The following is a 57,671-nucleotide window of genomic DNA, read 5'->3' as shown; positions in this document are numbered from 1 at the left end:
CTGGTGATGGACGGCGGTGCCATCGCGCACGAGGTCGACATCCCGCTGGCCCGCCCGCGCAGCCTGACCGACCCGCGCTTCGCCGAACTCCGTGCCGGGCTGCTGGAGCTGCTGGGCGTGGACACCGCGGCGGCCGCCGCCTGACCCCGGCCGTACGCACGCCCCTCGGTACCCGGCGCGCCGCCGCCGACCCGTCCTCCCCTCACCGAACGGAACCCCATGAAACGCCGACCACTCCCCCTCGCCCTGCTCCTGCTGATCCCCCTCTCCCTGCTGGTCTCCGCCTGCTCCGGCGGCTCCCCCGCCGCGTCGTCCGCCGGGGGTCCGGGCGGTGGGACCGACGGGAAGGGCTCCGTGGTCCTCGACGTCGGTGACCAGAAGGGCGGTGCGGAGGCGGTCCTGCGTGCCGCCGGGGAGCTCGACGACCTCGACTACCGCATCACGTGGTCGACCTTCACCTCCGGCCCGCCACTGCTGGAGGCGGTCAACGCCAAGGCCGTCGACATCGGTTCGGTCGGCAACACCCCGCCGGTCTTCGCCGCGGGGGCCGACTCGAAGGTGACCGTGGTCGCGGCCACCCACGGCGACACCGCCGGGGAGGCCATCCTCGTCCCCAACGACTCGAAGCTGAAGCGGACCGAGGAGCTGAAGGGCCGTTCGGTGGCGGTGGCGCAGGGCTCCTCCGCCCACTACCAACTGGTGGCGTCGCTGCGGAAGGCCGGGCTGAAGCTGAGCGACATCAAGGTGACGTACCTCCAGCCGGCCGACGCGCTGGCCGCGTTCACCGGCGGCAAGGTCGACGCGTGGGCGGTCTGGGACCCGTACACCTCGCAGGTGCTCACCGCGAAGCAGGGGCGGGTACTCACCGACGGGCGCGGGGTGGTGAACGGGCTGAACTTCCAGGTGGCCGCGCCGAGCGCGCTCGCCGACAAGGAGAAGTCGGCCGCCATCGGTGACTACCTGAAGCGGCTGCGGCGCGCGGAGAACTGGGTGTATGAGCACCCGGAGGAGTGGGCGAAGGTCTGGGCGAAGGACACCGGGCTGCCGTACGAGGTGGCGCTGGCGGCGGTGAAGCGGACTCACGGGACGCGGATCAGTGTGGCCGTCGACAAGGAGGCGATCGCCTCCGAGCAGGAGATCGCCGACACCTTCGCCGAGCTGAAGCTCGTCCCGCGCCGCTTCGACTTCGCCGACTACGTCGACACCCGCTTCAACAAGGGTCTGCCGCCCTCCACCACCGAGGGCCGCGACTACCAGGAGGGTTCCTGATGACTGTCCGCCTGCACTGGTTCCTGCCGACCGGCGGCGACGGCCGTACGCTCGTCGACCGCCACGCCTACACCGACGGCGGGGTCTCCCGCTCCCGGGTCACGCCGGTCAGCGGGGTGCGGCCGCCCGACATCGACTACCTGGCGCAGATCGCCAAGGCCGCCGAACACCTGGGGTTCGAGGCGGTGCTGACGCCCACCGGCACCTGGTGCGAGGACGCCTGGCTGACGACGGCGGCGCTCGCCCAGCACACCGAGCGGCTGAAGTTCCTCGTCGCCTTCCGGCCCGGGGTCATCTCCCCCGTGCTGGCCGCGCAGATGGCCGCCACCTACCAGCGCGTCACCCGGGGGCGGCTGCTGCTCAACGTGGTGACCGGCGGCGACGGCACCGAGCAGCGGCGGTTCGGCGACCATCTCGGCCACGACGAGCGGTACGCGCGGACCGACGAGTTCCTCTCCGTGGTCCGGGGCGCCTGGACCGGCAAGCCGTACGACTTCGACGGCCGGCACTACCAGGTGGAGGGCGGGCTGACGGCGCTGCCGCCGGACCCGCTGCCCGAGGTGTTCTTCGGCGGCTCCTCGCCCGCGGCGGGCCCGGTCGCGGCCCGGCACGCCGACGTGTACCTGACCTGGGGCGAGCCGCCGGCTCAGGTGAGGGAGAAGATCGACTGGATCCGGGGGCTGGCCGAGCGGGAGGGGCGGACGGTGCGGTTCGGCATCCGGCTGCACTCGATCTCGCGGGACTCGTCGGCGGAGGCGTGGCGGACCGCGCGCGCCCTCCTCGACGAGCTGGACGCCGACACCGTGGCCGCCGCGCAGGAGGCGCTCGGGCGCAGCGAGTCCGTGGGGCAGCAGCGGATGCTGGCGCTGCACGGCGGCTCCCGCGACCAGCTGGAGATCTCCCCGAACCTGTGGGCCGGGGTCGGGCTGGTGCGCGGCGGCGCGGGGACGGCGCTGGTGGGCAGCCACGCGGAGGTCGCCGACCGGATCGAGGAGTACCACGCGCTCGGCGTCGACCACTTCATCCTCTCGGGCTACCCGCACCTGGAGGAGGCGTACTGGTTCGGGGAGGGCGTGATGCCCGAGCTGGCCGCCCGGGGCCTGCTCGACCGGCCCGGGAAGGCCGGCGTGGGCGGGGCTCCGCTGCTGGTGGCGGGCGGTCGCTGACCGGGGCCGGGACGGGCCGGGGCGTCGGGAAGAACCCGGCGCCCCGGCCCGTTGGCAGGAACGTGAAGCAGAACGGGACACCGCACACCGAGGCCCCCCGCCCCGTCGACGTGCTCGTGGTCGGCGCCGGCCAGGCGGGGTTGTCGGCCGCCTACCACCTGCGCAGGTCCGGGCTGGAGCCCGGCGAGGAGTTCGTGGTCCTCGATCACGCGCCGCGCCCGGGCGGGGCCTGGCAGTTCCGCTGGCCGACGCTGACCTACGGACGGGTGCACGGCATGCACGCGCTGCCCGGCATGGAGCTGACGGGCGCGGACGCGTCGCGGCCCTCCTCCGAGGTGATCGGCGCGTACTTCCGGGAGTACGAGGAGAGGTTCGGGCTGCGGGTTCACCGTCCGGTGGACGTGCGGGCCGTGCGGGAGGGCGGGGGCGGGCGGCTGCGGGTGGAGACCTCGGACGGGGTGTGGGCGGCGCGGGCGCTGATCAGCGCGACGGGGACCTGGGACCGGCCGTTCTGGCCGAGGTACCGGGGTCAGGAGGAGTTCCGGGGGCGGCAGCTGCACACCGCCGGCTATCCGGGACCGGACGCGTTCGCCGGGCAGCGGGTGCTGGTGGTGGGCGGCGGCACGTCGGCGGTGCAGCACCTGCTGGAGATCGCCCCGGTCGCGGCGGCCACCGCCTGGGCGACGCGGCGGCCGCCGGAGTTCCACGAGGGGCCGTTCGACGAGGACCAGGGGCGGCAGGCGGTGGCGCGGGTCGACGAGCGGGTACGGCAGGGGCTGCCGCCGCGCAGTGTCGTGTCGGTGACGGGCCTGCCGATGAACGAGGCGGTCCGGCGGGGTGTGGCGGACGGGACGCTGGCGCGGCGCCCGATGTTCGAGCGGCTCACCGCCGAGGGCGCCGTGTGGGAGGACGGTTCGGTCTTCACGGCCGACGTGGTGCTGTGGGCGACCGGGTTCCGTGCGGCGGTGGACCACTTGGCGCCGCTGAGGCTGCGCGAGCCCGGCGGCGGCATCCGGGTCGAGGGGACGCGAGTGGCCCGCGATCCCCGGGTCCACCTGGTCGGCTACGGCCCTTCGGCCAGCACCATCGGCGCCAACCGGGCGGGGCGGGCAGCGGTGCGCGAGATACGGGAGCTGCTGGCGCGGGAGCCGGTCGCGGCCTGAACGGGCGGGGCCCGGCGGGGTACGCCTCGGCGGTCGTCCCCTGCCGTTGGCGGAGCCAGAGCGGGGGTCGCCGTCAACTTCTCGGTGTGGGAGCTGAGTTCGGCGCGGGCCTTGATGAAGCGGGTGTCGCCGAGGCGGACTGTGACCGATCGAGCGGCGGTAACGCCTGCTCGCCCGGACCGCCGAGGGGGTGAGCGGCAGGCCCCGGCGGGCGTAGGGGTCGTACGGGCCGTGGGTGCGGGACCTCGTGGGCGGTGGCGAGGGGGGAGGGAGACACGTGGCGGGGGAGGAGTGTCCCTCGGGGCTGCGGTCGGCCGCGCCGAAGAGGGCGAGCGGGCGCCCTTCGCCGCCTTCCAGGTGGCACCGACGCCGAGGCCGAGAGCCTGGTCGGCCAGCGCGTAGACATGGGTGAACCGGCGGCCTCCGGGGGATCGCGAGGGAGCCCCGGTCGGGGCTGCGCTCCTCGCCGGTGAGAAGCGGGGTCGGCGGCGCGGCTAGGGGCCCGGTGGCGAGCAGGGTGGGGTGGTCCGGCCCCGCCGGATGAGGCTCCGGTGGCGGGAGCGGGCGGCAGGGGGCGAGCGCTATCCCGCCGAGGTGCTCAATTCGGGCATGCCGCCGTGGGTGGCGGTGGTGGGACGGGCGTCCTTGCGGACGAGCGCCGTGTAGAGGCCCTCCTGGGCTAGGAGGGTTTCGTGGGTGCCGCGTTCGGCGGTGCGGCCGTGGTCGAGGACGACGATCTGGTCCGCGTCGCGGACCGTGGAGAGCCGGTGGGCGATGGTCAGGGTGGTGCGGTTGGCGGAGAGGGCGTCGATCGCCTCCTGGACGGCCTGCTCGGTCCGCGTGTCCAGGGCGCTGGTGGCCTCGTCCAGGACGAGGACGGGTGGGTCGCGCAGGATGGTGCGGGCGATGGCGAGCCGCTGTTTCTCGCCACCGGAGAAGCGGTGTCCGCGCTCGCCGACGACCGTGTCGTACCCCTCGGGCAGGGCCGCGACGTGGTCGTGGATCTGGGCGGCCCGGGCGGCTTCGACCAGCTCCGCGTCGGTGGCGTCGGGCTTGGCGAAGCGGAGGTTGTCGGCGACGGAGGCGTGGAAGAGGTACGTCTCCTGGGAGACCACTCCGATCGCGCGGGCGAGCGTGGCGAAGTCCAGGTCGCGTACGTCGACGCCGTCGAGGGTGACGCGGCCGCCGGTGACGTCGTAGAGCCGGGGCACGAGGTGGCTGAGGGTGCTCTTGCCGGAGCCGGTCTCGCCGACGACGGCCAGCGAGGTGCCCGCCGGAACGTCGATGTCGATGCCGGAGAGCACCGGGCGCTCCTGTCCCGCGTACCGGAACTCGACGTGCTCGAAGCGGAGCTCGCCGCGCACCTTCTCCAGCCGCACCGGGTGCTCGGGTTCGGTGATGTCGACCTCCAGGTCGAGATACTCGAAGATCCGCTGGAAGAGGGCGAGGGAGGTCTGCACCTGGACGCCGGTGGTGAGCAGGCTGACCGTGGGGCGGAAGAGGCCTTGCTGGAGGGAGACGAAGGCGACCAGGGTGCCGATGGAGATCGCGGGGCCCTGGACGTGCTGGGAGAGTCCGGCGGCCCAGTAGATGAGGGCGGGCATCGCGGCCATCACGATGCTGATGACCGACATCCGCCAGCGGCCCGCCATGCTGGAGCGGACCTCCAGGTCGACCAGGCGGTCGGACTCGTCGCGGAAGGTGCGGGTCAGGGAGTCGCCTCGGCCCATGGTGCGGCCCAGCAGGATGCCGCTGACCGAGAGGGATTCGGTGACGGTGGCCGCCATGGCGGCCATCTGCCTCTGCCGGTCGGTGGCGATGCGCTTGCGCTCGCGGCCGACCCGGCGGCTGATCCAGACGAAGACCGGGAGCAGCAGCAGCGAGACCGCGGTCAGCCGCCAGTCCAGGGCGAGCATCGCGACGACGGTGGCGATGACGCTGGTGAGGTTGGAGACCAGGGAGGTGGCCGTCGAGGTGACGGTGGCCTGCATCCCGCCGATGTCGTTGGAGATCCGGGACTGGATCTCGCCGGTGCGGGTGCGGGTGAAGAAGGCCAGCGACATGCTCTGGAGCCGGGCGTAGACGGCGGTGCGCAGGTCGTGCATGACGCGCTGGCCCACGGTGGTGGAGATCAGGGTCTGGAGCACGCCGAAGACGCTCGTCATGACGGCGGCGGCGATCATGCCGAGCGCGAGCAGGCTCAGCAGGCCGGTGCGCTGCTCGGGGATGGCCGTGTCGAGGATCTCGCGCAACAGGAACGGTGTGGTGACCGAGACCAGCGAGGCGGCGGCGACGAGCAGGCCGACCAGCGCCAGGCGGCCGCGGTAGGGGCGGAAGAGCCGGACGATCCGGCGGACCTGGCGCGGCTGCTCCGGGTCGTCCGGCTTCTTCGGCGGTGGTGCCCAGGTGGGGGACGGTTCGGGACGCATGGGCTCCTTCGAGGGGACGTGGCGGTCGGCGCCCTCGCGGCACGCCGGGGTTCGGTGGCCCCGGGGGCGCCGGGACGGCAGCCGGCGCGGAAACGAGGTCTTCCGCGTGCGCGGACGAGAAGGCAACGCAGACCATAGCTCATTGTTACCTATGTACACAATGGACGAGGTCCTGTTAATGTTCGCGCATGGATTCACCCGACCCCGACGGCGTTCTCGCCGAGCAGTTGCTGCGCCTCACCCGCCGGCTGCACCGGCTCCAGCGGCGCCAGCTGGAGCCGCTCGGCATCACTCCCGCCCAGGCCCGCCTGCTGCGTACGGTCGCGGTCTGCGAGCGGCCGCCGCGGATGGCCGATCTCGCCCAGCGCCTCGAAGTGGTCCCCCGCGCCGTCACCAGCCTGGTCGACGGGCTGGAGGAGGCGGACCGGGTGCGCCGGGTGCCCGACCCGGAGAGCCGCCGGGTGGTGCGGATCGAGCTGACCGAGGGCGGCCGCGAGGCGCTGCGCGCCATGCGCAGCGCGCGCCGGGGCGCGGTGGAGGAGATCCTGGCCCCACTGACCGCCGAGCAGCGGTCCGTACTCGGCGGCCTGCTGTCGGCCCTGGTCGACGGCCCCGGCCGTACCGAGGTCGCTCCCCCGCCGGAGGGGGAAGGCTGAGCCACCGACACGACGGCGCCTGGCAGCGGGCGGCTCGGCCTGCCTGTCGACTGCCCGGTCAGTAGCGGTAGTCGGGCCAGTGCGGGTCCTCCCAGCGAGCTGGACCGTTGAGACCTGTCAGTCGTATGCGGTGAAGCAGTTCCTCGGGGACGTCCTGGCCGCGGAGTCGGGCGGGGGCATGGCGGGCGAGCCAGGACGCGAGTTCGGCGCACCGGGCTTCCGCGTCGTCCATCGAGTCCCATGGAAGCCGGTCGCCCAGGAGGTCGTACTCCCAACGGGCTGCCGCCGCGGCCAGGTGCTGGTCGGCAACGCGGTGATCGAGCGCCTCCCAGGTGTGGAGCCACGGGCCAAGAGTGGCGGACGCCTCGGTGCACAGTGCGAGAACCTCGTGCACCGGGACGACAGGAGCCGGTTGGCTCAGCGTGTGAGCCCACCAGGCATGCAGGAACTCCCACACCGCCGCGCTCTGGTGTGTGGGCCATTGCTGCCAGAGACCACGCGAGAACGAGTATCCGACCTCGCGCATGCCGAAGAGGGGCTGCACATGACCGCTGACCAGAGCAGTGGCGAGTTGAGGAAGGATACGGCGCAGCACCGCGCCATGGTCCTTCCAGTCGGATGTGCTCCAGGTGCGATGCCGGAGATCCAGGTCGAGCTCCGCATCGGAATCTTGCCCGCGGTCCCCGGCGCGGCCCGGCACCGGCTTTCCCGACACCTCGCGGCCCGTCGCCGGGTGAGCGCCTGGGCGGCTCAGGCGCGCAGGGACGCCCTGTCCCCCATCACGACCACGGGGTGCTGGTCCGGTTCGAGGGTGCGCAGGAGGTGGCGCATGCCCTGCTCCGAGAGGCTGACGCAGCCGGAGGTGCCGCTGCCGTGGTCGAGGTGGAGCCAGATACTGCCGCCCTTGGACTGCCCCTCGGGCCGGGACGGGTCGTTGGGCGGCGTCCCCTTGACCCGGTTGTAGTCGATGGCGATGACGAGGTCGAAGTCGTGCCAGTGCGACTTCGCCCAGGTGCGCGGCGCCGCGAAGGCGCCGCTGCGGGTGTACGGCAGGCCGCCCGGGCCGGGGTCGGCGAGGACACCGCCCGCGTCGGTGAGGGTGAAGACGCCGACGGGGCTGCGCTTGTCGTTCTCGTGGTGGTCCGGAGTCCACCCCTTCCTGCCGTTGTGGGCGGGCCAGTCGGCACGCTTCTTCCAGCCGTCGCCGTCCTTGGTGTAGAGGACGACGGTGGCGGTGCTGCGGTCCGCGCCGTCGCCGTAGACGGCGACCACCTGGCGGGTGTCGTCCGGTATCCGCTGCTGGAGGCGGCCGGAGATGCCCGGCAGTACGGTCGGGTCGGCCGACGACGCCCGGGCGTCGGGCCGTTGCGCGCCGTCCGTCGGCTCAAAGGCCACGCCGCCGGAGCCGCACGAGGTGAGCAGGAGGGCTCCGGCGGCGGTGGCGAGCACGGTACGGAGCACGGTCGGGCGAATCGCGGTCGGGCGCATGGGCTCCATGGTCGCACCGGAGGATCCGGCGCGGACCGGGGCCTGGTGGCAGGTGCTCAGGCGCGTGCGCGGGGCCTGCGGCCGAAAGCCGTACGGAGCAGCCGTTTATTCGGTTGCCGCTCCGCTCCGGGCAGGCAAGGCTGTCACGGTTTGCTCCTGCTGTACCGAGTTCTGCTCCTGCTCCACCGAGTCCTGGGACGTCATGCAGATTCGCGACCTTCCGTACACCGATCCGGGCGAGCCCGACACGCGCTCCGGGCCCCGTTTCCTCATCTGGCTCGGGCGCATGCAGCTCGGCGGCCAGCTCAAGTCCCTCGTCTGGGGGTTGCTGCACTTTCTCTCCATCGCGGCCCTGCCGTACGGCGTCGGCGTCGCCGTGGAGGCGGTGGTGGCGGGCGAGAGCGGCGGGCTGGCGGTGGCCGGCGGGGTGCTGGCGGTCTTCGGGATCGGCGTCGCCGCGGGCGACATGATGCTCCACCGCACCTCCGTCACCAACTGGATCACGGCGGCCGCCCGGGTCCAGCAGTTGCTGGCACGCCGCACCGCGACGCTGGGGGCCGCGCTGACCCGGCGGGTCGCCGCCGGAGAGGTGGTGGCCGTCTCCACCGGCGACGTGGAGAAGATCGGCTGGTTCGTGGAGGCGCTCTCCCGCTTCACGGCGGCCGCCGTGACCGTGCTGGCGGTCTGCGCCGGTCTGGTCGTCTACCAGCCGGCGCTCGGCGTGGTCGTCGCCGTCGGCGTACCGGTGCTGGCGCTCGCGGTGCTGCCGCTGCTGCCGCCCGCCACCCGGCGCGCCGACCACCAGCGGGAGAAGGCCGGGCGCGCCACGGAGCTGGCCTCCGACACGGTCGCCGGTCTGCGGGTGCTGCGCGGCATCGGCGGTGAACAGCTCTTCCTCGGCCGCTACCGGAACGCCTCGCAGGAGGTCCGGCGGGCCGCCGTGCGCAGTGCCCGGATGTGGGCGCTGATCTCGGCGGTGCAGGTGCTGCTGCCGGGGCTGCTGCTGGTCGGGGTGGTCTGGTACGGCGTGCACCTGGCGCAGCTGGGGCGGATCACGGTGGGCGAACTGGTCACGGTCTACAGCGCGGTGATGCTGCTGAACTATCCGCTGCGGCACTTCGAGGAGATCGCGATGGCCTACTCCTTCTCACGGCCCTCGGCGCAGCGCGCGGCGCGAGTGCTGGGACTGCGGCGGGAGGACGCCGGGGCTGACGGGGCTCCCGCCGAGGTCGCAGCCACGGTGCCGCGAGGCGACCTGTACGACCCCGCGACGGGCCTGCTGGCCCCCGACGGAGTCTTCACGGCGGTGGTCTGCGGAGACCCGGACCTGGCGGGCCGGCTGGCGGAGCGGCTCGGCGGGCACGCGCCCCGGGACGAGGACGCCGCGCCGGTGCCCTCGGCCCTGCTGGGTGGCGCCGCCCTGGACGAACTGCCGCTGGCGGCGGTCCGGCAGGCGGTGCTGGTGCAGGACAAGGACCCGGTGCTGCTGTCGGGAACGCTCGCGGAACTGCTCGACGTGCCCTGCTCGGGCCGGGTGGGCGGCGAGGAGGCGCTGACGGCGGCGTACTGCGGTGACGTGCTGGAGGCGCTGGCCCAGGCCTCGGTCGATCCGGACGGCGACCCGATGCGGGCCCGGATCACGGAGCGGGGCCGGTCGCTCTCGGGCGGCCAGCGCCAGCGGCTCGCGCTGGCCCGCTCGCTGGTGGCCGACCCGCGGGTGCTGGTGCTGGACGAGCCGACGTCGGCGGTGGACGCGCACACCGAGGCGAAGATCGCCGAGCGGCTGCGGGCGTCGCGGGCCGGGCGGACCACGGTGGTGCTGACCTCGTCGCCGCTGCTGCTGGACGGAGCCGAACGCGTGGTGCTGATCGACGAGGGTGCGGCGGTGGCCGTCGGCACCCATCAGGAGCTGCTGCGCGGCGAGCCGCGGTACCGCGCGGTGGTGACCCGGGAGACCGAGGCGGAGCAGGACACCCGGGCCGCGGAAGCGCCGGGCGCCGGGGAACGGGACGAGATCGAGGAGAAGGCATGATCGGGCTGGCACCCCCCGCCTACGACCCGGCGGCACCGACCGAGGCGACGAAGCTGCCGGTGGCGGGCCCGGACACGGTCCGGGCGTACGTGGCCGACCTTGCCCGGCGGCACCGCAGGGCCTTCCTGACGCTGGTGACGGTCAACGCGGTGGCGGTGATCGCCTCCATGGTGGGCCCGTACCTGCTGGGCTCGCTGGTCGAGGACGTCTCGGCGGGGGCCGAGGAGGTCCCGCTGGTCCGCACGATGCTGCTGTTCGCCGGCGCCCTGATGGTGCAGGCGTTCTTCATCCACCGGGTGCGGCTGCACGGCGCCATGCTGGGCGAGGAGGTCCTCGCCGATCTGCGGGAGGACTTCCTCATCCGCTCGGTCGAGCTGCCGCCGGGCGTGCTGGAGCGGGCCGGGACCGGCGATCTGCTCTCCCGCATCACCACCGACGTCGACCGGCTCGCCAACGCGCTGCGCGAGGCGGTGCCGCAGTTGGCGATCGGCGTGGTGTGGATCGTGCTGCTGCTGGGCGGGCTGACGGTGACGGCGCCGACGCTGGCGCCGGTGGTGCTGATCGCGGTCCCGCTGCTGCTGGCGCTCTGCCGCTGGTACTTCCGGCGCGCCCCGGCGGCGTACCGGTCGGAGGCGGCCGGGTACGCGGCGGTGGCCTCGGCGCTCACCGAGACGGTCGACGCGGGCCGCACGGTGGAGTCGCTGCGGCTGGGCCCGGAGCGGGTGACACTGTCGGACCGCCGGGTCTTGGAGTGGACGCTCTGGGAGCGCTACACCCTGTGGCTGCGCTCGGTCCTCTTCCCGGTGGTCTCCCTCACCCATGTCCTGGTGCTCGCGTCGGTGCTGCTCGTCGGCGGCGTCTACGTGCTCCAGGGCTGGATCGGTGTCGGCCAGCTCACCACGGCGGCGCTCATCTCGCAGATGCTCGTCGACCCGGTCGGCATCGTGCTGCGCTGGTACGACGAGTTGCAGGTGGCGCAGGTCTCGCTGGCCCGGCTGGTGGGGGTGCGCGAGGTGGAGCCGGAGGCGGGCGACGCGGCCGAGCGGCCCGAGGGCCGGGCGGTGCGGGCCGACGACGTCCACTTCGGCTACCGGCCGGGCGTGGACGTGCTGCGGCAGGTGACGCTGGCGGTGGAGCCGGGGACCCGGCTGGCGCTGGTGGGCCCTTCGGGCGCGGGCAAGTCGACCCTGGGCCGGCTGCTGGCCGGGATCTACGGGCCGGGGCGGGGCCGGGTCACGCTCGGCGGGGCGGAGCTGGCGCGGATGCCCGCCGAGGAGGTCCGCTCCCACGTGGCGCTGGTCAACCAGGAGCACCACGTCTTCGTCGGCTCGCTGCGGGACAACCTGCGGCTGGCCAGGACCGGCGCCGGGGACGAGGAGTTGTGGGCGGCGCTGGCGGCGGTCGACGCGGAGGGCTGGGGCCGGGCGCTGGCCGACGGGCTGGACACCGAGGTCGGCTCCGGTGCGACGGCGCTGACCCCGGCGCAGGCGCAGCAGGTGGCGCTGGCACGGCTGGTGCTGGCCGATCCGCACACGCTGGTGCTGGACGAGGCGACCTCGCTGCTCGACCCGCGTGCGGCGCGGCACCTGGAGCGTTCGCTGGCGCGGGTGCTGGAGGGCCGGACGGTGGTGGCGATCGCGCACCGGCTGCACACGGCGCACGACGCGGACCTGATCGCCGTGGTGGAGGGCGGCCGGATCACGGAACTGGGCCCGCACGACCGGCTGGTCGCGGCCGACGGCGCGTACGCGGCGCTCTGGCGCTCTTGGCACGGGTGAGACGGGTGCGGGTGAGACGGGCGGCCCCGGTCCGGTGGAACCGGGGGCCCGCAGGCGTAGGCCCGTGGTCAGACGATGTTGAGGGCGGCGACCCCGCCCACCCCGCCGAGGAGCATGAAGGCGGGCATCAGCACCTTGATCTCCACCCAGCTCCCGGCCTTGAACCGCATGGCCTTGGGCGGGCCGACCGGATACCAGCGGCGGCGGCCGACGGGGATCGGCCACAGGATCGGGCAGCCGGAGACGGTCAGGGCGTCGCCGATGTCGTGGACGAGGGCGCCGAGGATGATCGGCAGGCCCAGCCACAGGTACTCCTGGCCGGGTTCGGTGAAGAGCCAGCCCGCGCCGTTGCCCGGCTGGTCCAGGACTCCGGCGAGGATCCAGGCGCCGGCCGCGCCGAGCAGCCAGACCAGGACGTCGCTGGAGACCCGTGCGTGCCGCCAGAGCAGGCCCTCGACGGCGAGGACCATGTGGACGAAGAGCAGTCCCAGGACGGCCCACCGGCCGCCGAGCACGGCGGTGGCGGAGGCACCGGCGCCGATCAGCACGGCCCAGAGCCACGTATGGGTGAGGGTGCGGTGGCCGCCGTTGCGCCGGGGGTCGCCCTTGCCGCGGGTGGCCTTGTAGACGGCGGCGGAGAGCCGGTCGATGATCTCGCAGAGGCCCCGGGAGACCGGCCCGAAGGCGCGGGAGATGGTCGCCGACTTGTGGTCGAGGTCCGGCGCGAGGGCGGCGCCCGCGCAGATGAGCGCGCCGGTGACCAGTACCGGCCACGGCATGGGGTGGCCGTTCGCGGTGGCGAGCGCTCCCACCCCCAGCCAGGCCGCTGCTCCCGACAGTGAGTGCGCCGGTCCCATCATGGCTGTGTCCCCGCCCCTTGTCCGCTGTCCGTCTGTCGTCAGGTGGGCAGCGGTGGCGGTGGTCGCCACCTCCGGCGCGGCCGGTGGTCCCGACCGCCGCTGTCTCCCGCCCGGTTGGCGGTTCAGCCTAGCCCCGATGATCTTCGCACGGTCATCCGATTCCGTGATCGGTGCCGAAGGAAGGCAAGATGGGGGCGTGACCCTTATCGATCAGCTGCCGCCGGACGCCGACCCCGATGCCCTCTTCGACGCCTTCTCGTCCTGGGTCGAGGAACGGGGCATCACTCTCTACCCGGCGCAGGAGGAGGCGCTGATCGAGGTGGTCTCCGGGGCCAATGTGATCTTGTCCACGCCGACCGGGTCGGGCAAGAGCCTGGTCGCGGCGGGCGCGCACTTCGCCGCGCTGGCCCAGGACAAGGTGACGTTCTACACCGCGCCCATCAAGGCCCTGGTCTCGGAGAAGTTCTTCGACCTCTGCAAGCTCTTCGGCACCGAGAACGTCGGCATGCTCACCGGCGACGCCTCGGTGAACGCCGACGCGCCGGTGATCTGCTGCACCGCCGAGGTGCTCGCCTCCATCGCGCTGCGGGACGGCCGCGCGGCCGACGTCGGCCAGGTCGTGATGGACGAGTTCCACTTCTACGCGGAGCAGGACCGGGGCTGGGCCTGGCAGATTCCGCTGCTGGAACTGCCTCAGGCGCAGTTCGTGCTGATGTCGGCGACCCTCGGCGACGTCGCGATGTTCGAGAAGGACCTGACGCGCCGCACCGGCCGCCCCACCTCGGTGGTCCGCTCGGCGACCCGCCCGGTGCCGCTGTCGTACGAGTACCGCACGACGCCGCTCACCGAGACCCTCACCGAGCTGCTCGACACCCGGCAGGCGCCGGTCTACATCGTGCACTTCACGCAGGCCCAGGCGGTGGAGCGGGCGCAGGCGCTGATGAGCATCAACATGTGCACGCGCGAGGAGAAGGACCGCATCGCCGAACTGATCGGCAACTTCCGCTTCACCACCAAGTTCGGCCGGAACCTGTCGCGGTACGTGCGGCACGGCATCGGGGTGCACCACGCGGGCATGCTGCCGAAGTACCGGCGGCTGGTGGAGCGGCTGGCCCAGGCCGGCCTGCTGAAGGTAATCTGCGGGACGGACACGCTGGGCGTCGGGGTGAACGTACCGATCCGCACGGTGCTCTTCACCGCCCTCACCAAGTACGACGGCACCCGGGTGCGGGTGCTGCGCAACCGCGAGTTCCACCAGATCGCGGGGCGCGCCGGGCGGGCCGGTTTCGACACCGCCGGGCTCGTGGTGGCACAGGCCCCGGAGCACGTGGTGGAGAACGAGAAGGCGCTGGCCAAGGCGGGTGACGACCCCAAGAAGCGCCGCAAGGTGGTCCGGAAGAAGGCACCCGAGGGGTTCGTCGGCTGGTCGGAGCAGACCTTCGAGAAGCTCATCGGCTCCGAGCCTGAGCCGCTGACCTCGCGTTTCCGGGTGACCCACACCATGCTGCTGTCGGTCATCGCCCGTCCGGGCAACGCCTTCGAGGCCATGCGCCATCTGCTGGAGGACAACCACGAGCCGCGCAAGCAGCAGCTCCGGCACATCCGGCGGGCCATCGCCATCTACCGCTCGCTGCTCGCCGGCGGCATCGTGGAGAAGCTGGACGAGCCGGACGCCGAGGGCCGCATCGTCCGGCTCACCGTCGACCTCCAGCAGGACTTCGCGCTCAACCAGCCGCTCTCCACCTTCGCGCTGGCCGCCTTCGACCTGCTGGACCCGGAGTCGCCGTCGTACGCGCTGGACATGGTCTCGGTCGTCGAGTCGACGCTGGACGACCCGCGCCAGATCCTGCACGCGCAGCAGAACAAGGCGCGCGGCGAGGCCGTCGCGGCGATGAAGGCCGACGGGGTGGAGTACGAGGACCGCATGGAGCGGCTCCAGGAGATCTCGCACCCCAAACCGCTGGAGGAGCTGCTCTTCCACGCCTACGACACCTACCGGCAGAGCCACCCGTGGGTCGGCGACCACTCGCTGTCGCCGAAGTCGGTCATCCGTGACATGTACGAACGGGCGATGTCCTTCACGGAGTTCGTCTCCTTCTACGAGCTGGCCCGGACCGAGGGCATCGTGCTCCGCTACCTGGCTAGCGCGTACAAGGCGCTGGAGCACACCGTGCCCGACGACCTGAAGTCGGAGGACCTGGAGGACCTGACGGCGTGGCTGGGCGAGCTGGTGCGCCAGGTCGACTCCAGCCTGCTGGACGAGTGGGAGCAGCTCGCCAACCCGGCCGGCATGACGGCGGAGGAGGCCCGCGAGAAGGCCGACCAGGTGAAGCCGGTGACGGCCAACGCCCGCGCCTTCCGGGTGCTGGTGCGCAACGCCATGTTCCGCCGCGTGGAGCTGGCCGCCCTGGACCACGTCGCGGAGCTGGGCGAGCTCGACGGCGACGCCGGGTGGACCGCCGAGCGGTGGGGCGAGGCGATGGACGCGTACTGGGACGAGTACGACGACCTCGGTACGGGCCCGGACGCGCGCGGCCCCAAGTTGCTGCTCATCGAGGAGCGGCCCGAGGACCAGCTGTGGCGGGTCCGGCAGACCTTCGAGGACCCGAACGGCGACCGCGACTGGGGCATCAGCGCCGAGGTCGATCTCGCCGCCTCCGACGCGGAGGGCCGGGCCGTGGTCCGGGTCACCGACGTCGGCCGGCTGTGACGCCGCACGGACGCGGTCGGGGGCGGGCCCGCCGGGCCCGCCCGGCCCCCATCGGGACCAGGGACACGGGAGAGAACGGAACATGACGAACGCAGCCGAGCGGCTGGTGGATCTGCTGGATCTGGAGCGGATCGAGGTCAACATCTTCCGGGGGCGCAGCCCCCAGGAGTCGCTGCAGCGCGTCTTCGGCGGCCAGGTCGCCGGGCAGGCGCTGGTCGCGGCCGGGCGCACCACCGGAGGGGACCGGCCGGTCCACTCGCTGCACGCCTACTTCCTACGGCCCGGGACGCCCGGGGTGCCGATCGTGTACCAGGTGGAGCGGGTCCGCGACGGCCGGTCCTTCACCACGCGGCGGGTCACCGCGGTGCAGGAGGGGCGGACGATCTTCAACCTGACGGCCTCCTTCCACAGGCCGGAGGAGGGCAGCTTCACCCATCAGCTGCCGCCCGCCCGGGTGGTGCCGGACCCGGAGACGCTGCCCACCGTCGCCGACGAGGTCCGTGAGCACCTCGGCGAGCTGCCGGAGGCACTGGAGCTGATGGCGCGCCGCCAGCCGTTCGACATCCGGTACGCCGACCGGTTGCGCTGGTCGCCGCAGGAGATCGAGGGCGCGGAGCCGCGCAGCGCCGTGTGGATGCGCGCCGTCGGCCCGCTCGGTGACGACCCGCTGGTGCACACCTGCGCGCTGACGTACGCCAGCGACATGACACTGCTGGACGCCGTCCGCATCCCCGTCGAACCGCTGTGGGGCCCGCGCGGCTTCGACATGGCCTCCCTCGACCACGCCATGTGGTTCCACCGCCCCTTCCGCGCCGACGAGTGGTTCCTGTACGACCAGGAGTCCCCGATCGCCACCGGCGGGCGCGGCCTGGCCCGCGGCCGGATCTACGACCGGGAGGGCAATCTCCTCGTCTCCGTCGTCCAGGAGGGCCTGTTCCGGAGGCTCACCCGGTGAGCACGGCGGGGCCGCACGGGGACGCGCCCGCTGCGGCCCGCGCCCCCGGCCTGGCGGACCAGCTCCGCGCGGCGGTCCGGCCGCGCGAGGAGGGCCGCCCCGAGGAGGCCCGTGAGCTGCTCGTACCGCTCTGCGCCGCACACCCCGAGGATGCCGAGCTGGCCTACCAGACGGCCTGGGCGCACGACGTGCTCGGCCTGGAGGCGGAGGCGGTGCCCCACTACCGGCGGGCGCTGGCCCTGCCGGGACTGACCTCCGCCGACCGGCGCGGAGCGCTGCTCGGCCTCGGCTCGACGTACCGGGTGCTGGGCCGGGCCGAGGAGGCGGTGGCGACGCTGAGCGGCGGAGTGCGGGAGTTCCCTGACGACGCCGCGCTGCGCGCCTTCCTCTCCATGGCCCTGTACAGCGCAGGACGCCCCAAGGAGGCGCTGGAGCTGGCGCTGATCCTGGTCGCGGAGACCAGCGCCGATCCGGGCGTCGCCGCGTACGGGCCCGCGATCCGGCACTACGCGAGGGATCTGGACGACCTGTCCTGACCGCCGGGCGCCTGCCCGCCTTGGAGCCGGGCGCTTCGGGCCCGGCCGTTCTTGCGGGCGGGGCCGGTGGAGCCGGGGCCCGGCGGCTGGGGCGGCCGGGTCGGGGTGGGCCTGCGGAGCCGTCCGGCGGGCCGGGCGGGTGCCGTGGGGCGCGCGAGGCGGGGGCCGCGCGGGACGTGACCGCTCCGGAGCGCCGCCGCGCGGGCCTCGGCGATCAGCTCGGCCAGCTCGGCCGCGTACTGCTCCGTCTCGGGGCCGGGCAGGGCCCGGGTGAGGGGGTCCAGGGCGCGTTCGGCGGCTCTGCTCCGGGCGCGGGCGAAGAGCGGGCGGGGCCGGGCGGCGTCCAGCCGGCGCTGCTCGTCGGGGGTCAGGAGCGCGGCGGTGTACGCGCGGGGCAGGAGCGCGGCCACGGCGGCGGCCCGCTCCCAGGACGTGCCGGCGCGGCTGAGGCGCTGGGCCAGGATCCGGCGCCGCCAGGTACGGGGCCGGGCGTCGTCGCCGGTGGCCAGGAGGCTGCGCAGCGGCGCCGGGAGCTGCCCGGTCAGGTGGGGTGCCTGGTGGCGGCGGACGGCGCGGAGTTCGTCGGCGAGGTACTGCCAGACCACGCAGTGGTAGCGGTTGAGGTGGCAGCGGACCGGGGTGAGCAGGCCGAGCCGGGCCAGCTTCGCGAAGCGTTCCTCGGTGATGCCCAGCAGGGCGGCGCCGTCCCGGGCGCTGACCGAGGCCACCTGGGCGCGCAGTCCGTCGGGGTGGTCCGGTGCGGCGAGCAGCCGGGGGATCTCGGTGACGGGCACCTTGGGCCGCTCCCCCGGGCCGCCCGCGCCCCGGGTGGTGGCGAGCAGGCCGAGCCCGACGGCCGTCTCCACCTCGCTCTGCCGCAGCCCCAGCGCGCGGGCCGCGGACTCGGCGCTCAGCGCGGGCGGCCCGGGCGGGACCGGTGGGCGTGGTGGCCCGCTCCGCGCGGCGGCGTCCGTTCCGCGAACGCCTGGCGGCGAAGGAACGGCTGACGGATGGTCGGCGAACGGCATGGCGATTCTCCCCGTGAGCGGTGCTTTGCCCTGGAAACGAACCGTAACCGCGCCGCGGCGATCTCGCCCGGCCTGTGGAAAACTCCGAGAGTCCCTACATCGCCGCAGGTCAGTGGCCGAGCAGCCCGCCCGGACGGCTCTCGGGGATGCGCACGTCGACCCCCAGGTGCTCACCCACCCGGTTGACGAGGAGCGTCATCTCGTAGGCGACCAGGCCGAGGTCGGCGTCGGCGGAGCTCAGGACGCAGAGGCAGCTGCCGTCGCCCGCGGCGGTCACGAAGAGGACCGCGTCGTCGAACTCGATCATCGTCTGCCGGACCCCGCCGGCCCGGAAGTGCTGGCCGGAGCCCTTGGCCAGGCTGTGCAGCCCGGAGGAGACCGCCGCGAGGTGCTCGGCGTCCTCGCGGGCCAGGCCGCTGCTGGCCCCGGTGACCAGCCCGTCGTTGGAGAGGACGAGGGCGTGCCGGACGAAGCTCACCCGCTGCGTCAGGTCGTCCAGCAGCCAGCCGAGTCCCTTTTTCTGCGCCATATTCCGGTCTCTCCCCGTGTCCGTCCCCCCTGACCGGAGGATCTGGTCCGCAAGCCTTCACCACTGTCGCCGTCCGGGCAAGCATGATGAGGAGATGGCTCAGAAGATGACTGAAGCAGCATGGCGCGCATTCGTCTCGGAAGGCACGCGAACCGCCAAAGTGTCCACGGTCCGGGCGGACGGCAGCCCCCATATCGCCCCGGTCTGGTTCGTACTGGACGGCGGGGACGTGGTCCTCACCACGGGAGCGGCCACGGTGAAAGGCCGCAATCTGGCCCGGGACGGCCGGGTGGCGCTCTGTGTGGACGACGAGCGGCCGCCGTACTCCTTCGCGGTGCTCCAGGGGCGGGCCCGGCTGAGTGAGGATCCGGCGGAGCTGCTGCACTGGGCGACCCGGATCGCCGCCCGGTACGTGGGCGAGGACCGGGCGGCCGAGTTCGGTGCCCGCAACGGGGTGCCCGGTGAACTCGTGGTGCGGGTCGAGGTGGAGAAGGTCACCGGGATGGCGGACGTGGCCGACTGATCCCCCGCCCGGGACACGGCCGCCGGACCGGCGGGCGGTCGGTGCCCCGGACACCCACCGAAGGTGTCCGACGCCCGCTCAGCCGTCCAGGAGCTGCGCCGCACTTCGCGCCCCCGACGGCGGGGCGGGTCGTCGCTCGCGGAGACGCCTACGGGTTCGTTCCCGCTCCCCCGGCCTGACGGCGGCAGATCCGGCCGCTGGCACGGGCGTTCACCCGACGGCGGCCAGCAGCCGCGCGGTGTGCCGCCGTCCCGCGTACTCCACCAGGCTGACCAGTACGTCCTTGACGGCCTCGCGGTCGCGGGCGTCGCAGAGGACGACCGGCGTGCCGGGGTCCAGGTCGAGGGCGTGCGCGATGTCGTCGCTGCGGTGGCTGCGGACGCCGCCGAAGCAGTTCACGGCGACGACGAAGGGGATCTCGCGGTCCTCGAAGTAGTCGACGGCCGGGAAGCAGTCGGGCAGGCGGCGGGTGTCGGCGAGGACGACCGCGCCGAGGGCGCCCTGCGCGAGGTCGTCCCAGAGGAACCAGAACCGGTCCTGGCCCGGGGTGCCGAAGAGGCAGAGGGACAACCCGTCCTTGAGGGTGATCCGGCCGTAGTCCATGGCCACGGTGGTGTCGGTCTTGGCGGCGACCCCGCTGGTGTCGTCGACGTGGGTGCCGACGCCGCTCAGCGGGGCCTCGGTGCGCAGCGGACGTATCTCGCTGACCGCGCCGACCAGGGTCGTCTTGCCTGCTCCGAAACCGCCCGCGACGACGATCTTCAGCGTCATCGGCGGTTCACCGGCGGACGCGGCGGCGGGCTGCGATGCGTTCATGTGCGGTCTCGTCTCCGGGTGGTCCGGGCGCGCCGGACGGAGTGTCGGCGCGGGGCTCCCCTGGGTCCGGGACGTTAGCCGCGCCGAGGGCGCGGAGCAGGGGCGCGTTTCGAAAGCTGTCACAAACTGCCGGGACGCTGTCGGCCCGCGATCACCCGGGGACAGCCGATGCGCACTCGGGGCGACGGTGGCGGGGGATCATGGGCACATGAACGACGCTCACGCACACGTCCGGGAGTTCTTCACGCCCCGCGCCGCCACCTGGGACAGCCGCTTCTCGGACGACGGCCCGGCGTACGAGGCGGCCGTCGGCGCGCTCGAGCTCCGCCCGGGTGACGCGGTGCTGGACGCCGGGTGCGGCACCGGCCGGGCGCTGCCCGCCCTGCGCGCGGCCGTCGGGGCGGCGGGGACGGTGCTGGGCGCCGACCTCACGGAGGCGATGCTGGCCGAGGCGGCCCGGGTGGGCCGCCGGGAGGCCGGGGCGCTGCTGCTGGCGGACGCGGAGCGGCTGCCGCTGCGTACGGGCGCGCTGGACGCGGTGTTCGCCGCCGGGATGGTCTCGCACCTCGCGGACCCCGCGGCGGGGGTCCGCGAGTGGGCGCGGGTGGTGCGGCCCGGCGGCACCCTGGCGCTCTTCCATCCGATCGGCCGGGCGGCGCTCGCCGCCCGGCAGGGGCGCACCCTCTCCCCGGACGACCTGCGCGCCGAAGGCCCGGTCACGGCGCTGCTGGACGCCAACGGCTGGCGCACCCGGTCGTACGCGGACGAACCGGACCGGTATCTCGTACTGGCCGAGCGGACGGGCTGAACCGGCCGGGTCAGCCCTCCTCGCCCGTCGCCTCCGGGACCTTGCCCGCGGCCGGGGCGGACTGGTGCGGGACGGGGCAGCCGCGGACTCCGGGGACCGGGAAGGTGCCCAGTTCGGCGACGCGGTAGCCGTCCGGGTACCCCTTGATCTCCGGGTTCTGCCGTGCGTGGTGCGGCTCGGTGCGCGGGCCCGTCAGCCGGACCGCCCGGCCGCGCAGCCGTACGGCGCCCCGGACCAGGCGCCGGGTGAGGGGGCCGGGATGGTCGTAGCGGAAGGCGTCCAGGAGCGGGTCGTCGAGGAGGGCGAGGATGGCGGTGCGCAGCAGGGGGGCGAGCGGCTTCGGGTACCAGGAGGCCATCAGGTCGAGGGTGGCGTCCGAGACGGTGCGGGCCTTCTCGTCCCAGCCGAAGTGGGCCCGCTCGTAGGAGTCGAGGCACTCCTCGAAGGCGGCGTAGTCCTCGGGGATGTCCGGGATGCCCATGTGGCGGCCGAGGGTGCGGTAGTACGCGGCGGCGGCCTCGGCCTCGTGCCGGGAGAGGCGGCGCCAGCCGTACCGGTCGATCCAGCGCTTGGGGACGACGACGAAGGTGCACAGGACGTACCGCATGTCGTCGTCGCTGATGTCGTAGCTGCGGTGCATGCGGTTGATCCGCCGGATCGCCGTCCGGCCCTCCTCGTGGTCGAAGCCGTGCTCCACCACGGCGTCGAGGAGGAGCGCCGTGTCGTCGTACCGCTTCTGGGTGCGGTCGGTGAGCTCGGCGGTCTCGGCGAGGAGGCGGCCGATGCTGGGGACGGCGTAGGTGCGGTAGAGGGCGAGTTCGAGGGCGCGGGTGTGGTCCCAGGGGAACTCGTAGGTGGCGGTGAGCCGGTAGATCTCCAGGTAATCCTTCTCCGGGTCGAGCGTACGGATGTGCCGGAGCCGCTCGAAGCGCTTCACAGACTGCCCCCTCAAAGTGTCGGGCCGTCAACTCTACGGTGTGCCACGGCTGGTGGCCCAGCGTCACGCTCCGGTTCTCGGCGCGCCCGGGCGCCGGGTTCCGTCGGGTTCCGTGAACGTCCGAGAACGGTGGCTCCGGGGTTCTCGACGCCCGGGTTACCCACTGGTTAAGGTGCGCCGACGACAGCGCCGGGGCGCCCTCGGGCGCGGGCGCGGGACCGATGACGTGGGGAGCTGCCATGGCGGGCGTCGAGGAGACCGAGGGGACAGGCGATCCGGCCGGGGCGGACGACGACGCGCTCTTCGTGCTGACCGCGATGGTGATGACGCCGGGCCGCTTCCCGGGGGTCTTCGCCGACGACTATCCGGCGGCCTGCGCCGCGCTCGGCCTCGCCCCGGCGGCGGACGGCTACGGGCTGGTGCTGGGGCAGGACGGCGCGGGTGCGCGGTGGACGGTCGTGGTGGACGACGTGCCGCTGGTCGCGGTGGCCGTCGCCGCCTGGGACTGCGGCATGGAGTACGACCTGTCGCCGCGCGAGGAGACCGTGGTGACCGCCCTGCCGGGGTGGCCGCTGGAGCTGGCGGTGCGGGCACCCGGGGTGCCCGTGCCGCACGATCCGGAGCCCGGCCCCGAGCTGGCCGGGCTGCCGAGGCTGGCGCCGCCGGACACCGGGCGGTGGGGCGGGCCGCAGCGGCGGCTCGGCGCGGACGAGATCGCGCTGCGCTGGGCCGAGTGGCGCCAGGAGACGGACACCTCGGAGTTCACCTCCTCCCCCGCTCCGGCAGAGGCCGCCGACGAGGGGGACGCGACCGCATCCGGCGGGATCGCCCACGCGCACCCGGGGGTGCGGCGGGCGCTGAGCGAGGCGCACGCCTATCTCCAGTCGCCCCCTCCGCCGGGCCGGGTGCGCTCGGCGTACGCCTCCGGGGAGGCGCGGACCCTCCGTGTCGACGGGCCCGGCTGGTCGCTGGTGGCGCGGACCGACGACATCGCCTTCGTGCTGCTGGACGAGGAGCCCGCCCAGGTGCTCCCGGTCGGGCGGGGCGCACGGCTTCCGGCGCTGCTGGAGGGGCTGGCGGCGCTCGCGCCCCCGGAGAGCTGAGGCGCGGGCCCGGACCGGCCGCCGGGCGCCACACCGCTCCCGGCCGCCGTGTGTGGTGCCGGCCCATGGCCCGGCACCGGGGCCCGCCGCACGATGGGGCGCTCACAGCGTCGGATCGTGCTGCCCGGGAGGCATGCCATGGGGATTTTTCGAGGGCGGGAACGGGGACGGGCCAGGGCCCGGTCGGCGGGAGACGCGGCCGAGCCGCCGCGAGCCGTCCCGCCGGGCCGCGAGGGGGACCAGCGGGGCCTCCGGTCCGCCAGGGGTACGCGCCCCCGCGGCCCCGTGGTCGTCCTGCTGGCCACCGCGCTGGCCGCCGTCGCGGTGACCGGTGCGGCACCGGCCGCCGGGGCGGGCCCCGAGCGCGGGGCGGGGTGCGCGGGCCCGGAGCGGCTGCGGGTTCCCGGCGCCGAGCACCAGCGGGTGGCGTGTCTGCCCGACCTGACGACGGCGGGGCTGGCCGGTACCGCGTACACCGACATGGCGGACCAGGCGGGGCTGACGGCGGCGGGGACGCGCAATCCCTCGGGGGTGCCGGGGCGGCAGGTGGACGGGTACTTCCCGGACGACTCCGCGTTCAACACGACGCACGGCTGGAACCACGACGCGCAGTTCGTGATCCGGCTCCCCGAGCGGTGGAACGGCGGACTGGTGGTGACGGGCGCCCCCGGCACCCGGAAGCAGTACGCGACCGACACCGCCGTCTCCGACCACGTCCTGGCGCGCGGGTACGCCTACGCGGCGACCGACAAGGGCAACAGCACCCCCGACTTCTACCGGGACGGGAAGCGGCCCGGTGACGCGGTCGCCGAGTGGAACCGGCGGACGACGGAGCTGACCCGGGCGGCGCAGAAGGTGGTGGCCCAGCGGTACGGGAAGGCGCCGCGCCGGACCTACGTCACCGGGATCTCCAACGGCGGCTACCTGGCCCGCTGGCAGTTGGAGAACCGGCCGGAGCTGTACGACGGCGGGGTCGACTGGGAGGGCGCGCTCTGGACGGCCGACGGGCCGAGCCTGCTGACCTCGCTGCCGACGGCGGTGGCGCACGGGACGGGCGCGGCCGACGACGCCGCGATGTACCGGGCCGGGTTCGCGCGGGGCTCGGAGTTCCTGTGGGAGTACCACCGCACGGCCTACTGGGGCGTCACGCAGAAGACGTACCGCGCGGAGTTCGATCCGTCCTACGACCCGGCGTGCCCGGGCGCGTCGGCCGGTTCGACGGTGGAGGAGATCCTCGCGCCCTGCGCCTCGGACGCCCGCTACGACCTCGGGCGGCGCCCCGCCTCGGTGCGCCGGGCGCTGGAGAAGGTGGCGCTCACCGGCCGGATCGGCAAGCCGATGCTGACGCTCCACGGCGACCTGGACACCCTGCTGCCGCTCGCCGCCGACTCGGCCGTCTACAGCCGGATGATCGACCGCGCGGGGGCCGGGCGGCTGCACCGCTTCTACACGGTGGCGGGCGGCACCCACACCGACGGGCTGTACGACAGCCATCCGGACCGGCTGCGGCCCCTCCTGCCCTGCCACCGGTCGGCCTTCGACGCGCTGACCGCGTGGGTGGAGCGCGGCACGCCGCCGCCGAGCGACCGGACCGTGGCCCGGCCCGCCGACGGCGACGTGGTCAACTCCTGCGCGCTGCGCTGAGGCGGCGGGCCGCCTCGTGAGCTCCGGAGCCGGTCAGCGCCCGATCTCTCGGCGGCGCGTGCTGCGCAGCCGGCGGCGCTGGGAGGGGTCGAGGGTGAGGTAGGCGGCGGCCGGGACGCCCAGCACGATCAGGAGCGCCGCCCACCAGGGCAGCCAGATCAGCAGGAGCAGGCCGACCGCCACTCCTCCCACGGCGATCTTGGTGTTCGTCGACATGTCGATGACCTCCTCGGTGGCGGGGTCCGCCGTCTGTGGTGACAACGCTGCGCCCGCGCCGCTGGTTCCAGTGTGCTCGCCCGCGCGCCGAGGCGCTGCCGGCGCACCCGGTCGCCTGCCGGGCAGGTGAAGGCGGGGTGCGGCGCCGAGGGGTCAGACGGCCGGGCGCAGGCCGTCGCCGACCTGGTGGAGGTGGCTGAGCACCTGGCGGTAGGAGTCGACCGCCCCGGTCACGGTGTAGGGGAGGCCGAGCCGCTCGCAGTGGGCGCGGACCAGGGGCTGGGCCAGGCGCAGGTGGGGGCGGGGCATGCTGGGGAAGAGGTGGTGCTCGATCTGGTAGTTGAGGCCGCCGAGGAGCCAGTCGGTGACCGGCCCGCCGCGGATGTTGCGGGAGGTGAGGACCTGGCGGCGCAGGTGCCCCCAGCGCGGGCCGTCCGGGCCGGGCATCTCCATGCCCTTGTGGTTGGGGGCGAAGGCCATGCCGAGGTGGAGCCCGAAGAGTCCCTGGTGGACGGCGGCGAAGGCGAGGGCCTGCCAGGGGGTGAGGAAGGTCAGCAGCAGCACCGCGTACCCGGCGACGTGGGCGGTGAGCAGGCCACCCTCGACGAGGCGGACGCGCCACGGGTGGTTGCGCAGGTCCTGGAAGCCGTACACCTTCAGGGCGACGCCTTCGAGGAGGGTGAGGGGGAAGAACAGCCAGGCCTGGTTGCGGGTCAGCCAGGCCTGCAAGCCGGTGCGGCCGACGGCCTGGTGGCCGGAGAAGACGAGCACGTCGGGGGCGACGTCGGGGTCCTTCTCGGTGTGGTTGGGGTTGGCGTGGTGGCGGTTGTGCTTGTCGTTCCACCAGGCGTAGCCCATGCCGAGCAGCAGGTTGCCGTGGACGAGGCCGATGAGGCGGGCCACGCGGCGGTCGGCGGTGATCTGGGAGTGGCCCGCGTCGTGGCCGACGAAGGCGGTGCGGGCGGAGAGGACGGCGAGCGGCGGCGCCAGCAGCAGCGCCCACCAGCTCTCCCCGAGCAGGACGACGCCGGTGACGACGGCGGCCAGGGCCAGCAGGTTGAGGCCGATGGTGCGGACGTACCAGCCGGTGCGGTGCTCCAGCAGGCCCTGCCCGCGCACCGTGCGCAGCAGGGGGGTGAACTCGCTGCCGGTGGCCGCCTCGGCGGCGGGCGGCGTACTCGGAGGGCCGAGGGCTGAGGCGGCGGTGAGGCCGGCCGTTCGGGGCATGGGGTGTCTCCGGTTCTCCGCCACGGCACGTCGGTGCGTGGCCGGGCGGGCGGGAAGGCGGGTCGGCGCGATGGCCGCGCGGGATCGGGGCGCCGCACTCCTGGTCCGCGGCCGGTCCGCCTCCGATGCCTCCACGCTACGGGGTGGAGGCAAGCCGCGGCCATGGCGGAAGCCTCCAGAACGGCCCGGGGGAAAACCCCTGGCCCGACAGGGGGTTCGGCCCAGGGCGCGGGTGGTGGTAGCCCTACCCCCGAGCGGGCCGTCCGGAGTGATCTGGATCACCCTGCGGGAGCGGGTCCCGGCGGTTGCGGTGCTGTACCCTCGGCCGCTCAGCAGCAGGTAGTCAAATTTGAGGAATCACCATCGCCGTGCAGACCCACCCTGCCTTCTCCCCCTCCGAGGTCCGGTCCCTGACGGCCTGCGCCGCCGTGTTCGTCCCGGGTGACCCGGCACGGAGCGGCACCGTCGCCTTCTTCCCCGCGGACGGCTCCGCCGCTCCGGAGCTGCCCGGCGCCGACGTCCGAGAGCTCGCCCTGGCCCTCCCGGCCGACGCGCCGGACGCCGAGGGGGCACTGCGGGTCCATCCGGTCCGCGCGGTGCTGCTGCCCCTCGGGCGGGCCCTGCCCGTCCTCACCCGCGCCAGGCTCTCCGGCGACGCCCACCCGTCGGCGGCGTTCTGGGGTGCCGCCGCCCTGCTGGGACTGGACCTCCTCGCCCGGGGCCTGCTGCTGCCCGGCCTCTCCCCCGCCGACCACGACGCCTGGCGGTGCGGGCCGCTCGGCCCCGGCGAGGTGGAGCGGGTACGCGAACTCGCCGCCTCCATGCCCCCGTCGGCGCACGCCGGGCCGGTCGATGCGCCGCCCGGAGCCGAGGCGGCCGCACTCCGGCTGGCCGAACCGGAGCGGCTGCTGCGGAACTTCCTCGACGCCCTGGCCGACACCCTGCCCCGCTCGGCGGCCGCTCCCGCCCTCACCGGGAACGACGCCTACACGGCGGGCCCGCCCCAGCATCTGCCCGGGCAGCGCGCCTGGGCCGCCGACGTGGCCGCGGGTCACGACGCCGGGGTGCGGCTCTCACTGCGCATCGAACCGCCCGCCGGCATCAGGGAGGCGGAGGCCGGTTCGCTGCCCGAGGGCCACGCCGACGTGCTGGGATCGTTCCGCGCGGTGCTGCAACTGCACAGCCTGAGCGACCCCGGCCGGGTGGCCGACGCGGCCGAGGTCTGGGCCGGTGCCGGGGCGGACGACGGGGCGTTCGGCCCCCGGGCCAGGGTCGACGCGCTACTGGCGCTGCGCCGCGCGGCCGGGATGTGGGCCCCGCTGTCGCCGCTGCTGGCGGCCGGGGCGCCGGACGCGGTGGAGCTGGCCGACGAGGAGATCGCCGACCTGCTGGGCGAGGGCCAGAAGGCACTGGCCGGGGCCGGTGTCGAGGTGCACTGGCCCCGGGAGCTGGCGCGCGAGCTGACGGCCAGGGGCACGGTCGGCCCGGCCGCCGGCGGTGGCGGGGAGAGCGCGGGACCGGCGCTTCTCTCCGCCGGCTCGCTGCTGACCTTCCACTGGCGGTTCAGCCTCGGCGACGAGCGGCTGACCCGAGAGGAGCTGGACGTCCTGGCCGAGGCGAAGCGGCCGGTGGTGCGGCTGCGCGACCAGTGGGTGCTGGTCGGCCCCGGGCAGGCCCGGCGCGCCCGCGAGCGGCGCGAGCACGCCCTCACGCCGATGGACGCGGTCGGCGCCGCCCTCACCGGCTCCGCCGACATCGACGGCGAGCGGGTCGAGGTACGGGCCTCCGGCGCGCTGGAGGAGCTGCGGGCACGGATCGCCGACCCGCAGCGGGCCGAGCCGGTGCCCGTCCCCGCGGCGCTGGCGGCGACCCTGCGCGACTACCAGCACCGGGGGCTGAGCTGGCTGGCCGGCATGACCTCGCTCGGGCTCGGCGCCTGCCTCGCCGACGACATGGGGCTGGGCAAGACCGTCACCCTGATCGCCCTCCACCTGCACCGGCAGACCGACCCGGCGACGGCGGGGCCGACGCTGGTGGTGTGCCCGGCCTCGCTGATGGGCAACTGGCAGCGGGAGATCGAACGGTTCGCTCCCGGCACCCCGGTGCGCCGGTACCACGGTGCCGCGCGCTCGGCCGCAGCCCTGCCGGACGGCGGCTTCGTCCTCACCACGTACGGCACGATGCGGCTGGATGCCGACACCCTCGCCGGGGCGGGGTGGGGGATGGTCGTGGCCGACGAGGCGCAGCACGTGAAGAACCCCTACTCCTCCACGGCCCGTCAGCTCCGCGCCGTCCCGGCGAAGGCGCGGGTGGCGCTGACGGGCACCCCGGTCGAGAACAACCTCTCGGAGCTGTGGGCGGTGCTCGACTGGACCACGCCCGGCCTGCTCGGGAAGCTCGGCACCTTCCGGCGGGTGTACGCCCGCGCCGTGGAGTCCGGCGACGACCCGGCGGCCGCGCGGCGGCTGGCCCGGCTGGTGGGGCCGTTCCTGCTGCGGCGCCGCAAGTCCGACCCGGGGATCGCCCCGGAGCTGCCGCCGAAGACCGAGACGGACCACGCGGTGGGGCTGACCGCCGAACAGGCGGGACTGTACGAGGCGGTGGTCCGCGAGACGCTGGCCGCCGTGGCGGCCGCCGGCGGCATGGAGCGGCGCGGCCTGATCGTGCAGCTGCTGACCGCGCTGAAGCAGATCTGCAACCACCCCGCCCAGTACCTGAAGGAGGACCGGCCGCGGGTCGGCGGCCGCTCGGGCAAGGTGGAGCTGCTCGACGAGCTGCTGGACACGATCCTCGCCGAGGGCGCCGGGGCGCTGCTCTTCACGCAGTACGTGCGGATGGGTCGGCTGCTGGAACGCCATTTCGCCGCGCGCGGGGTGGCGGCCCAGTTCCTGCACGGGCAGACGCCGATCCCGGCCCGGGAGGAGATGGTGCGGCGCTTCCAGGACGGCGAGGTCCCCGTCTTCCTGCTCTCCCTGAAGGCGGCCGGTACCGGGCTCAACCTGACCCGCGCCGAGCACGTGGTCCACGTCGACCGCTGGTGGAACCCGGCGGTCGAGGCGCAGGCCACCGACCGCGCGTACCGGATCGGGCAGACCCGTCCCGTGCAGGTCCACCGGATCGTCACGGAGGGCACCATCGAGGACCGCATCGCCGACCTGCTGGTGCGCAAGCAGGCCCTCGCCGACGCCGTGCTGACCAGCGGGGAGGCGGCGCTCACCGAGCTGAGCGACGCCGAGCTGGCGGACTTGGTCACGCTGCGGACGGCCGCCCGGTGACCGGCGCGCCGGGGCCCTGGCGGGAGGGCGCGGAAGGAAGCGGTGGGACGACGGACGGGACGTGGGCAGGGATGACGGCGGAGAGCGGCATGTGGGACGGCGACGAGGCCGAGGAGTTCGGCGGGGAGGACGCCTCGGGGACGGCCCCGGCGCAGGAGCGGACGTTCGCGGCGCTGCCCCCGGCGGGCGGGCGGGGGTTCGCCACCAGCTGGTGGGGCCAGTCGTGGCTGCGGGCGCTGGAGGAAACCGCGCTGGACTCCGCGCAGTTGAAGGCGGGGCGCCGACTGGCGCGGGCCGGTGCGGTCGGTGCGGTCTCGGTGCGCCCGGGCCGGATCACGGCGGTGGTCCAGGACCGCGCGGGCGCCGTCTACCGGGCGGACGTGGTGTGGGAGCCGCTCTCACCGGACGGCTGGGACCGCTTCGTGGACATGGCCCTCGAACGCGCCGCGCACGTCGCGGCGCTGCTGGACCGTGAGATGCCGCCCCACCTGGTGGAGGACGCGGCTCAGGCGGGCGTGGACCTGTTGCCCGGCATCGGCGACCTGGAGCCGTCCTGCACCTGCGAGGCGTGGGACCACTGCGGGCACACGGCGGCGCTCAGCTACCAGATGGCGCGGCTGCTGGACCAGGACCCGTTCGTCCTGCTGCTGATGCGCGGCCGCGCGGAACGGGCGCTGCTCGACAGCCTCCAGGTACGCGGCACCCGGCGCGCCGCCCGCCGGGCCGGACCCGGACGCGCCGCCCCGGCCGAGGGCGTACCCGCCGGTGAGGCGTACGCGCTGGGAGCACTCCTCCCGCCACTGCCGCCCCTGCCGGAGCCGCCGGAGTACGCGGGTGAGACGCCGAACCTGGGCACGGAGGCGGCGCCCGCGCCCGGCGTCGACGCCGGAGCACTCACCTTCCTCGCCGGTCAGGCGGCCGAGGAGGCCCGGCGGCTGCTGGCGCGCGCCGTGGCACCGGGCCACGCCGAGACACCGGTGGAGGCGGCGCTTCCGCTCGGTGCGGACGCGGTCCGGCTGGCGGCGGCCCGCCCCGGCGCCGAGGCGGCCCAGCGGCTCGCCGATGCCTCGGGGCGCAGCCGTGAGGGCCTGGCACTGGCGGTATGGGCCTGGGAGTTCGGCGGCGCTACGGCGCTGCGGGTGCTGGAGGAGGACCAGCCGCTCACCACGGAGACGGCTGCGCGGGCGCGCGCGGCGCTCGACGCGGCGTGGGAGGAGGGCGAGCGCCCCGCCTTCCGCGCGGCGCGGGGGCGGTGGACGCTCCCGGACGAGGGCGTCCAGGTGCGGTCCGCGCCGGACGGCCGATGGTGGCCGTACCGGAAGGAGCGCGGGCGCTGGGCTCCCGTGGGCCCGCCGGTGCGGGACCCGGCGCAGGCTCTGGCGCTGGCCCGGGCTTCCCGGTGAGCGGAGCGCCGGGCCGGCCGGAGGCGCCACCCGCGTACGGGCCCGGCCCGGGCCGTACGCCGGGAACGCGTGGCCGCGCTCTCCCTCCGGCGGGCGACTGAAGGGTGGTCCTGGTTCGGCGACCGTGGCGGACATGGCTTCAGGGGCGTCGGACCGGGTCCGGTCGCCGGGTCCGGCTGCCGGGGCGTCCGGCGGCGCCTGCTCACGGCCAGGCGGCGAGAGCCGCCACGCCGTGGCGCACACCAACGGGAGAGAAGGTGCGCACCGGCAGGCTGAAGCGCTCTGACGGCCGCAGCGCCATCTACCTGCGGGGTGACGACAAGGGCAGCGTCCCCAGCCACTGCCGACCCGTACGACCGGCGCCCTCCTCCCGCCCCGTCCCGACGGCGCCGTCCGGCCCTCCGGATGGCGCCGTCGGTGTACGGGGCCGGGCGGCGGGCCGCGACCCTCCCGGCCGACGTCAGCCGGTCAATTCCGAGGGCCAGCCGGACGGAAGGTCCTCGGTGGGGAAGTCGCTCGGCAGCTCCGTGGGGAAGTCCGACGGGAAATCGCTGGGAAAGCCGGAGGGGAGATCGGTCGGGAAGTCCGACGGGAAGTCGGAGGGCCAGGCCGTGGGCGCCTCCCCCGGCGGCTGCTCCTTGGGAGTCGAGGACGGTGGCGGGGAGGACTCCGTCAGCTGCGGTCCCGGCCCGGAGGGCGGCTCGCCCTCCCCGTCGTCGCGGCCGGCCAGCAGGATCAGGACGAGGGCGATGGCGGCCACGGCCACGGCGGCCGCGATCAGCATGAGCAGCCCGCGGCGCCGGCCGCCGTCTCCGGGCGGGGGCGGTGGCCAGGGACCGCCGTGGTGGCCGCCGCCGGAACCGAAGGCGAGGGACGCCGTCTCGCCGGAACCGTCGGCCGCGCCCGGCGGGGGCGGACCGGGCGGGGGCGGCTCGGGTCCCTCCGGGGGCTTCGCCCCGGACGCCTCGGCGGGCGGCATCCCCTCCCCGGGGGCGGGGGCAGGCGTGGGCGCCGGCTCGGGGCCGGGTCCGCCGTCGCCGGGCGGAGGGGTCGGGGGCTGGGGTGGTTCGGGCGGCGTAGCCATGACCCCAGGTTCGCCTGATGGCGCGTCAGGTTGCCACCCCGCGGCGTGAATCGCGACAGTTCCCGGACATCTTCAGCGGGCCGGGCGGGCGCCCGGGGAGCCGCCGGGCGGGAGGGGCGCCCCCGCCCGGCGGCCGTACAGAACCGGAGGCGGGTCAGTCCCGGGCGGCCAGCAGGTGGTCCATGGCCAGCTGGTCGAGCCGCTCGAAGGCCATGCCGCGGGAGGCGGCCTCGTCCACGTCGAACTCCTCGTAGGCCGAGCGGTCGGCGAGCAGTCCGGCGAGGCCGTCCTCGACGGTGGGCAGGGCCAGTTCGGGCAGGCGGGCGGCGCGCAGCGCCTCCTGGACCTCGGGGTCGGCGCGGAAGGCGGCGGCACGCTCCTTGAGGATCAGGTAGTTGCGCATGCAGCCGGCAGCGGACTCCCAGACGCCGTCCAGGTCCTCGGTGCGCGGCGGCTTGAAGTCGAAGTGCCGGGGCCCGTCGTACCCGGCCGTCTCCAACAGGTCGACCAGCCAGAAGGCCGCCCTGAGGTCGCCCGCGCCGAACCTGAGGTCCTGGTCGTACTTGATGCCGGACTGGCCGTTGAGGTCGAGGTGGAAGAGCTTGCCGGACCAGAGGGCCTGGGCGATGCCGTGCGGGAAGTTGAGTCCGGCCATCTGCTCGTGGCCGACCTCGGGGTTGACCCCGTACAGGTGGGGGCGCTCCAGCCGCTCGATGAAGGCGAGGGCGTGGCCGATGGTGGGCAGCAGGATGTCGCCGCGCGGCTCGTTGGGCTTCGGCTCGATGGCGAAGCGGAGGTCGTAGCCCTGGTCGAGGACGTACTCACCGAGCAGGTCGAAGGCCTCCTTCATCCGGTCGAGGGCCAGCCGGACGTCCTTGGCCCCGCCCGACTCGGCTCCCTCGCGGCCGCCCCAGGCCACGTAGGTGGTGGCGCCGAGCTCGGCGGCGAGGTCGATGTTGCGCAGCGTCTTGCGCAGGGCGTAGCGGCGCACGTCGCGGTCGTTGGCGGTGAAGCCGCCGTCCTTGAAGACCGGGTGGGTGAAGAGGTTGGTGGTGGCCATCGGGACCTTCATCCCGCTGGCGTCCAGGGCCTGCCGGAACCGCTTCACGACCGCCTCGCGCTCGGCCTCCGATGCGCCGAAGGGGATGAGGTCGTCGTCGTGGAAGGTGACGCCGTGGGCGCCGAGTTCGGCGAGCCGGTGCACGGAGGTGACCGGGTCGAGGGCGGCCCGGGACGCGTCACCGAACGGGTCGCGGCCCTGCCAGCCGACGGTCCACAGGCCGAAGGTGAACTTGTCCGCGGAGGTGGGCTGGTACGTCATGGTGCGGCTCCCTGAAAGGTATTCGTTCGCGGCGTTGACAAATTACTGGCGGGACGGCGAGATGGGAAGGGGTCAGGATGGTCGACCCGGGGCGCCGGGCGTGGCAGGCTCGGCGCACCACCCCCCGCCCGCCGCCGTTCGCACGCCCCCGGCGCGCGGCGGCCACCCAGCAGAGACGGAGAGGCCGATGTCAACCGCCGAGGGTCCGCTCGTCGTCGGAGTCGACAGTTCCACCCAGTCCGCCAAGGCCCTGGTGGTCGACGCGGGAACGGGCCGGGTCGTCGCGACCGGCCAGGCGCCGCACCGCGTCACCACCGGCACCGGCCGGGAGAGCGACCCCCGCGACTGGTGGTCGGCGCTGACCGAGGCGGTACGCGCCTGCGGCCCGGCCGCCCACCGGGCCGCCGCCGTCTCGGTCGCGGGCCAGCAGCACGGCCTGGTCACCCTGGACGCCGACGGCACCCCGGTCCGTCCCGCACTGCTCTGGAACGACGTGCGCTCGGCCCCGCAGGCGCGCCGCCTGGTGGCGGAGCTCGGCGGCCCGCAGGTGTGGGCCGACCGGATCGGCAGCGTGCCGGGCGCCTCGTTCACCGCCGCCAAGTGGGCGTGGCTGGCCGAGCACGAGCCGGAGGCCGCCCGCGCCACCGCGGCCGTCCGCCTCCCGCACGACTACCTCACCGAGCGGCTCACCGGCCGCGGCACCACCGACCGCGGCGACGCCTCGGGCACCGGCTGGTGGGCGGGCCCGAAGGAGGCGTACGACGACACGGTGCTGGAGCTGATCGGCCTGGACCGCGGGCTGCTCCCCGAGGTGGTGGGCCCCGGCGAGGTCGCGGGCACGGTCCGCGAGGGCGAACTGCCCTTCGCCCGGGGCACCCTGGTCGCCGCCGGAACGGGCGACAACGCGGCGGCCGCGCTCGGGCTAGGGCTGCGCCCCGGCACCCCGGTGCTGAGCCTCGGCACCTCCGGCACGGCCTACGCGGTCTCCGTGCACCGGCCCGCCGACCCGACCGGGACCGTCGCCGGCTTCGCCGACGCCCGCGGCGACTGGCTGCCGCTGGCCTGCACCCTCAACTGCACCCAGGCCGTCGACCGGGTGGCGGCCCTCTTCGGCCTGGACCGCGAGGCCGTCGAACCGGGCGGCTCCGCCACCTTCCTGCCCTACCTCGACGGCGAACGCACCCCGAACCTCCCGCACGCCTCGGGCCTGCTGACCGGTCTGCGGCACGACACGACGCCCGGCCAGATCCTCCAGGCCGCCTACGACGGCGCGGTGCACTCCCTGCTCGACGCGCTCGGCCTCGTCCTCGACGCCGACGCCGACCCGGCGGAGCCGGTGCTGCTCATCGGGGGCGGCGCCCGGGGCACCGCCTGGCAGCAGACGGTGCGGCGGCTGACCGGCCGCCCGGTCCGCGTGCCGCGCGCCGCCGAGCTGGTCGCCCTCGGCGCGGCCGCGCAGGCGGCGGGCCTGCTCACCGGCGAGGACCCCGCCGCCGTCGCCCGGCGCTGGGGCACCACCGACGGCCCCCTGCTCGACCCGCTACCCCGGGACGAGGCGACGGCCGACCGCCTCGCGGGCGTGGTGAGGGACGCGGGAGCACTCTGGCGCGAGGGCTGAATCCGGCGGCGTACAGCGGCGTGCAGCCCCGCCCCTCGGCCGCCCGCCGCCGTCCCGGCCGACCGCCGCTGTCCTGCAAGCCCTCTCAGCACCTCGGCCCGCAGCGGGCGGGGACCGGCGGGGAGGCCGAGCCGGTGCCAGGGGAAGAGCGCGACCTGGCCGCACGCTTCCCCTGACATCGAGGTCAGCCCGCCGGCCCGTCAGCCCGTCGGAGTCCGCTCGGCGGCCCGTCGCCGGGACCACAGGCCCACGAGGGCGTCGACCACCAGGAAGACCGGCAGGCTGAATCCCGAGCAAGGGCGGGAACCAGCGGGGACGAGGACCGTCACGGCCAGGAGCGCGGCGGGCATGGCGCGTCTCCGGGCAGGGGCCTGTTTGCTCTCCGAGATCGCCTGGGAGGACGCGCACGCGCGGAGCGAGACTGGCGCGGAACGGGCGGGCGTGGTGTGGCGTCCTGGAACCGGACAGAAGCCGGTGTACTGACGCGCCGTCACCTCCCGGCCGCGCGGCGGCAGTTCACGGCCGCGACCGGGCGGCTGCGGCCCGCCCCGCCGTCCCCGCGCCGCTCCCCCGCGCCCTCTACCGCCGGGTCATCTACGCGCGTACCGTGCTGTCGTCGCCGCACCGGCGCGCACGCCCCGGCTCGCGGTGGATCGCGTACCACCCGTACACCGTCCCGCCCCCGCCCCGGCCCCGCGCCCGTCGGCGGGGCTTCTCAGCGGGCCGCCGTGGCGGCGGCCCGGTTCCCCCACCGAGAGGCAGGACCGCCGTGGAACGTCCCAGAACCTCCGTAGCCCGCAGGAATCTGCTGAAGGGGGCGGCGGCCCTGCCCGCCGTGCTGCTCGCCGGTTCGGCCGGGCCGGCCTTCGCGAGCCGGGTGGAGGCCCAGCAGCGCCCGGACGCCGACTGGGTGCCGGCCGCGCCCGGCAACTACACGGTGGCCAACCGGCCGCGCCAGTACCCGGTCGACTTCGTCGTCATCCACGTGACGCAGGAGACGTACGCCGACACCCTCGGCATCTTCCAGAACCCGGCCAAGCAGGTCTCGGCCCATTACGTCGTGCGCTCCGCCGACGGGCGGGTCGCCCAGTGCGTCCGCGAGGCGGACGTCGCCTGGCACGCGGGCAACTGGGACTACAACACCCGCAGCGTCGGCATCGAGCACGAGGGGTGGGTCGACCAGCCGGAGTACTTCACCGACGCCATGTACGAGGCGTCGGCCGCGCTCACCGCGGCGGTCTGCGACTCGTACGCGATCCCGAAGACGCGGGCGCACATCATCGGCCACCACGAGGTGCCCGGCGCCACCCACACCGACCCGGGCCCCCTGTGGGACTGGGACCGCTACATCACGCTGGTCAAGGCCGCCTGAGCGGACGGCTCCGGTGCGGGTGCGGCGGCGCCCGCACCGGAGCCGGGCCCCGCTACCAGGCCACCAGCAGCCGTTCCGGGCTGCGCGAGGTCCCGCCCAGCCGCCAGCGGACCGCCTCCTTCGGTTCCGCCAGCCGCAGTTCCGGGAAGCGCACCGCCAGCCGGTGCAGGGCGAGGTGGAGTTCCAGCCGGGCCAGCCACGCCCCCAGGCAGTAGTGCGGTCCCGCGCCGAAGGAGAGCGTGGGGGCCGCGAGCGGGGTGAAGAGGGCCTCGGCCTCCCCCTCGGGGAAGACGGCGGGGTCGCGGTTGGCGGTGGTGGAGTCGGCGAGCACCACCGAACCGGCCGGGATGAGGACCCCGCCGACCTCGGCGTCCTCGGCGGCGTGACGGGCGCTGCCCGGGTCGTCACCGAGCGGGATCAGGTGGAGGAGGCGGGCCGCGGCCAGCTCCGCGGACGGCTCGTCAGCGAGACGGGGCCAGGTCTCCGGCCGTTCCCCGAGCAGGTAGAGCAGGGAGTTGCCGAGCATGGTCATGGTGCTGTCGTGGCCGCCCACCACCAACCCGCAGACCAGGCTGACCAGTTGGCTCTCGGGGATGCCGCCCTCCGCGTCGGCGGCCAGGACCAGGCCGCTGACCAGGTCGTCCCCGGGCGCGCCGCGCCGCTCGGCGAGCAGGCGGGTGCCGAAGGCGGAGAACTCCGCCAGCGCCGCCTCCACCTCCGCCCTGGGCCGGGTGCCGTCCGAGAAGGCGTGCGCGCTCCAATGACGCATCCGGCCGCGGACCGAGGCGTCGAGTCCCATCAGGCGGCTGATCACCGCCACCGGCAGCGGCAGGGTGAACTCGGCGACGACGTCCACCGGTCCGCGCCGCTGCACCATCGCGTCGAGCAGCTGGTCCACGATCGCGGCGATCCAGGGGCGCCACCGGGCGACGGCCCGCGGGGTGAACGCGCGGCGCATGGTGCGGCGCAGCCGCAAATGGTCCGCCCCGTCCTGGTTGAACATCAGGTCCGGGTCGTCCACCAGGCCCGCCGCCTCGGAGCGGGCGGGGCCGTCCGTGGCGTAGAGCCCGGCCCGGCCGAACCGGCTGTCGCTGAGCACCTGGCGTACGTCGTCGTACCGGTCGACCACCCAGCCGGGTGAGCCGTCGGGCAGCGTGCACGGCCGGGGCGGGCCCGGCGTGGCGGGCGGGCGGTGGTGGAGCGGGGCGAGCGGCGGGTCGGCCTCGGCGCTGGTGGGGAGTGCGGCGGACACGGTGCCTCCGGGCGGTGACGGTACGAGGAGCTGGGGGCGCGGGCGCGGCGGTGGACCCGCCCGGGGGAGGACGCCGGAGGGGGGCCTGAGCGGGCCGCCTCCGGTGTGGGTCACAGGGCGACCAGGACTTTGCCGAAGTTGGCCGTACGGTCGTGGTAGAGGCTGCCGTAGGCGGCCGGGATGGCGTCGAACCCCTGGTGCAGGGTGTGGTCGCAGACGACCTCGTCCCGTCGGAGGCGGTCGCCGAGATCGGCGTGCAGGGCACGCCAGTTGGCGTCGGTGAACCACTCCAGGGAGAAGATCCCGCGCACCGTCGTGCGGGGGAACATGATGTACGGCAGGAGACGCGGCCCGACCGCCTCGCCTCCCACCTGGGTCGCCCACTGCCAGCACACCGCCACCTTGCTGCCGACGTTGAGCTGGGAGAAGACCGCGTCGGTCACGGCGCCGCCGAGGTTGTCGAAGTAGTGGTCGACGCCGTCCGGCGCCGCCCGGGCCAGCGCCTCGCCTACCTGGCCGGCGCTGTCGCCGTGCCGGTAGCGGACGACCTCGTCGAAGCCCAGCCCTGTCAGGTAGGCCGCCTTGGCCGGGCTGGAGGTGGTGCCGACCACCCGGGCCCCGGCGAGCCGGGCGAGCTGGCCGGCGAGGGTGCCGACGGCTCCGGAGGCGCCGCTCACCACGAGGGTCTCGCCCGGCCGGGGGTCGAGGAAGGTGGTGAGGGTGCCCCAGGCGGTCATGCCGGGGCCGCCCATCGCGCTGAGCGCGGTCTCCAGCGGCAGCGCCTCGTCGTACCAGTCCCGTCGGAGGCGGCGGTAGGCGGGGAAGACCATCGGGAAGGTGCCGGTCTGCCAGAGCTTGGGGGCGCCGTCGCTGATCACGTGGGACCGCCAGCCGCCGAAGCCCTGCACCAGGTCTCCGGGGCGGTGGGCGGCGCGCGGCCCGGCCTCCAGCACCTCCATGATCGAGTCGGCGCCCATGTGGCAGCCGACGGGGGTGTCCAGGGCGATGCCCTGGAGGTAGGGGTCGACCGAGACGTACAAGGTCTTGAGCAGCATCTCGTCGGGGGCGAGGTCGACCGGGACGTCCTCGACCACCTTCTCGTAGACCCGCCCGACGTCGGGGGCGCCCTCGGCGTGCTCGCGCACGACCCATTTCTTGATCTTCACTGCGGCTCCTTCGACGCGGTGGCGGGGCCTGGCTGCGGCCCGACGGGGATGACGCGGTGGGTGGGCGGCGGGGCGGAGGTGTCGACCCAGGCGGTGAAGGGCCTGCCGTCGTCGCGGCAGACGAACTGCATGACGTGACGGCCCGCCGCCGCCGCACGGATCAGGCCGCCGGTGATCGCCCAGACGCCCGACTGGTAGAAGTTGGCGAGGCCGGGCAGTCCGGGTCCGTGCTTCTTGACCAGCTCCTCCAGCGTCTCCCCGCTCTCCACGAACGGCTGCCAGCCGAGCACCGTGCCGTCGTGGTTGCCGGTGTAGCGGACCTGGGTGAGGGGGCTGGAGACGTCGCGTACGGCGATGGAGTCCGCCAGGCCGGGGAAGCGCTCCTCCAGGAAGCTCACCAGCGCGGTCCTGGCCCGGCGCTTGGCCGCGTAGTAGCCGCGGCCGTGGCGGACGGGCAGGGTGTGCAGCTCCTGCCCGCCCCTGCGGCGGGTGGCCTGCTCGGGCCCCTCGTCCAGGGCGCGCCAGGGGGCGATGTCGCAGAAGTAGGTGGCGTAGACGACGCTCGTGCCGGGCGGGGAGAGCTCGGGGTAGTGCCGGTTGCGGAACTGGACGTTGACGCTCGGGTGACGGATGCCGGTCAGTTCGGCCGCCTGCTCGTCGCTGAGGAGGTAGGTGGTGCAGGGGTCGGCCTCGGGGAAGCTCCGCTTGAGGCCGAGGAAGAGGGTGAAGTAGCCGGGGAAGACCATGCCGGGCCGGTGGAGGGTGTCGGTGTAGAGCCGCCGGTAGGCGTCGTCGAGGTAGCGGCCGCCCAGGAACTTGTTCATCGTGGTGGGGCCGTCGGCCGCCGACACCACGATGTCGGCACGGAGTTCGCGGCCGTCGCTGAGCCGCACGCCGACGGCCCGGTCGTCCTCGACGATCACCTCCTCGACCTTGGTGTTGTACGCGACCTCGCCGCCGAGTCCGAGGTAGCGCCGCTCGATCGACCGGGCGACGCCGAGCGAGCCGCCCTCGGGGACGCCCGCGGAGAGGTTGGCGTGCGAGGCGAGCTGGAAGTGGGTCGGCAGGACGGGGAAGTTGGGGTGCTTCTCGTAGAGGACGAAGTTGAACGCCTGGCGCAGCAGCGGGTCCTGGAACCGCGCCGAGTACTCCGCCATCAGCACCGAGATCGTCTTGCGCACGGCGTTGGCGTACGGGACGAAGGAGGCGAGCATCCGCAGCCGCTCCGCCCGGCCCATCAGGCCGACGGGCTTGAGGAAGGGGTAGACGGTGAGGGCTTTGCGGAAGGCCCGCAGGTGGCCGCAGAACTCCTTGATCCGCTTGGCGTCGGCGGGTGAGAGGTCGGTGAGGTGGGCCTGGAGGCGGTCGGGGTCGGAGTAGAAGTGGACCGCCCGGCCGTCCTGGCCGCGCACGGTGTTGAAGACGTCGAAGTGGCGGACCTCCTTGCCCTGGAGGGCGCCGAGCTCCAGCCAGATCTGGTGCATCTCGTTGCCCGGGCCGCTGCCGAGCATCCAGCTCACACAGGCGTCCAGGGTGTAGTCGCCGCGCTCCCAGGAGGTGCAGCAGCCGCCGGGGATCTCGTGCATCTCCAGGATCTGGGACCGGTAGCCGTTCATCTGGGCGTAGCAGCCGGTGGAGAGGCCGCCGAGCCCCGCCCCGATGATGATCATGGTTTCCCGGCGGCCCGCCGCGGGCGCCGCGGTCCGCTCCCCCGCTGTCGTCATGCGCCACGCCCTTCCTTGGCGTACCAGCGGTCGAGCTGGGGCAGCCGGCCGAGTCTGCCGGGGTGCCAGGGCTCGGTGCCGGTGCTCTCGTGGGCGCGGAACGGAAGGCCCAGTTCCGCGCAGAGGTACTGGACGGCGAAGCGGCCGGTGGATGCGGCGCGGATCAGGCCGCCCATCCCCACCCACTGGCCGGCCATCGAGAAGCCGGCCAGCCCGGGCAGCCGCATCCGGTCCTTGCCGACCAGGTCGGCGGCGATGTCGTCGGCGTCGGAGAACGCCTTCCAGGCGAGGATCGAGCCGTTGTGGTTGCCGGTGTAGCGCCGCGTGGTCGCCGGGGTGGCGACGTCGACCAGTTCGATCCGCCTGGCGGCACCGGCCCAGCGCCGGGCGAGGAAGTCCCGTACGAAGGCGGCGACCTGGCGCTTCTGCTCACGGTAGCGGCCGCGGTCGGTGCGGCGCAGCTCGGCCCAGTGGGCGTAGTCGCTGAAGTAGGTGCAGTGGACCACCGACTTGCCCGGCGGCGCGAAGCCGTCGGAGTACCGGGAGCGCAACTGGACGACGAGGCTGTTCTGGAGGGCGCCCGGCAGCCTGGCGCCCTCCTCGGCGCCGAGCAGGTACGTGGTGCTGTGCGCGTCCTCGTCGGGCAGGTCGCCCTCGATGCCGACGAAGGCGGAGACCACCGCGGGGAAGAGGGTGCCGGGGCGCTCCAGCAGCTCGTCGTAGAGCTTGTCGATGCGCGGGCCGGTGTACTTCCCGTCCAGCAGGCCGTGGATGGTGGTGTGGCCGTCGCAGGCGGAGACGACGTGGTCGGCGTAGTAGCGGCGGCCGCCGCGCAGTTCGACGCCGACGGCCCGGTCGTTCTCGACCAGGATCTTCTCGGTGCGGGCGCGGTAGGTGACGGTGCCGCCGAGCCCGGTGTACCGCTCCTCCACGGACCGGGCCAGGCCCAGCGAACCGCCTTGCGGGAAGCCCGCGTTGCCGTGGTGGGCGGCTGCCATGTTGAAGAGGTAGGGCAGCAGCGGGAAGCCCTCGGGGTCCTGGAAGAAGATGTTGCGGAACGCCTTGCGGAGCAGCGGGTCCTCGAACCGGTCGGCGAACCGGTGCATCGGTGTGGCGGCGGTGCGCCAGAAGAGGCGGAAGGCGGGGAGCACCGTGCGCAGGGTTGCGGCCCTCTCGCGCACCGTCCGCAAGGCGGGGGCGGTGAGGAACGGGTAGAGGTCGAGGGCGACGAACCGCCGCAGGTCGCGGCAGAAGGAGTGGATCAGCCGGGCGTCGGCCGGGGAGACCCCCAGCAGGTGGGCCTCCAGCCGGTCGGGGTCGTTGTAGAACGTCACCGACCGGCCGCTCTCGTCGACGACCTTGTTGAAGAGGTCGAAGTTGGTGACGGTTTTGCCGTCGAGGGCGCCCAGCTCCCGCCAGACCTGGTGCGCGTCGTTGCCCTCGGCGGTGCCGATCAGCCACTCGATGCAGTAGTCGAAGAGGTAGCCGTCCCGCGACCAGGCGGTGCAGCAGCCGCCGGGGAGCACGTGCTTCTCGAAGATGCGGGTGCGCATCCCGCTCATCCGGGCGTAGCAGCCGGTGGCGAGTCCGGCCATCCCGGCGCCGACGACGATGACGCGCGGCGGGCTGCCCGGCGTGCGCTCGCGCCGGGTCCACTCGCTGTCCTCCTCATGCCGCACGGTCGGCCTCCCCCGCGAGGAGTGCGCGCACCAGGTCGGCGTTGCGCGGGAGGTGGCCGGGGTCGAGCATGTCGGCGTGGGTGCCGGAGCCGCGCAGGACCCGCGTCCCGCCGGTCGAGCTGCCGTGCCAGCTGCCGGGGAGGCCGACGGCGTACAGCTCGGCCTTCTCCTCATCGGCCAGGACGCTCACCGGTGCCGCCACGGTGCCGGTGTTGGGGGTGCGGCCGCAGAAGCTCAGGTACTCGGCGGCGTGTTCCAGCACGGTGCCGGTGACGATCTCCGAGCCGGTGTGCTTGTACAGGTGGCCGCCGAGCTCCGCCTCGAAGGCCTTCAGCCCGTCCGCGCCCGGTTCGAACGCCTCGGTGACGCGCCGCGAGTCGAGCACCACCACATGGCCGACGCGCCGCCCGCGCGCCTCCAGTTCACGGGCGACCTCGAAGGCGAGGTTGCCGCCGAGGGAGTAGCCGAGGAGGTGGCAGGGCCCCTCGCGCCGGGCCGCCTCCACGAGGTCGGCGTAGCGCGCGACCTTGTCGTCGCCGGGCAGGTAGTTGAAGGCGATGACCCGGTACTCGGGGAGCTGGGCGGCGAGGCCGCGGTAGACGAGGCCGTGGCCGCCGGCCGGGGGGAAGCAGAAGAGGGGGTCGGGGGCGTCGGGGTTGAAGGTGAGGTGGGGCAGTTCGTCGGCGGTGGTGCCGGTGACCCGCTCCTCGACGGCGGCGGCCATGCCGTGCAGGGTCGTCACCTGGTAGAGGCGGCTGACGGGGACGGCGACGCCGAACTCCGTCCGCAGGTGGTGGAGGAGTTCGATGAGTTTGACGGAGCTGCCGCCGCACGCGAAGAAGTCGTCGCCGAGGCCCACCCGGTCCATACCGAGCAGCGCCTCCCAGTGGCGGGCCATGCTCATCTCGTAGAGCGTTACGGGAGCCTCGTACGACTGCTGCCGGTCGCCGCCGTGCGGCTGGGGCAGGGCGCGGAGGTCGACCTTGCCGTGGGCGGTCAGGGGCAGCGCGGAGACCTCGGCGAGGTGCGAGGGGACCATGTACGAGGGCAGCGCGGCGGCGAGGTGGCGGCGCAACGCCCGGGTGTCCAGGGTGGCGCCCGGTTCGGGGACGCAGTAGGCGCACAGGACGGCCTCGCCGGTGGCGTCGGCGCGGACGGCGGCCACGGCGCGGGCGACGCCCGGCCGGTTGGTCAGGTGGGCCTCGATCTCGCCGGTCTCGATCCGGTGGCCGCCCAGTTTGACCTGGCCGTCCTGACGGCCGAGGAGGTGGACGCGGCCCTCGGCGTCCCAGCGGGCCAGGTCGCCGGTGCGGTAGAGGCGTACGGGCCGGGCGTCCGGCTCGGCGCCGAGGGCGCGGGCCTGAAAGCGCCGGGCGGTCAGCTCCGGGTCGCCGGCGTAGCCGAGGGAGACGCCGTCGCCGCCGATCCACAGTTCGCCGGGGACGCCCGGGGGCACCGGGGCGCCGTGCGCGTCGAGGATGTGCAGGGTGGCGTGGGAGAGGGGCCGTCCGATCGGCACGGTCAGGGCGGGGTGCAGGTCCTCGGCGGGGCCTTCGAAGCAGGCGCTGTCGATGGTGGCCTCGGTGACGCCGTAGGAGTTGAGGACGCGGGTGCCGGGGCCGCAGAGGTCGCGCAGCCGCTGGTACTCGGCGACCTTCCAGGTGTCGGATCCGACCACCAGCAGCTTGAGGAAGTCGAGCCGGTCGCCCGCGCGGTCGCAGTGGTCCATGAGGCTCCGCACGAGGGCGGGGACCAGTTCGGCGCAGTCGACGCGTTCCGCGCGCAGCGTGCGGTACAGGCGGGCGGTGTCGAAGACCAGGTCGCGGTCGGCGAGGACGAGGGTGCCGCCGGAGCAGAGGGCGCGCACCAGGTCGCCGGTGAAGACGTCGAAGGAGGGCTGCGCGGTCTGGAGGTGGACCCGCACGTCCCGCTCCAGCCGGTAGGCGGTGCGCCAGGCCTCGTAGGCGGCGGCGAGGTTGCCGTGGCTGACCCGGACGGCCTTGGGGACGCCGGTGGAGCCTGAGGTGTGAATGACGTAGGCCGGGGCGTCCGGGTCGTCGGCGGAGTCCGGGGCGGGGCCGTCGCTCTCCGCGGCGCGCAGCTGGTCCGGGGTCACCGCCGGGCAGGGCAGTCCGGCGGGCGTGTCCGCCGCTCGCGGGTCGGTGACGAGGAGGTGGGCGCCGGCACCCGTGAGGACCCGGGCGAGCCGGTCGGCGGGGAGGGCGGGGTCGAGGGGGAGGTAGGCGGCGCCCGCCTTGAGGACGGCGAGCAGGGTGACGATCAGCTCCGGGGACTTGGCGAGCCGGAGGCCGACCACCGAGCCCGCCCCGACGCCGAGTTCGCGCAGGCGGCGGGCGCGGGCGTCGGCACGCCGGTCGAGTGCCCCGTACGTCAGGTGCGTCGAGGCGCCGTGCGGGGCGGGAACGGTGACCGCGACGGCTGCGGGGCGGGCGGCGGCGGCCTCGGCGATCAGCCGGTGGACCGGCCGGTGCGCGGCGGGCGCGCGCTCCACGGCTGCGGCAGCCCGGGCGCCGCTCCACTCGCCGAGGAGCCGCTCGCGCTCCTCGGCGCCGAGCATCTCCAGTGCGGGCGTCGGGGTTTCGGGGCGGGCCCGCGTCAGGCTGTCGAGGAGGTGGACGTAGTGCCCGGCCATCCGGCGGACGGTCTCCGGGTCGAAGAGGTCGGTGTTGTACTTGAGGACGCAGTGGAAGCGCCCTTCCGCCTCGTCCTCGTAGACCGACAGGGTGAGATCGAACTGCCCTTCTTCCTCGGGCAGTTCGATGTACTCCAGCCGGTAGCCGTACTGCTCGGTGGCGACCTTGTGGGTGAGCAGGATGAACATCGCCTGGAAGACGGCGGAGCGGCTGGCGTCGTGGGTGAGGCCCAGCTCCTCCACAAGCAGCACGAACGGGTACTCCTGGTTGTCCAGGCCGTTCAGCACCGTGGAGCGCACCTGGTCGAGGAGTTCGCCGACGGACGGCTCGCCGGAGAGGTCGGCGTGCAGGGGCAGCGGGTTGACGAAGTAGCCGTAGACGGAGGCGAACTCCTGCTGGGTGCGGCCGGTCACCGGGCTGCCGACGATGACGTGGTCCTGGCCCGAGTAACGGTGCAGGAGCAGGTAGTAGGCACAGATCAGCACCATGAACGGGGTGACCCCGTGGCGCTGCGCGAGGGCGTGGACGCGGCCGCTGAGACCGTCGTCGAGGACGAAGAACTCGGAGGCGCCGTTGTGGGTCTGCACGGCCGGGCGGGGCCGGTCGGTCGGCAGGTCCAGCAGCGGCACCTCGGCGGGCAGGTGGGAGCGCCAGTAGTCGAGCATGGCGCCGGCCTCGGGGCTCGCCAGAAAGCGGTTCTGCTGGTTGAGGAAGTCGACGTAGCGGGCGGTCGCCGGCGGCAGGGAGGGCTCGCGACCCTGCTTCAACGCCTCGTAGACGCCGAGGAGTTCCTCGATGAAGGTGAAGGTGGAGATGGCGTCCGAGACGATGTGGTGAACGGCCTTCATGATGATCCAGCGGTCGTCGCCGCGCCGGAAGAGGCGGAAGCGGACGAGCGCGTCGCGCTCCAGGTCGTACTGCTCGCGGTACTCGTGGATGATCGTCCGCCGGATCTCCTCCCACTCCTGGCCCTCGACGTCGAAGAGGGCGAGGTCCGGCTCCGCCTCGGCGGCGGTGCGCTGCACCGGCCGGCCGTCGCTCAGGTGGAAGGTGGTGCGCAGCGCGGGATGGCGGGCGACCAGTCTGCGGACGGCCTCGAACATCAGCTCCGGGTCGAGGACGGCCCGCACCTCGACCGCGCCGCCGATGTTGTACGCGTACCCGTCGGGGTTGAGCTGTTCGAGGAACCAGAGGGCCTTCTGGTTGTGGGTCAGCGGGTGGTCGCCGTCGTCGGTGAAGAGTTCCACCGCGGCGCCGTCCGTGCCGTCGCCCCGGTCGGCGGCGACGCGCTCGGCGAGCCCGTCGTGGAGGCGGTCGGCGAGTTCGCCGACAGGCGTGCCGCTGAGCAGGGCGACGACCGGGAGCGCGATGCCGAACTCGGCCTGCGCCTTGGCCCGCAGCTCCATGGCGAGCAGCGAGTCGAGGCCGAGCGCGCCGAGCCCGCCGGCCTGGTCGACGTCCTGGACGGGTGTGCGCAGCACGGTGGCGACGAGGTGGGTGAACCGCTCGGTGACCAGCGTGCGGCGGCGCTCGCCGTCGGCCGCCCGGAAGGTGTCGAGGAAGCCGCCGCCGCTCTCCGCACCGTCCTGGCGGGCGGCAGCCGCGAGGTCGGCGACCAGCGCGGGCGGGGTGTCGTACCAGGCGAGGAAGGTCCGCCAGTCCACGACGGTGGCGACGACCAGCTGGGCCCGGTCCTGCCCGAGGACCCGCTCCAGCACGCTCATGCCGACGTCCGGGGTGAGGGAGCTCATCCCCCGGCTGTGCGCGTAGTGCTCGACCAGGCCGAGTTCCTCGATCATGCCGGTCGCCCAGGGGCCCCAGTCGAGGCTGAGGGCGGGCAGGCCCCGGGCCCGGCGGCGGTGGGCGAGGGCGTCGAGGAAGGCGTTGCCCGCGGCGTAGTTGGTCTGCCCGGCGGTGGTCAGCAGGGAGGCGACGGAGGCGAAGAGCACGAAGTGCTCCAGCGGTTCGTCCCGCAGGTGCTTGTCGAGCAGGTACGCGCCGACCGCCTTCGGGGCGTGCACCGCGTCGAAGGTCGCCCGGTCGAGGTCGGCCACCCGGGTGTCCCGCACCTGCCCGGCCAGGTGGAAGACGCCCCGGACGGGTGGCGGGTCGCCGCGCCGGTGCTCGTCGAGCCAGGAGGTCAGCGCCGCCTCGTCGGTGACGTCGACCGGGGCGAGCACCGGGTGGGCGCCGAGGGCCTCCAGCTCCTTGAGGAGGGCGACGGCCCGGCCCTGCGCGGTGGCCGGGTCGGTACGGCGCCATTCGCGGCGGGGCGGCAGCGGGGTGCGGCCCATCAGGACGAGGTGCCGGGCGCCGCGCCGGACCAGGGTGCGGCAGAGCAGGCGGCCGAGGGCGCCGAAGGCCCCGGTCACCAGGTAGCTGCCGTCGGCGCGCAGCCGCAGCGGCAGGGGGCGGGTGAGGTCGTCGGCTGGGCGCAGGCGGCTGGTGGCGCGGCGGTCGCCGCGCAGCCCGATCTCCTCCTCGTCGTCGGTGCGGAACTCGCGCAGCAGCGCCTCGGCCTCCGCCCGGGCCCCGGCGGGGCCGGGTTCCTGTGCCGGGTCGAGGTCGACCAGCTTGCCCCGGTGTCCGGTGAGTTCCTGGTGACGCAGGACGCGGGTGACGCCCCAGGCGGGGGCGCCGAGCGGTTCGACGGCCTCCTCGGGGGCGACGGGCTGCGCCCCGCGTGTGACGACGTGCAGGGCGCAGGGCTCCTGCCGCGCCTGGAGGACCCGGGCGAGCGCCACGAGCCCGTACGCGCCGACGCCGGCGGCGCGCCCCAGCTCCTCGCGGCCGCACGCCTCGTACGGCGGCAGCCCCAGGTGGGCCAGGTGCACGAGTGCGCCCCGGAACGGCGCGCCGTCCGCGTCGAGGTCGGCGAAGAGCCGCTCCAAGTGGTCGGCGGAGTCCGGTACGAGGGTGAAGGCGGTGCCGTCGGCGTCCCGTGTGTACGAGGTACCGGACCGCACCGTGCGGCAGCGGTGCCCGAGGCCGGTCACCAGGTCGGCGAAGGCGGCGCCGACGCCGCCGGGGTCGCCGCCGGTGAACAGCAGCCAGTCACCGGCGGTGCGGGCGGGCGTGCCCTCGTCCCCGCCCTCGTCCTCGTCCCACGGCCGGTCGGTCCAGGCCGGGACGGCCAGCCAGGAGTCGATGGTGGCCCGGGAGACGGCGGTGGATGCCTTCTCCACGTCGGCCGCGCGGAAGCCGCGCAGCCGTCCGAGTGCGGTGCCCTCCTCGGCGTACAGGGTGAGGTCGGCGACGAGTTGGTCCCCGTCGTCGCGGGTGATCACGCCGTGCGCCCACAGCGTCCGGTCACCGACGGGGGCGAGGCTCACTTCGGCGAGCGAGAGCGGCAGGCGGATGCCGGTGCCGGGGGCGGGGGCGGGGGCGCCGTCGGCCGGGATCTGCGGGATGAGCAGCGACTGGAAGCAGGCGTCGAGGAGGACGGGGTGGAGGTGGTGGCGGGCGGCGTCGTCGCCGAGGGCCTCGGGAGCGCTGATGCGGGCCAGCACCTCGCGGTCGCCGATCCAGACCTCGTCGAGGGCCTGGAACGCCGGTCCGTACTGGTAGCCGAGGGCGGCGAGGCCGGCGTAGCACTCCGGGCCTGTGAGCCGCCTGCGGCTGCGGTCCTGGACGGCGGCGGCGTCCAGCGGGGGCCCGGGGTCGAGGTGCTGGGCGGTGCGGACGACGCCGGTGGCATGGACCGCCCGTTCGGTGCCGGACCCGGTGGGTGCGGAGGCGATGGCGAAGTCGGCGCTCTCCGGGTCGACGGTCAGGTGCACCGTCCGGGTCTCGTCCTCGGCGAGGAAGAGGGCCTTGCGCAGGTCGACGTCGGCGAGGACCGCGGAGGTTCCGCCGGTGAGCGCGAGGACGGCCTGCGTCGCCATCTCCAGGTATGCGGCGGCCGGGAGGACCACGGAGTCCTGGATGCGGTGGTCGGCGAGGTAGGGCAGCCGCTCGGTGTCGAGGGCGGCCTGCCAGGCGGGGCCTGCGTGGTCGGCGCGACGGCCCAGCAGGGGATGGTCGAGGCGGCCGAGGCGGACCCGCGCGACGTTCTCCGGCTCGGTCCAGTGGCGGTCGCGCCGCCACGGGTAGCGGGGCAGCGGGATCGTCGTGCCGGTCGGCTGAAGAACCTCCCAGTCGACGGGAACGCCGAGGTTGTGCAAGGTCGCGAGGGAGACCGCGAACCGCTCGGGTTCGTCCTCCTCGCGGCGGACCGAGGGCACGGTGACGGCCGTCCGGCCGGTCGCCGCAAGGCATTCGGCGATGGAGTGGGCGAGGGCGGGGTGCGGCCCGATCTCCAGGAACAGGCGGTGGCCCTCGTCGGCGAGGCGGTCCACGGCGGCCCGGAAGGCGACCCGGTCGCGGACGTTCCGCCACCAGTACGCGGCGTCCAGCGCCACCCCTTCTGCCGGGCCCTCCAGCGCGGTCAGGTGGACGGGCACCACGGCGGGGCGCGGCGCGAGCTCCGCCAGGGAGGACAGCAGTTCGTCCTTGATCCGGTCCATCCGAGGGCTGTGGTAGGGGACTTGCACGGTCAGGAGCTTGGCGAAGACCTGCTCGGCGCGGAGTTCCCCGGCCAGTTCGACGAGCGTGTCGCGGTCCCCGGCGAGGGTGACCGCGGTGGGGCTGTTGACGGCGGCGACACAGACCCGGTCGGCGTACGGCCGTACCCGGCGCTCGGCCTCCTCCTCGGAGAGGCTGACGGCGAGCATGGAGCCGGTGCCGGCCAGGGTGTGCTGGAGGCGGCTGCGGTGGACGGCGATCCGGACGGCGTCCTTCAGGGAGTAGACACCCGCCTCGTAGAAGGCGGCGATCTCGCCGGTGCTGTGCCCGACGACGGCGTCGGGCTGGACGCCGTACGACCGCCAGAGGGCGGCCAGGCCGACCTGGACGGCGAAGTTGGCGGGCTGGGCGAGCCAGGTCTCCGCCATCCGGGAGGTCTGGGCGCCGGCCGCCATCTCGTCGAGGAGCGACCATCCGGCGATGCGGCGGATCTCGTGGTCGCAGGCGGTGACCGCCTCCCGGAACACGGGCTCGCTCGCCAGCAGCCCACGGCCCATCCCCCACCACTGCGGGCCCATGCCGGTGAAGACCCAGACCAGGCGGCGGTCCGCGGGCTCCAGCCGCCGCCCGTGGACCACGCGGGGGTGGGGCTCGCCGCGCAGGTAGGCGTCGAGTCCCTCGGCGAGCGACTCGCGCGAGGAGTGGACGACGGAGAGCCGTGATTCGAGGTGCTGGCGCCGGTGGGCGAGGGTGTGCCCGAGGTCGGCGAGGGAGGCCGGGGAGCCGTGCCCGCCGTCGAGTTCGCGCCGGATGCCGGCGGCGACCTCGGGCAGGGCGTCCGGGTGGCGGGCGGTCAGCGGGAGGATGCTCCAGCCGGGCGCGGCGGGCGGTCCGGCCTCCTGGGGCAGGCGCGGCTCGGCGGTCCGGCCCGGCTCGGTGGCCCGGACGTGTGCGGCCGGGGGCGCCGGGCGCGGCGGTTCCTCCAGGACGATGTGGGCGTTGGTGCCGCCGAAGCCGAAGGAGTTGACCCCGGCCCGGGCCGGTCCGTCGTGCGCGGGCCAGTCGGTGGCCCGGGTGGGGATCTCGTACGGCGAACTCTCGCGCTGGATCGCCGGGTTGATCCGGTCGAGGTTGATGTGGGGCGGGATCACCCGGTGTTTCAGGGCGAGGGCGGTCTTGATGAGCCCGGCGATGCCCGCGGCCGACTCGGTGTGCCCGATGTTGGTCTTGACCGACCCGACGTAGCAGGCGGCGCCCGGGACGCGGCCCTCGGCGAGGACGCTGGCCAGGGCGTTGGCCTCGATCGGGTCGCCGACCGGCGTGGAGGTGCCGTGCGCCTCGACGTACTGGAGGTCGCCCGGGGCGACGCCCGCCTCGGCGCACACCCGCCGCACCAGGGAGATCTGGGCGTCGGCGCTGGGCACGGTGATGCCGTTGGTCCGGCCGTCCTGGTTGACGCCGCTGCCGAGGATCACCGCGTGGACCGGGTCGCCGTCGGCGAGCGCGTCGTCCAGCCGCTTGAGGGCGACCAGGCCGACGCCCTCGGCGCGTACGTACCCCTCGGCGGACGCGTCGAACGCCCGGGAGCGGCCGCTCGGCGAGAGGAAGCCGCCCTTGGTCTCGGCGACGGTGTACTGCGGTGCCGAGTGCAGCAGGACGCCCCCCGCGAGCGCCAGGTCGCTCTCGCCCCGCAGGAGGCTCCGGCACGCCAGGTCGACGGTGACCAGGGAGGAACTGCACGCCGTGTCGACAGTGAGGCTCGGGCCGCGGAAGTCGAAGCAGTGCGAGATCCGGTTCGACACCATCGTCATCATGGTGCCGGTCGCCGTGTGCGCCGCGAGGGTCTCGAAGCTCAGGTCGGCGAACTGGAGGATCTTGTAGTCCAGGGTGAACGCGCCCACGTAGACAGCGGTGTTGCTGCCCGCCAGCCGGGCCGGGCGCTGGCCGGCGTCCTCCAGGGCCTCCCAGGCCACCTCCAGCAGTTTGCGCTGCTGGGGGTCCATGTGGTCGGCCTCGCGCGGGCTGATGCCGAAGAAGGCCGGTTCGAACTCGTCGAAGCCGTCGATGTACCCGCCCCGGCCCGCCGCCAGCCTGCCGGGCTTGTCCCGGTGGCGGCTGGCGAGGGTGGCCGTGTCGTAGCGGTCTGCCGGGGTGGGGGTGAGGCAGTCCTTGCCATTCAGCAGGTTCCGCCAGAAGCCGCGGTGGTCGTTGGCTCCGCCGGGCAGGCGGCAGCCGATGCCGACGATCGCCACCTTGTCCCGTGAGCCGTCGTTGTTCGCGTCAGCCAAGTTCGCACACTCCTCAGGTCGTCGCGCTGCCGGGGCAGCGCCGTGGTCGGCGGTGGGGGCGGGCCCGGTCAGGCGGGTCCGCTCCGGCGCCTCTTCGCACGGCGGAGGGGATGGAGCAGACTGGCGAGGATGTCGCCGGTCGCGGGGAACGAGGTGGGGTCACTCAGTCCGACGGCGGCCGGCTCGCGGCCGGGCCGCCAGGTGAAGCTGCCGAAGAGGTGGTCCCAGCAGGAGAGGTCGGAGCCGTAGTGGCCCGCCTCGGCCAGGTCTGTGCTGTGGTGCAGGCGGTGCTGTTCGGGGCTGGCCAGGACGTGGTTGAGGCGGCCGATCCGGACGTCGATGTTGGCGTGGACGAAGTAGCCCTGTGCGGCGGTGAACAGGCCCGCCGCGAGGACCGATTCGCGGGAGAAGCCGACGAGGGCGAGGGTGAGCTGGACGGCGCCCTGGGCGACGACGATGTCGAGGACGTGGTTGACGCCGTTGTTGGCGACGTTGACCTTCTGCGGGACGTGGTGGACGCCGTGCAGCCGCCACAGCCACCGGTTGGTGTGGCCCAGCCGGTGCGCGAGGTAGCTGACGAGCGAGCCGCTCAGCAGGGCGGCCGGGACCTCGGCACCCAGCGGGAGCGCCGGCTCGGCGGGGGAGAGTACGCCGACGGCGGTGGCCACCAGCAGTTGCGCCCCCGCGCTGGCGACCATGGTCAGCAGGAAGTAGACGCCGTACCAGCGCCATTCCGCTCTGCTGGGGTGCCAGTCGACCTGGTGCGGGATCAGCCGCTCCAGCGTGGTCAGGTAGAGCAGCACCCCCATCAGGAAGAGCGGACTGACCCGCTCGGGGTCCCATCCCAGGCTCAGCGCGGCCCCGGCCACCACGACGGTCGCCGCCAGGAGCAGCGGATACGCGCCGAGGCGCAGCAGCGCTCTGCCGCGCTCGGCGAGGGATCCGGGAACAGGAATTCCGTCGGCGCGCATCCCTTCAGGGAAAGTCCCGCCGGATTCACGCCCGTCATCACGCATTCACAACGCCCCCAGGAATGCAACCGCCATCGGAAGAGTCGGTTCACGCACACAGCGAGGAAACTTCGAGGAAATCGGAGAAGCCGGAAGAGACCGGAAGGGGCCGCGAGAAACACCCGAGAGAGACAGAGGAAAACCAACAATAACCCAGCACGACCTGTGCTTTCGAAAAGACGATCCCCCTCGGAATGCGCCCGGTCCTTCACCCGGAGCGAACCCGAATGATTCTTTTCCTTTTCCGGCGTCTTCAACCCTCCCCCAACGAGTGGTTCACCGACCGCCGGCCGTTCCGCAATCCACTTCGCCGACATTGAACCGGATCCCGGGCGGGGCGAAACGAAAATGCGGAATCCTGTCGCCGGTGTGAGTTACTTAATAGGCTTATCGGTGCGGTGCCGCCGTACCGGCTCGTACGGCCGCGGGCCCACGGGCAGGCCACGCCCCGGCGCCGCCGTCACCCGTACGGACCTGCGGGCCGGGCGGCGCCCCGGGCGGGAGCGGCGGACCCCCGGCTGCGCGAGTCCTCGGGCACTCTCCGGGCAGGCGGAGGGCACGGCACCGGCCGCGCCCTCCGCTTCTTCGCGTGGCGGCCTCCCGGGCCTTACGGTGAGACTGACGAGTCCGGCTCTGGAGGTGAGTGGGCGATGAAGACGGTCCAGGAAACCATCGAGGTCGCGGTGCCGCTGCGCGCCGCGTACGACCAGTGGACCCAGTTCGAGTGCTTCCCCCGGTTCATGTCGGTGGTGAAGCGTGTCCGGCAGGTGACGCCCTGCGTGAGTGTCTGGGTGATCGGCGCCGGTCCGCTGCACCGGGAGTTCCGGACGGAGATCCTGGAGCAGGCGCCCGACTCCCACCTGGTCTGGCAGAGCCTCGACCGGCGCCGGACCGGGCACCGGGGCGAGGTGCGGTTCCGGCCGGTGGGGGACGACCGTACGGAGGTCACGGTGCGGATGGAGTTCCGCGGACGCGACCTGGCCGGACTGCTCTGCGCCGTCCCCGGGGCGGCCGACGGCGTCGTGCGCCGGGAACTCGGCAACTTCAAGAAGTTCATCGAGGGGCGGGGGGAGGCGGACCGGGGCTGGCGGGGGACGGTCCACTACGGACACGTCCAGCCCGGTGTGCCCGAGATCTCCAAGAGCCACGTGCCCACCTGGCCCGTGGGCTGACCCACGCGCGGGACCACAGCAGACGAGAGGCGAACCGGTGAAGAAGCCGCCCAGTGAAGAGCCGCAAGAGGACCTGACCGTCACTCCGCCGAAGACGTGGGCCGCGGGTGTCCCGGCGGTGGTGCACGCGCTGGAGTACTCCCTGGAGCAGACCTCCCCGCAGAAGACCGCGGTGGACCTGCTGACCATGAACCAGGTCGGCGGGATCGACTGCCCGGGGTGCGCCTGGGCCGACCCCGAACCCGGCCACCGGCACCGCAACGAGTACTGCGAGAACGGCGCCAAGCACATCAACGACGAGGCGACGACGCGCCGGATCACCGCGGAGTTCTTCCGCGAGCACCCGGTCTCCGAGCTGGCCGGTCGCTCCGACCTCTGGCTCAACCAGCAGGGGCGGCTCACCGAACCGATGGTCAAACGGCCCGGCTCCGACCACTACGAGCCGATCAGCTGGCGCGACGCCCTGGGGCTGCTGGCCGGGGAGCTGAAAGCGCTCGCCTCCCCCGACGAGGCGGCCTTCTACACCTCGGGCCGGGTCAGCAACGAGGCCGCCTTCGTCCTCCAGCTCTTCGCCAGGGCCTTCGGCACCAACAACCTGCCGGACTGCAGCAACATGTGCCACGAGTCGAGCGGTTTCGCGCTCCACGAGACCCTGGGCACCGGCAAGGGCACGGTCAGCCTCCAGGACCTCCACCACGCCGACCTGATCTTCCTGGTGGGGCAGAACCCCGGCTCCAACCATCCGCGGCAGCTCTCCGCGCTGGAGCAGGCCAAGCGGAACGGCGCCCGCATCGTCGCGGTGAACACGCTGCCCGAGGCCGGGCTCATGCGGTTCAAGAACCCGCAGAAGCCGAGCGGGGTGATCGGTCAGGGCGTCCAGATCGCCGACCGGTTCCTGCACATCCGCCCCGGCGGCGACCTCGCCCTCTTCCAGGGGCTGAACCGGCTGCTGCTGGAGGCCGAGGACGCCCGGCCCGGCGAGGTGCTCGCCCACGCGTTCATCCAGAGCGACACCAGCGGCTTCACCGAGTTCGCCGAGCACGCCCGCCAGATCGCCTGGGACGACGTACTCGCCGCGACCGGGCTGACCCGCGAGGAGATCGAGGCGGTCGGCGCGGAGGTGCTGCGCAGCGAACGGGTCATCGTCTGCTGGGCGATGGGCGTCACCCAGCACAAGCACGCCGTGCCCACCATCCGGGAGATCGTCAACTTCCTGCTGCTGCGCGGCAACCTCGGCCGCGCGGGAGCGGGCGCCTGCCCGGTCCGCGGCCACAGCAACGTGCAGGGCGACCGCACCATGGGCATCTGGGAGCAGATGCCCGACGCGTTCCTCGACGCCCTGCGGGACGAGTTCGGCTTCGAACCGCCGCGCCCCCACGGGCTCGACTCGGTGAACACCATCAAGGCGATGCGCGAGGGTCGGATCAAGGTCTTCCTCGGCGTCGCGGGCAACTTCGTCCGGGCCGCTCCGGACAGCGAGGTCACCGAGGACGCGATGCGGCGCTGCCGCCTGACCGCCCACGTCTCCACCAAGCTCAACCGGTCCCACACCGTGTGCGGGGAGACCGCGCTCATCCTGCCGACCCTGGGCAGGACCGAGCGGGACTTCCAGGCCGGCGGGGAGCAGTTCGTCACGGTGGAGAACTCGATGAGCGAGGTCCACACCTCCCACGGGAAGCTGAAGCCGGCCTCCCCGCTCCTGCTCAGCGAGGTCGCCATCCTGTGCCGGCTGGCCCGCCACACCCTCGACGGCACGCCCGACCTCCCCTGGGAGGAGTTCGAGGCCGACTACGGGGCGATCCGCGACCGGATCTCCCGGGTCGTCCCCGGCCTGCACGACTTCAACCGGCGGGTGACCCGCCCCGGCGGGATCAGGCTGCCGAACCCGGTCAACGAGGGCGTGTACCCGACCGCCACCGGCAAGGCCCTGTTCACCCGCAACGCCTGGGAGATGCCGGAGGTGCCCGAGGGCCACCTGCTGCTGCAGTCCCTGCGTTCCCACGACCAGTGGAACACCATCCCGTACACGCTCGACGACCGCTACCGCGGCATCCACGGCAGCCGCCAGGTGGTCATGGTCAACCCGGCCGACCTGACCGCGCTCGGTCTCGCCGGAGGCGACCGCGTCGACCTGGTGAGCGTCTGGGAGGGCGGCGTCGAGCGCCGCGCCGAGGGCTTCCAGGTGGTGCCGTACCCGGCCTCGCGCGGCTCCGCCGCCGCGTACTACCCGGAGACCCAGGTCCTGGTGCCCCTGGACAGCGTGGCGGACGTCAGCAACCAGCCCACCTCGAAGGGGGTCCTGGTCCGGCTGGAACCCGTGCGCTGATCCGGCGCGTACGCCCGAAGACCCTCGTGACGTCATGTCACGGGGGTCTTCTCCGCGTGGCGCCGCGACCGCCAGGACGGAAACTTTCGATGCGGCGAAGGCCGTCGGAGCAGGTCAGGCGCGTCGCCATTGATGTAGACCAGCGAAGCCCAGGGGTGGGTCTTTACGGGGGTCTACGCGCGTGTATTACTTGTGTCGTGCTCATGGCGAACGCGCTCCCACGCTTCTCCGCCCGGGCACCGATCGTCCGCGCAGTCCACGGCCCCACCCCCACTCGTGCCTGGAGGCAGTCATGCCCGCGAACAGATCTTCCGCACGCCGCGGCCGCAGACCCGCTGTCGCGCTCCTCGGCGGTCTCGTCAGCGCGTCCCTGGCGCTGACACTGGCGCCCACCGCGGCCGCCGCGCCCATGGCGCCGCCGCCCGGCAAGGACGTCGGCCCCGGCGAGGCGTACATGGGTGTCGGCACCCGCATCGAGCAGGGGCTCGGTGCCGGACCCGACGACCGTGTCATCGGCCCGGCCGACACCAGCGGTGTCCAGGGCGTCGACGTGTCGCACTGGCAGGGCGCCATCAACTGGGGCTCGGTGAAGGCGGCCGGCATCTCCTTCGCCTACATCAAGGCCACGGAGGGCACCAACTTCAAGGACGCGCAGTTCAGCGCGAACTACACCAACGCCTACAACGCGGGGCTCGTCCGCGGCGCGTACCACTTCGCCCGCCCGAACTCCTCCAGCGGCGCCGCGCAGGCCGACTACTTCGCGAGCAACGGCGGCGGCTGGTCGCGGGACAACCAGACGCTGCCCGGCGTCCTGGACATCGAGCACAACCCCGCGGGTGCCATGTGCTACGGCCTGTCCACGACGCAGATGCGCACCTGGATCAACGACTTCCACGCCCGGTACAAGGCCCGCACCTCCCGTGACGTCGTCATCTACACGACGGCGAGCTGGTGGAACACCTGCACCGGGAGCTGGAACGGCATGGCCGCCAAGTCCCCGTTCTGGGTGGCCCACTGGGGCGTGAGCGCCCCGACGGTGCCGAGCGGCTTCCCGACGTGGACGTTCTGGCAGTACTCGGCGACGGGCCGGGTCGGCGGCGTCAACGGCGACGTGGACCGCAACAAGTTCAACGGCACCGCCGCCCGCCTGCTGGCCCTGGCCAACAACACGGCCTGAGGCGGCCGGGGCCGAGGGCGCCGGCTTCCGCCGCGCCCTCGGCCTTCCCCCCTGCCGGACGCCTACCGCATCCGGCCGAGGCTATCCCGGACCCGGCGCGCGTCGCGCAGCCGCTGCTCGTACGTCGCGCCGGCCGCGAGCAGCACCACGAACGCGCCCGCCACCGCGTACGTCGCGGGCTCCGCCGCCAGCGCGAGCAGCCCCGCGTTCACCGCCCCGGCCACCGCGCACCAGAGCCCGGTCCGCGCCAGAGCGTCGGAGACCGGGCGCGCCGCCACCGCCAGCACCCCCGCCACCAGCACCACGTCCACCGCCAGGGCCACCGCGTACGGCGCCTCCGCCACGACGGTGAGCACCAGCGCCGCCACCCAGCCGAGGCCGAGCACCCCGGCACCGGCCACCGCCCACGACCCGGTACGCGGCCCGCCCTCCCGGACCCGGGCCGCCGCGTACCCGGCCCCGAGCAGCACCGCCGCCACGAGCAGCACCACCGGCGCGGCCACGGCGTCCGGCCACACCCCTGACACGGCCGTCACGTCCCGCACACCCTCCGGCGCCCCGGACCACACCCCCGTCCTCAGCGCGGCCGGACCGAGCAGCACCGCCGTCACGGCGGGCAGGGCCGTCAGCACCGCGAGCCCGGTGACCGCCGCCGAGGCGCCCAGCACCCCGCGCCGCACCGGTCGCGGCACCGCCTCGAGCCACCACAGAAGCGCCGGCGCCGCCCCGCACAGCAGGTACACCACGACCGCCCAGCTCCCCGGCACCTCCGTA

General features: G+C 74.2%; 41 protein-coding genes (2 of these 41 only partly in view). 21 read left to right on the top strand and 20 right to left on the bottom strand.

Annotated elements, in window-relative coordinates:
- From ACFWMZ_RS09455 to ACFWMZ_RS09440, 4 genes are all read left to right on the top strand, one after another.
- Positions 1–144 carry the end of an ABC transporter ATP-binding protein gene (locus tag ACFWMZ_RS09455; RefSeq protein WP_383200553.1) on the top strand. The gene continues 639 nt to the left of window position 1, outside the view, so the window shows 144 of its 783 coding nt (coding positions 640–783); its start codon lies beyond the left edge, outside the window; its stop codon occupies positions 142–144.
- Positions 145–219: 75 nt separating this feature from the next.
- On the top strand, positions 220–1,269 hold the full coding sequence (locus tag ACFWMZ_RS09450; RefSeq protein ID WP_383200551.1) for an ABC transporter substrate-binding protein: 1,050 nt from the start codon (positions 220–222) through the stop codon (positions 1,267–1,269).
- The gene (locus ACFWMZ_RS09445) at positions 1,269–2,435 is read left to right on the top strand and encodes an LLM class flavin-dependent oxidoreductase (protein WP_383171911.1); all 1,167 of its coding nucleotides are present in this window, start codon (positions 1,269–1,271) and stop codon (positions 2,433–2,435) included. Before ACFWMZ_RS09450 ends, ACFWMZ_RS09445 begins: the two co-directional genes overlap by 1 nt.
- 62 nt (positions 2,436–2,497) lie before the next feature.
- Entirely contained in the window at positions 2,498–3,598 is a 1,101-nt protein-coding gene (locus ACFWMZ_RS09440) for an NAD(P)-binding domain-containing protein (protein WP_383200548.1), read from the top strand.
- Between the two features lie 581 nt (positions 3,599–4,179).
- Here the strand turns inward: ACFWMZ_RS09440 and ACFWMZ_RS09435 are convergent.
- A complete protein-coding gene (locus ACFWMZ_RS09435; protein ID WP_383200545.1) occupies positions 4,180–6,027 on the bottom strand; it encodes an ABC transporter ATP-binding protein in 1,848 nt (615 codons plus the stop codon).
- A gap of 188 nt (positions 6,028–6,215) precedes the next feature.
- Between ACFWMZ_RS09435 and ACFWMZ_RS09430 the strand changes: the two genes are divergently transcribed.
- Positions 6,216–6,683, top strand: a complete 468-nt coding sequence (locus ACFWMZ_RS09430) for a MarR family winged helix-turn-helix transcriptional regulator (RefSeq protein ID WP_383171904.1) — start codon at positions 6,216–6,218, stop codon at positions 6,681–6,683.
- Positions 6,684–6,741: 58 nt separating this feature from the next.
- Here the strand turns inward: ACFWMZ_RS09430 and ACFWMZ_RS09425 are convergent, their stop codons facing one another.
- Entirely contained in the window at positions 6,742–7,077 is a 336-nt protein-coding gene (locus ACFWMZ_RS09425) for a hypothetical protein (protein ID WP_383200542.1), read from the bottom strand.
- A 356-nt stretch (positions 7,078–7,433) separates the two neighbouring features.
- Positions 7,434–8,171: a L,D-transpeptidase family protein gene (locus ACFWMZ_RS09420; RefSeq protein ID WP_383171900.1), complete on the bottom strand. Its 738-nt coding sequence runs from the start codon at positions 8,169–8,171 to the stop codon at positions 7,434–7,436.
- A gap of 202 nt (positions 8,172–8,373) precedes the next feature.
- Here ACFWMZ_RS09420 and ACFWMZ_RS09415 point away from each other — a divergent pair, with 202 nt between their 5' ends.
- On the top strand, positions 8,374–10,203 hold the full coding sequence (locus tag ACFWMZ_RS09415; RefSeq protein ID WP_383200539.1) for an ABC transporter transmembrane domain-containing protein: 1,830 nt from the start codon (positions 8,374–8,376) through the stop codon (positions 10,201–10,203).
- Positions 10,200–11,981: an ABC transporter ATP-binding protein gene (locus tag ACFWMZ_RS09410; protein ID WP_383200536.1), complete on the top strand. Its 1,782-nt coding sequence runs from the start codon at positions 10,200–10,202 to the stop codon at positions 11,979–11,981. The genes ACFWMZ_RS09415 and ACFWMZ_RS09410 overlap by 4 nt, the downstream gene beginning before the upstream one ends.
- Positions 11,982–12,049: 68 nt before the next feature.
- Here ACFWMZ_RS09410 and ACFWMZ_RS09405 read toward each other — a convergent pair whose 3' ends face one another.
- Positions 12,050–12,841, bottom strand: coding sequence for a metal-dependent hydrolase (locus ACFWMZ_RS09405; protein ID WP_383171894.1), 792 nt, complete (start codon positions 12,839–12,841; stop codon positions 12,050–12,052).
- 136 nt (positions 12,842–12,977) lie between these two features.
- Here ACFWMZ_RS09405 and ACFWMZ_RS09400 point away from each other — a divergent pair, with 136 nt between their 5' ends.
- The 3 genes from ACFWMZ_RS09400 to ACFWMZ_RS09390 all read left to right on the top strand — a co-directional run bounded on the left by ACFWMZ_RS09400 (position 12,978) and on the right by ACFWMZ_RS09390 (position 17,042).
- Positions 12,978–15,551 carry a DEAD/DEAH box helicase gene (locus ACFWMZ_RS09400; protein WP_383200533.1) on the top strand — a complete coding sequence of 858 codons (2,574 nt, stop codon included), beginning with the start codon at positions 12,978–12,980 and terminating at the stop codon, positions 15,549–15,551.
- Positions 15,552–15,633: 82 nt separating this feature from the next.
- Entirely contained in the window at positions 15,634–16,506 is an 873-nt protein-coding gene (locus ACFWMZ_RS09395) for an acyl-CoA thioesterase (protein ID WP_383200530.1), read from the top strand.
- Complete coding sequence (locus ACFWMZ_RS09390; RefSeq protein ID WP_383171887.1) at positions 16,503–17,042, top strand: tetratricopeptide repeat protein; 540 nt, start codon at positions 16,503–16,505, stop codon at positions 17,040–17,042. Before ACFWMZ_RS09395 ends, ACFWMZ_RS09390 begins: the two co-directional genes overlap by 4 nt.
- Here the strand turns inward: ACFWMZ_RS09390 and ACFWMZ_RS09385 are convergent.
- Both ACFWMZ_RS09385 and ACFWMZ_RS09380 read right to left on the bottom strand, forming a co-directional pair.
- Positions 17,012–18,070, bottom strand: coding sequence for a DUF6397 family protein (locus ACFWMZ_RS09385; RefSeq protein ID WP_383200527.1), 1,059 nt, complete (start codon positions 18,068–18,070; stop codon positions 17,012–17,014). The two genes, ACFWMZ_RS09390 and ACFWMZ_RS09385, sit on opposite strands and share 31 nt — an antisense overlap.
- Positions 18,071–18,179: 109 nt before the next feature.
- Complete coding sequence (locus ACFWMZ_RS09380) at positions 18,180–18,599, bottom strand: roadblock/LC7 domain-containing protein (RefSeq protein WP_383171883.1); 420 nt, start codon at positions 18,597–18,599, stop codon at positions 18,180–18,182.
- 94 nt (positions 18,600–18,693) lie between these two features.
- On the opposite strand from ACFWMZ_RS09380, the gene ACFWMZ_RS09375 reads away from it, so the two are divergent.
- Positions 18,694–19,122, top strand: a complete 429-nt coding sequence (locus ACFWMZ_RS09375) for a PPOX class F420-dependent oxidoreductase (RefSeq protein ID WP_383171881.1) — start codon at positions 18,694–18,696, stop codon at positions 19,120–19,122.
- Positions 19,123–19,332: 210 nt separating this feature from the next.
- On the opposite strand, the gene ACFWMZ_RS09370 is transcribed toward ACFWMZ_RS09375, so the two are convergent.
- A complete protein-coding gene (locus ACFWMZ_RS09370) occupies positions 19,333–19,938 on the bottom strand; it encodes an ATP/GTP-binding protein (protein WP_383200524.1) in 606 nt (201 codons plus the stop codon).
- Positions 19,939–20,146: 208 nt separating this feature from the next.
- Here ACFWMZ_RS09370 and ACFWMZ_RS09365 point away from each other — a divergent pair, with 208 nt between their 5' ends.
- On the top strand, positions 20,147–20,746 hold the full coding sequence (locus tag ACFWMZ_RS09365; protein ID WP_383171877.1) for a class I SAM-dependent methyltransferase: 600 nt from the start codon (positions 20,147–20,149) through the stop codon (positions 20,744–20,746).
- 10 nt (positions 20,747–20,756) lie between these two features.
- Here ACFWMZ_RS09365 and ACFWMZ_RS09360 read toward each other — a convergent pair whose 3' ends face one another.
- The gene (locus tag ACFWMZ_RS09360) at positions 20,757–21,683 is read right to left on the bottom strand and encodes an oxygenase MpaB family protein (RefSeq protein WP_383200521.1); all 927 of its coding nucleotides are present in this window, start codon (positions 21,681–21,683) and stop codon (positions 20,757–20,759) included.
- A gap of 239 nt (positions 21,684–21,922) precedes the next feature.
- Here ACFWMZ_RS09360 and ACFWMZ_RS09355 point away from each other — a divergent pair, with 239 nt between their 5' ends.
- Together ACFWMZ_RS09355 and ACFWMZ_RS09350 are read left to right on the top strand one after the other, a co-directional pair.
- Positions 21,923–22,786 carry a hypothetical protein gene (locus ACFWMZ_RS09355; protein ID WP_383171873.1) on the top strand — a complete coding sequence of 288 codons (864 nt, stop codon included), beginning with the start codon at positions 21,923–21,925 and terminating at the stop codon, positions 22,784–22,786.
- Positions 22,787–23,071: 285 nt separating this feature from the next.
- On the top strand, positions 23,072–24,430 hold the full coding sequence (locus tag ACFWMZ_RS09350; RefSeq protein ID WP_383200518.1) for a tannase/feruloyl esterase family alpha/beta hydrolase: 1,359 nt from the start codon (positions 23,072–23,074) through the stop codon (positions 24,428–24,430).
- Between the two features lie 33 nt (positions 24,431–24,463).
- Here ACFWMZ_RS09350 and ACFWMZ_RS09345 read toward each other — a convergent pair whose 3' ends face one another.
- Together ACFWMZ_RS09345 and ACFWMZ_RS09340 are read right to left on the bottom strand one after the other, a co-directional pair.
- Positions 24,464–24,646, bottom strand: coding sequence for a hypothetical protein (locus ACFWMZ_RS09345; protein ID WP_383171869.1), 183 nt, complete (start codon positions 24,644–24,646; stop codon positions 24,464–24,466).
- 153 nt (positions 24,647–24,799) lie between these two features.
- A complete protein-coding gene (locus tag ACFWMZ_RS09340; RefSeq protein ID WP_383200515.1) occupies positions 24,800–25,873 on the bottom strand; it encodes a fatty acid desaturase family protein in 1,074 nt (357 codons plus the stop codon).
- A gap of 368 nt (positions 25,874–26,241) precedes the next feature.
- Between ACFWMZ_RS09340 and ACFWMZ_RS09335 the strand changes: the two genes are divergently transcribed.
- Positions 26,242–29,148: a DEAD/DEAH box helicase gene (locus ACFWMZ_RS09335; RefSeq protein ID WP_383200512.1), complete on the top strand. Its 2,907-nt coding sequence runs from the start codon at positions 26,242–26,244 to the stop codon at positions 29,146–29,148.
- A gap of 71 nt (positions 29,149–29,219) precedes the next feature.
- Positions 29,220–30,551, top strand: a complete 1,332-nt coding sequence (locus ACFWMZ_RS09330) for an SWF or SNF family helicase (protein ID WP_383200509.1) — start codon at positions 29,220–29,222, stop codon at positions 30,549–30,551.
- Between the two features lie 460 nt (positions 30,552–31,011).
- Here the strand turns inward: ACFWMZ_RS09330 and ACFWMZ_RS09325 are convergent, their stop codons facing one another.
- Together ACFWMZ_RS09325 and xylA are read right to left on the bottom strand one after the other, a co-directional pair.
- A complete protein-coding gene (locus ACFWMZ_RS09325; protein ID WP_383171861.1) occupies positions 31,012–31,635 on the bottom strand; it encodes a hypothetical protein in 624 nt (207 codons plus the stop codon).
- Between the two features lie 154 nt (positions 31,636–31,789).
- Positions 31,790–32,956, bottom strand: coding sequence for a xylose isomerase (gene xylA / locus ACFWMZ_RS09320; protein ID WP_383200506.1), 1,167 nt, complete (start codon positions 32,954–32,956; stop codon positions 31,790–31,792).
- A gap of 187 nt (positions 32,957–33,143) precedes the next feature.
- Here xylA and xylB point away from each other — a divergent pair, with 187 nt between their 5' ends.
- On the top strand, positions 33,144–34,574 hold the full coding sequence (gene xylB / locus ACFWMZ_RS09315) for a xylulokinase (RefSeq protein ID WP_383171857.1): 1,431 nt from the start codon (positions 33,144–33,146) through the stop codon (positions 34,572–34,574).
- Positions 34,575–34,774: 200 nt separating this feature from the next.
- On the opposite strand, the gene ACFWMZ_RS09310 is transcribed toward xylB, so the two are convergent.
- On the bottom strand, positions 34,775–34,924 hold the full coding sequence (locus ACFWMZ_RS09310) for a hypothetical protein (protein ID WP_383171855.1): 150 nt from the start codon (positions 34,922–34,924) through the stop codon (positions 34,775–34,777).
- Between the two features lie 419 nt (positions 34,925–35,343).
- On the opposite strand from ACFWMZ_RS09310, the gene ACFWMZ_RS09305 reads away from it, so the two are divergent.
- Positions 35,344–35,946 carry an N-acetylmuramoyl-L-alanine amidase gene (locus tag ACFWMZ_RS09305; RefSeq protein WP_383200503.1) on the top strand — a complete coding sequence of 201 codons (603 nt, stop codon included), beginning with the start codon at positions 35,344–35,346 and terminating at the stop codon, positions 35,944–35,946.
- Between the two features lie 52 nt (positions 35,947–35,998).
- Here ACFWMZ_RS09305 and ACFWMZ_RS09300 read toward each other — a convergent pair whose 3' ends face one another.
- The 6 genes from ACFWMZ_RS09300 to ACFWMZ_RS09275 all read right to left on the bottom strand — a co-directional run bounded on the left by ACFWMZ_RS09300 (position 35,999) and on the right by ACFWMZ_RS09275 (position 52,183).
- The gene (locus tag ACFWMZ_RS09300) at positions 35,999–37,198 is read right to left on the bottom strand and encodes a cytochrome P450 (RefSeq protein WP_383200500.1); all 1,200 of its coding nucleotides are present in this window, start codon (positions 37,196–37,198) and stop codon (positions 35,999–36,001) included.
- 110 nt (positions 37,199–37,308) lie between these two features.
- Positions 37,309–38,364: an MDR family NADP-dependent oxidoreductase gene (locus tag ACFWMZ_RS09295; RefSeq protein WP_383200497.1), complete on the bottom strand. Its 1,056-nt coding sequence runs from the start codon at positions 38,362–38,364 to the stop codon at positions 37,309–37,311.
- Positions 38,361–40,034, bottom strand: a complete 1,674-nt coding sequence (locus ACFWMZ_RS09290) for a phytoene desaturase family protein (protein ID WP_383200596.1) — start codon at positions 40,032–40,034, stop codon at positions 38,361–38,363. The genes ACFWMZ_RS09295 and ACFWMZ_RS09290 overlap by 4 nt, the downstream gene beginning before the upstream one ends.
- Before the next feature lie 50 nt (positions 40,035–40,084).
- Positions 40,085–41,767, bottom strand: coding sequence for a phytoene desaturase family protein (locus ACFWMZ_RS09285; RefSeq protein WP_383200494.1), 1,683 nt, complete (start codon positions 41,765–41,767; stop codon positions 40,085–40,087).
- Complete coding sequence (locus tag ACFWMZ_RS09280) at positions 41,757–51,212, bottom strand: amino acid adenylation domain-containing protein (RefSeq protein ID WP_383200491.1); 9,456 nt, start codon at positions 51,210–51,212, stop codon at positions 41,757–41,759. Before ACFWMZ_RS09280 ends, ACFWMZ_RS09285 begins: the two co-directional genes overlap by 11 nt.
- Positions 51,213–51,280: 68 nt before the next feature.
- Positions 51,281–52,183 carry a sterol desaturase family protein gene (locus ACFWMZ_RS09275; protein WP_383200488.1) on the bottom strand — a complete coding sequence of 301 codons (903 nt, stop codon included), beginning with the start codon at positions 52,181–52,183 and terminating at the stop codon, positions 51,281–51,283.
- A 689-nt stretch (positions 52,184–52,872) separates the two neighbouring features.
- Here ACFWMZ_RS09275 and ACFWMZ_RS09270 point away from each other — a divergent pair.
- The 3 genes from ACFWMZ_RS09270 (at position 52,873) to ACFWMZ_RS09260 (ending at position 56,897) form a co-directional block, all read left to right on the top strand.
- On the top strand, positions 52,873–53,394 hold the full coding sequence (locus tag ACFWMZ_RS09270; protein WP_383171841.1) for an SRPBCC family protein: 522 nt from the start codon (positions 52,873–52,875) through the stop codon (positions 53,392–53,394).
- A gap of 37 nt (positions 53,395–53,431) precedes the next feature.
- A complete protein-coding gene (locus ACFWMZ_RS09265) occupies positions 53,432–55,720 on the top strand; it encodes an FdhF/YdeP family oxidoreductase (protein ID WP_383171839.1) in 2,289 nt (762 codons plus the stop codon).
- A gap of 292 nt (positions 55,721–56,012) precedes the next feature.
- Positions 56,013–56,897 (top strand): lysozyme, encoded by an 885-nt coding sequence (locus ACFWMZ_RS09260; RefSeq protein WP_383171837.1) that lies wholly within the window; start codon positions 56,013–56,015, stop codon positions 56,895–56,897.
- 62 nt (positions 56,898–56,959) lie between these two features.
- On the opposite strand, the gene ACFWMZ_RS09255 is transcribed toward ACFWMZ_RS09260, so the two are convergent.
- A protein-coding gene (locus tag ACFWMZ_RS09255) for a hypothetical protein (RefSeq protein ID WP_383171835.1) crosses the window boundary here: on the bottom strand, positions 56,960–57,671 show its end. It continues 962 nt past the right edge of the window; 712 of the gene's 1,674 nt are visible here — the last part of the coding sequence; the start codon falls outside the window, past its right edge; its stop codon occupies positions 56,960–56,962.

Origin of the sequence: Streptomyces sp. NPDC058373, from assembly GCF_042723275.1 — a bacterium.
Taxonomy (GTDB): domain Bacteria; phylum Actinomycetota; class Actinomycetes; order Streptomycetales; family Streptomycetaceae; genus Streptomyces.
The sequence above is the reverse complement of the archived record's forward strand: the minus strand, read 5'-3'. Positions and strand labels throughout refer to the sequence as shown.

Excerpts from the sequence above, each read along its gene's own strand:
- ACFWMZ_RS09450 (WP_383200551.1), top strand. The coding sequence starts at position 220 with ATGAAACGCCGACCACTCCCCCTCGCCCTGCTCCTGCTGATCCCCCTC.
- ACFWMZ_RS09445 (WP_383171911.1), top strand. The coding sequence starts at position 1,269 with ATGACTGTCCGCCTGCACTGGTTCCTGCCGACCGGCGGCGACGGCCGT.
- ACFWMZ_RS09435 (WP_383200545.1), bottom strand. The coding sequence starts at position 6,027 with ATGCGTCCCGAACCGTCCCCCACCTGGGCACCACCGCCGAAGAAGCCG.
- ACFWMZ_RS09430 (WP_383171904.1), top strand. The coding sequence starts at position 6,216 with ATGGATTCACCCGACCCCGACGGCGTTCTCGCCGAGCAGTTGCTGCGC.
- ACFWMZ_RS09420 (WP_383171900.1), bottom strand. The coding sequence starts at position 8,171 with ATGCGCCCGACCGCGATTCGCCCGACCGTGCTCCGTACCGTGCTCGCC.
- ACFWMZ_RS09415 (WP_383200539.1), top strand. The coding sequence starts at position 8,374 with ATGCAGATTCGCGACCTTCCGTACACCGATCCGGGCGAGCCCGACACG.
- ACFWMZ_RS09410 (WP_383200536.1), top strand. The coding sequence starts at position 10,200 with ATGATCGGGCTGGCACCCCCCGCCTACGACCCGGCGGCACCGACCGAG.
- ACFWMZ_RS09405 (WP_383171894.1), bottom strand. The coding sequence starts at position 12,841 with ATGATGGGACCGGCGCACTCACTGTCGGGAGCAGCGGCCTGGCTGGGG.
- ACFWMZ_RS09400 (WP_383200533.1), top strand. The coding sequence starts at position 12,978 with ATGATCTTCGCACGGTCATCCGATTCCGTGATCGGTGCCGAAGGAAGG.
- ACFWMZ_RS09395 (WP_383200530.1), top strand. The coding sequence starts at position 15,634 with ATGACGAACGCAGCCGAGCGGCTGGTGGATCTGCTGGATCTGGAGCGG.
- ACFWMZ_RS09385 (WP_383200527.1), bottom strand. The coding sequence starts at position 18,070 with ATGCCGTTCGCCGACCATCCGTCAGCCGTTCCTTCGCCGCCAGGCGTT.
- ACFWMZ_RS09380 (WP_383171883.1), bottom strand. The coding sequence starts at position 18,599 with ATGGCGCAGAAAAAGGGACTCGGCTGGCTGCTGGACGACCTGACGCAG.
- ACFWMZ_RS09375 (WP_383171881.1), top strand. The coding sequence starts at position 18,694 with ATGGCTCAGAAGATGACTGAAGCAGCATGGCGCGCATTCGTCTCGGAA.
- ACFWMZ_RS09370 (WP_383200524.1), bottom strand. The coding sequence starts at position 19,938 with ATGAACGCATCGCAGCCCGCCGCCGCGTCCGCCGGTGAACCGCCGATG.
- ACFWMZ_RS09365 (WP_383171877.1), top strand. The coding sequence starts at position 20,147 with ATGAACGACGCTCACGCACACGTCCGGGAGTTCTTCACGCCCCGCGCC.
- ACFWMZ_RS09355 (WP_383171873.1), top strand. The coding sequence starts at position 21,923 with ATGGCGGGCGTCGAGGAGACCGAGGGGACAGGCGATCCGGCCGGGGCG.
- ACFWMZ_RS09345 (WP_383171869.1), bottom strand. The coding sequence starts at position 24,646 with ATGTCGACGAACACCAAGATCGCCGTGGGAGGAGTGGCGGTCGGCCTG.
- ACFWMZ_RS09340 (WP_383200515.1), bottom strand. The coding sequence starts at position 25,873 with ATGCCCCGAACGGCCGGCCTCACCGCCGCCTCAGCCCTCGGCCCTCCG.
- ACFWMZ_RS09330 (WP_383200509.1), top strand. The coding sequence starts at position 29,220 with ATGACGGCGGAGAGCGGCATGTGGGACGGCGACGAGGCCGAGGAGTTC.
- ACFWMZ_RS09325 (WP_383171861.1), bottom strand. The coding sequence starts at position 31,635 with ATGGCTACGCCGCCCGAACCACCCCAGCCCCCGACCCCTCCGCCCGGC.
- xylA (WP_383200506.1), bottom strand. The coding sequence starts at position 32,956 with ATGACGTACCAGCCCACCTCCGCGGACAAGTTCACCTTCGGCCTGTGG.
- xylB (WP_383171857.1), top strand. The coding sequence starts at position 33,144 with ATGTCAACCGCCGAGGGTCCGCTCGTCGTCGGAGTCGACAGTTCCACC.
- ACFWMZ_RS09310 (WP_383171855.1), bottom strand. The coding sequence starts at position 34,924 with ATGCCCGCCGCGCTCCTGGCCGTGACGGTCCTCGTCCCCGCTGGTTCC.
- ACFWMZ_RS09290 (WP_383200596.1), bottom strand. The coding sequence starts at position 40,034 with ATGATCATCATCGGGGCGGGGCTCGGCGGCCTCTCCACCGGCTGCTAC.
- ACFWMZ_RS09275 (WP_383200488.1), bottom strand. The coding sequence starts at position 52,183 with ATGCGCGCCGACGGAATTCCTGTTCCCGGATCCCTCGCCGAGCGCGGC.
- ACFWMZ_RS09270 (WP_383171841.1), top strand. The coding sequence starts at position 52,873 with ATGAAGACGGTCCAGGAAACCATCGAGGTCGCGGTGCCGCTGCGCGCC.
- ACFWMZ_RS09260 (WP_383171837.1), top strand. The coding sequence starts at position 56,013 with ATGCCCGCGAACAGATCTTCCGCACGCCGCGGCCGCAGACCCGCTGTC.